Source organism: Abyssisolibacter fermentans (assembly GCF_001559865.1).
Lineage (GTDB): Bacteria > Bacillota > Clostridia > Tissierellales > MCWD3 > Abyssisolibacter > Abyssisolibacter fermentans.
Genome location: NZ_LOHE01000002.1, coordinates 115343 through 166489 on the forward strand (window position 1 = coordinate 115343; position 51147 = coordinate 166489).

General features: G+C 28.2%; 46 protein-coding genes and 1 other RNA gene (1 of these 47 running past the window's edge). 45 read left to right on the forward strand and 2 right to left on the reverse strand.

Going from position 1 to position 51147, the window contains the following annotated elements; all coding sequences use genetic code 11:
• The 6 genes from hrcA to AYC61_RS00695 form a co-directional block, all read left to right on the forward strand.
• Positions 1–146, forward strand: partial view of a heat-inducible transcriptional repressor HrcA gene (hrcA, locus tag AYC61_RS00670; protein WP_066495304.1) — the end only. Its footprint begins 898 nt before the window's first position; 146 of the gene's 1044 nt are visible here — the last part of the coding sequence; its start codon lies beyond the left edge, outside the window; the stop codon is at positions 144–146.
• Positions 147–239: 93 nt separating this feature from the next.
• Positions 240–767, forward strand: coding sequence for a nucleotide exchange factor GrpE (grpE, locus tag AYC61_RS00675; protein ID WP_066495305.1), 528 nt, complete (start codon positions 240–242; stop codon positions 765–767).
• Positions 768–787: 20 nt separating this feature from the next.
• Positions 788–2644, forward strand: a complete 1857-nt coding sequence (gene dnaK, locus AYC61_RS00680) for a molecular chaperone DnaK (RefSeq protein ID WP_066495307.1) — start codon at positions 788–790, stop codon at positions 2642–2644.
• Positions 2645–2825: 181 nt separating this feature from the next.
• On the forward strand, positions 2826–3962 hold the full coding sequence (dnaJ, locus tag AYC61_RS00685; RefSeq protein ID WP_066495309.1) for a molecular chaperone DnaJ: 1137 nt from the start codon (positions 2826–2828) through the stop codon (positions 3960–3962).
• Between the two features lie 288 nt (positions 3963–4250).
• A complete protein-coding gene (prmA, locus tag AYC61_RS00690; RefSeq protein WP_066495312.1) occupies positions 4251–5210 on the forward strand; it encodes a 50S ribosomal protein L11 methyltransferase in 960 nt (319 codons plus the stop codon).
• Complete coding sequence (locus AYC61_RS00695) at positions 5203–5943, forward strand: 16S rRNA (uracil(1498)-N(3))-methyltransferase (protein WP_066495316.1); 741 nt, start codon at positions 5203–5205, stop codon at positions 5941–5943. The genes prmA and AYC61_RS00695 overlap by 8 nt, the downstream gene beginning before the upstream one ends.
• A 516-nt stretch (positions 5944–6459) precedes the next feature.
• Here AYC61_RS00695 and AYC61_RS00700 read toward each other — a convergent pair.
• The gene (locus AYC61_RS00700; protein ID WP_242866718.1) at positions 6460–6687 is read right to left on the reverse strand and encodes a helix-turn-helix transcriptional regulator; all 228 of its coding nucleotides are present in this window, start codon (positions 6685–6687) and stop codon (positions 6460–6462) included.
• Between the two features lie 217 nt (positions 6688–6904).
• Here AYC61_RS00700 and AYC61_RS20495 point away from each other — a divergent pair, with 217 nt between their 5' ends.
• From AYC61_RS20495 to AYC61_RS00885, 39 genes are all read left to right on the forward strand, one after another.
• Positions 6905–7240, forward strand: coding sequence for a helix-turn-helix domain-containing protein (locus tag AYC61_RS20495; protein WP_082759708.1), 336 nt, complete (start codon positions 6905–6907; stop codon positions 7238–7240).
• Positions 7241–7717: 477 nt separating this feature from the next.
• Positions 7718–9082, forward strand: coding sequence for a tRNA (N(6)-L-threonylcarbamoyladenosine(37)-C(2))-methylthiotransferase MtaB (gene mtaB, locus AYC61_RS00710; RefSeq protein WP_066495319.1), 1365 nt, complete (start codon positions 7718–7720; stop codon positions 9080–9082).
• 244 nt (positions 9083–9326) lie between these two features.
• Positions 9327–9671, forward strand: coding sequence for a histidine triad nucleotide-binding protein (locus AYC61_RS00715; protein ID WP_066495322.1), 345 nt, complete (start codon positions 9327–9329; stop codon positions 9669–9671).
• Between the two features lie 109 nt (positions 9672–9780).
• The gene (gene rpsU, locus AYC61_RS00720) at positions 9781–9960 is read left to right on the forward strand and encodes a 30S ribosomal protein S21 (protein ID WP_066495326.1); all 180 of its coding nucleotides are present in this window, start codon (positions 9781–9783) and stop codon (positions 9958–9960) included.
• Between the two features lie 12 nt (positions 9961–9972).
• A complete protein-coding gene (locus AYC61_RS00725) occupies positions 9973–10416 on the forward strand; it encodes a GatB/YqeY domain-containing protein (protein ID WP_066495329.1) in 444 nt (147 codons plus the stop codon).
• Between the two features lie 262 nt (positions 10417–10678).
• Positions 10679–12022, forward strand: coding sequence for a S8 family serine peptidase (locus AYC61_RS00730; protein WP_066495340.1), 1344 nt, complete (start codon positions 10679–10681; stop codon positions 12020–12022).
• Positions 12023–12825: 803 nt separating this feature from the next.
• Complete coding sequence (locus tag AYC61_RS00735; RefSeq protein WP_066495342.1) at positions 12826–14109, forward strand: NfeD family protein; 1284 nt, start codon at positions 12826–12828, stop codon at positions 14107–14109.
• A gap of 233 nt (positions 14110–14342) precedes the next feature.
• Positions 14343–15329 carry a flotillin-like protein FloA gene (gene floA, locus AYC61_RS00740; RefSeq protein ID WP_066495343.1) on the forward strand — a complete coding sequence of 329 codons (987 nt, stop codon included), beginning with the start codon at positions 14343–14345 and terminating at the stop codon, positions 15327–15329.
• A 33-nt stretch (positions 15330–15362) separates the two neighbouring features.
• Positions 15363–15806 (forward strand): hypothetical protein, encoded by a 444-nt coding sequence (locus AYC61_RS00745; protein ID WP_066495353.1) that lies wholly within the window; start codon positions 15363–15365, stop codon positions 15804–15806.
• 405 nt (positions 15807–16211) lie between these two features.
• On the forward strand, positions 16212–16478 hold the full coding sequence (gene yqfC, locus AYC61_RS00750) for a sporulation protein YqfC (protein WP_066495436.1): 267 nt from the start codon (positions 16212–16214) through the stop codon (positions 16476–16478).
• A gap of 12 nt (positions 16479–16490) precedes the next feature.
• On the forward strand, positions 16491–17678 hold the full coding sequence (gene yqfD, locus AYC61_RS00755) for a sporulation protein YqfD (RefSeq protein ID WP_066495357.1): 1188 nt from the start codon (positions 16491–16493) through the stop codon (positions 17676–17678).
• A gap of 153 nt (positions 17679–17831) precedes the next feature.
• Positions 17832–18806 (forward strand): PhoH family protein, encoded by a 975-nt coding sequence (locus AYC61_RS00760; RefSeq protein ID WP_082759710.1) that lies wholly within the window; start codon positions 17832–17834, stop codon positions 18804–18806.
• 111 nt (positions 18807–18917) lie between these two features.
• On the forward strand, positions 18918–21017 hold the full coding sequence (locus AYC61_RS00765; protein WP_066495444.1) for an HD family phosphohydrolase: 2100 nt from the start codon (positions 18918–18920) through the stop codon (positions 21015–21017).
• Between the two features lie 7 nt (positions 21018–21024).
• Entirely contained in the window at positions 21025–21486 is a 462-nt protein-coding gene (gene ybeY / locus AYC61_RS00770; protein WP_082759711.1) for an rRNA maturation RNase YbeY, read from the forward strand.
• An 84-nt stretch (positions 21487–21570) separates the two neighbouring features.
• Positions 21571–22833 (forward strand): hemolysin family protein, encoded by a 1263-nt coding sequence (locus AYC61_RS00775; protein WP_066495363.1) that lies wholly within the window; start codon positions 21571–21573, stop codon positions 22831–22833.
• Positions 22834–22881: 48 nt separating this feature from the next.
• Positions 22882–23982: a DUF3048 domain-containing protein gene (locus AYC61_RS00780; protein ID WP_066495366.1), complete on the forward strand. Its 1101-nt coding sequence runs from the start codon at positions 22882–22884 to the stop codon at positions 23980–23982.
• Between the two features lie 8 nt (positions 23983–23990).
• The gene (locus AYC61_RS00785; protein ID WP_066495369.1) at positions 23991–24386 is read left to right on the forward strand and encodes a cytidine deaminase; all 396 of its coding nucleotides are present in this window, start codon (positions 23991–23993) and stop codon (positions 24384–24386) included.
• A gap of 9 nt (positions 24387–24395) precedes the next feature.
• Positions 24396–25283, forward strand: a complete 888-nt coding sequence (gene era / locus AYC61_RS00790) for a GTPase Era (RefSeq protein WP_066495372.1) — start codon at positions 24396–24398, stop codon at positions 25281–25283.
• A gap of 223 nt (positions 25284–25506) precedes the next feature.
• On the forward strand, positions 25507–25623 hold the full coding sequence (locus tag AYC61_RS20870; RefSeq protein ID WP_156456278.1) for a YqzL family protein: 117 nt from the start codon (positions 25507–25509) through the stop codon (positions 25621–25623).
• 14 nt (positions 25624–25637) lie between these two features.
• Positions 25638–26390, forward strand: coding sequence for a DNA repair protein RecO (gene recO, locus AYC61_RS00795; RefSeq protein ID WP_066495374.1), 753 nt, complete (start codon positions 25638–25640; stop codon positions 26388–26390).
• A 53-nt stretch (positions 26391–26443) separates the two neighbouring features.
• Positions 26444–27067 (forward strand): DUF4342 domain-containing protein, encoded by a 624-nt coding sequence (locus tag AYC61_RS00800; protein ID WP_066495379.1) that lies wholly within the window; start codon positions 26444–26446, stop codon positions 27065–27067.
• A gap of 1304 nt (positions 27068–28371) precedes the next feature.
• Positions 28372–29763 carry a glycine--tRNA ligase gene (locus AYC61_RS00805; protein ID WP_066495381.1) on the forward strand — a complete coding sequence of 464 codons (1392 nt, stop codon included), beginning with the start codon at positions 28372–28374 and terminating at the stop codon, positions 29761–29763.
• 158 nt (positions 29764–29921) lie between these two features.
• Complete coding sequence (gene ccpN / locus AYC61_RS00810; RefSeq protein WP_066495385.1) at positions 29922–30563, forward strand: transcriptional regulator CcpN; 642 nt, start codon at positions 29922–29924, stop codon at positions 30561–30563.
• 10 nt (positions 30564–30573) lie between these two features.
• Positions 30574–31380 (forward strand): pyruvate, water dikinase regulatory protein, encoded by an 807-nt coding sequence (locus tag AYC61_RS00815; protein ID WP_066495388.1) that lies wholly within the window; start codon positions 30574–30576, stop codon positions 31378–31380.
• A gap of 362 nt (positions 31381–31742) precedes the next feature.
• Entirely contained in the window at positions 31743–32747 is a 1005-nt protein-coding gene (locus AYC61_RS00820; RefSeq protein ID WP_066495390.1) for a deoxyguanosinetriphosphate triphosphohydrolase, read from the forward strand.
• A gap of 263 nt (positions 32748–33010) precedes the next feature.
• The gene (gene dnaG / locus AYC61_RS00825; protein ID WP_066495393.1) at positions 33011–34831 is read left to right on the forward strand and encodes a DNA primase; all 1821 of its coding nucleotides are present in this window, start codon (positions 33011–33013) and stop codon (positions 34829–34831) included.
• Between the two features lie 14 nt (positions 34832–34845).
• Positions 34846–35952, forward strand: coding sequence for an RNA polymerase sigma factor RpoD (gene rpoD / locus AYC61_RS00830; protein WP_066495395.1), 1107 nt, complete (start codon positions 34846–34848; stop codon positions 35950–35952).
• Between the two features lie 420 nt (positions 35953–36372).
• The gene (locus AYC61_RS00835) at positions 36373–37074 is read left to right on the forward strand and encodes a tRNA (adenine(22)-N(1))-methyltransferase (protein WP_066495400.1); all 702 of its coding nucleotides are present in this window, start codon (positions 36373–36375) and stop codon (positions 37072–37074) included.
• Complete coding sequence (locus AYC61_RS00840) at positions 37052–38155, forward strand: Nif3-like dinuclear metal center hexameric protein (RefSeq protein ID WP_066495402.1); 1104 nt, start codon at positions 37052–37054, stop codon at positions 38153–38155. The genes AYC61_RS00835 and AYC61_RS00840 overlap by 23 nt, the downstream gene beginning before the upstream one ends.
• Positions 38156–38784: 629 nt before the next feature.
• Entirely contained in the window at positions 38785–39504 is a 720-nt protein-coding gene (locus AYC61_RS00845; protein WP_066495406.1) for a zinc ribbon domain-containing protein, read from the forward strand.
• Between the two features lie 141 nt (positions 39505–39645).
• Positions 39646–39990, forward strand: an RNA gene (gene rnpB, locus AYC61_RS00850) — RNase P RNA component class A.
• 463 nt (positions 39991–40453) lie between these two features.
• Positions 40454–40906, forward strand: a complete 453-nt coding sequence (locus AYC61_RS00855; RefSeq protein ID WP_066495409.1) for a hypothetical protein — start codon at positions 40454–40456, stop codon at positions 40904–40906.
• Positions 40907–41482: 576 nt separating this feature from the next.
• Positions 41483–42853, forward strand: a complete 1371-nt coding sequence (locus tag AYC61_RS00860) for a zinc ribbon domain-containing protein (RefSeq protein WP_066495411.1) — start codon at positions 41483–41485, stop codon at positions 42851–42853.
• Positions 42854–42904: 51 nt separating this feature from the next.
• On the forward strand, positions 42905–43546 hold the full coding sequence (locus AYC61_RS00865) for a zinc dependent phospholipase C family protein (protein WP_066495414.1): 642 nt from the start codon (positions 42905–42907) through the stop codon (positions 43544–43546).
• 380 nt (positions 43547–43926) lie between these two features.
• Positions 43927–44193: a CD3324 family protein gene (locus AYC61_RS00870; RefSeq protein WP_066495418.1), complete on the forward strand. Its 267-nt coding sequence runs from the start codon at positions 43927–43929 to the stop codon at positions 44191–44193.
• A gap of 400 nt (positions 44194–44593) precedes the next feature.
• Positions 44594–46501: an endonuclease MutS2 gene (locus AYC61_RS00875; protein ID WP_066495419.1), complete on the forward strand. Its 1908-nt coding sequence runs from the start codon at positions 44594–44596 to the stop codon at positions 46499–46501.
• A gap of 196 nt (positions 46502–46697) precedes the next feature.
• The gene (locus AYC61_RS00880) at positions 46698–47519 is read left to right on the forward strand and encodes a DUF2785 domain-containing protein (RefSeq protein ID WP_066495420.1); all 822 of its coding nucleotides are present in this window, start codon (positions 46698–46700) and stop codon (positions 47517–47519) included.
• A gap of 73 nt (positions 47520–47592) precedes the next feature.
• A complete protein-coding gene (locus AYC61_RS20875; RefSeq protein WP_156456280.1) occupies positions 47593–47760 on the forward strand; it encodes a hypothetical protein in 168 nt (55 codons plus the stop codon).
• 77 nt (positions 47761–47837) lie between these two features.
• The gene (locus AYC61_RS00885) at positions 47838–49841 is read left to right on the forward strand and encodes an alpha/beta hydrolase family protein (protein WP_066495422.1); all 2004 of its coding nucleotides are present in this window, start codon (positions 47838–47840) and stop codon (positions 49839–49841) included.
• Positions 49842–49895: 54 nt separating this feature from the next.
• Here AYC61_RS00885 and fbaA read toward each other — a convergent pair whose 3' ends face one another.
• On the reverse strand, positions 49896–50930 hold the full coding sequence (gene fbaA, locus AYC61_RS00890) for a class II fructose-bisphosphate aldolase (protein ID WP_066495423.1): 1035 nt from the start codon (positions 50928–50930) through the stop codon (positions 49896–49898).
• Positions 50931–51147: the final 217 nt, after the last annotated feature.

Consider the following 51147-nt stretch of genomic DNA (forward strand, 5'->3'; position numbering starts at 1 on the left):
CTGCAACTTATAAAATGAATGGTATGACTATAGGAAAGATAGGACTTATTGGCCCGACTAGAATGGAATATTCTAAGGTTATTCCCATAGTTAAACTTATGGCTAGGGATTTGAATGACATTTTATCAAAATATTTTCTTGATTAAAAGGGTGTGGGATATAGAATCTTGCACCTTTGAAATGTGATAATATGGCTATAGTCTTAATATATACAAACATTGCATAGAGGGGTGAGTCAAATGTGTAAGAGTGAAACAAAAAAAGATATAAGTGAAGAAGCTAGTGATAAAGAGTATTCTTGTGAAGAAGAACAAGGAGAAGAGCAAGAAAAAAATTATGAGAAGGAATTAGCAGAGCTTAACGATAGATACATAAGACTGCAAGCAGATTTTATCAATTATAGAAAGAGAGTTGAAAAAGAAAAACAATCTCTTAGTAAATATGCGAATCAAGCGCTAATAACTGATTTATTGGTTTCATTAGATAACATTGAAAGAGCATTAGAATCAGTAGATGAAGATACGCAAAAAGATAATTTATACAAAGGTATTGAAATGGTATATAAACAAATAATTGATATATTTAACAAAAATCATTTAGAAGAAATTAAAGCATTGAATTGCAAATTTGACCCGAATTTACATCATGCAGTTATGCAAGAAGCTTGTGATGAATATGGTGAAGATACTGTAATCGAAGTATTTCAGAAGGGTTATAAATTATATGACAGAGTAATAAGACCAAGTGTGGTAAAAGTATCTAAATAAAGAAAATAGGAGGATTTAAAATGGCTAAAATAATAGGTATTGATTTAGGAACAACTAACTCATGTGTAGCAGTTATGGAAGGTGGAGAACCATTAGTTATAGCTAATGTAGAAGGAAATAGAACAACACCATCTATAGTGGCATTTACTAAAGATGGAGAGAGATTAGTAGGGGAAACTGCTAAAAGACAAGCTATAACAAACCCTGATAGAACAATTGCATCTATTAAAAGAAATATGGGTACAGATTATAAAGTGAAAATAGATGATAAAAATTTAACTCCTCAAGATATTTCTGCAATGATTTTACAAAAACTAAAAAGCGATGCAGAAAATTATTTAGGAGATAAAGTAACTGATGCAGTTATAACAGTGCCAGCATATTTTACTGATAGTCAAAGACAGGCAACAAAAGACGCTGGTAGAATAGCCGGATTAAATGTACAAAGAATTATAAATGAACCAACTGCCGCTTCATTAGCATACGGTTTAGATAAAGATGATAATCAACATAAAATAATGGTATTTGACTTAGGTGGAGGTACATTTGACGTTTCAATATTAGAGCTTGGTGATGGAGTATTTGAAGTTATTTCTACAAAGGGAGATAATCACTTAGGTGGAGATGATTTTGATCAAGTTATTATGGATTACTTAGCAGAAAATTTCAAAAAAGAATATGGCATAGATTTAAGAAATGATAAGATGTCATTACAAAGACTAAAAGAAGCTAGTGAAAAAGCTAAAAAAGAATTATCTACTGTAATGACTACAAACATTAATTTACCATTTATAACTGCTAATCAATCTGGACCATTACATTTAAATATTGATTTAACAAGAGCTAAATTTGAAGAACTTTCAGCAAGTTTAGTAGAAAGAACATTAGGACCAACTAGAAATGCATTAAAAGATGGAGGATTAAATCCATCAGATATAGATAAAGTAATATTAGTAGGTGGATCAACAAGAATACCTGCTGTACAAGAAGCAGTTAAAAAATTAACTGGCAAAGATCCTCATAAAGGAGTTAATCCTGATGAATGTGTAGCTTTAGGAGCAGCAATACAAGCTGGTGTATTAAGTGGAGAAGTAAAAGACGTCTTGTTACTTGATGTTACACCATTGTCATTGGGTATTGAGACTTTAGGTGGAGTTTGCACTAACTTGATTGAAAGAAATACTACAATACCAACAAAGAAAAGTCAAATATTCTCAACTGCAGCTGATAACCAAAATGCTGTTGATATACACATATTACAAGGCGAAAGAAAAATGGCAGCTGACAATGTAACATTAGGAAGATTCCAATTGTCTGGTATAGCTCCAGCTCCAAGAGGAATACCACAAATTGAAGTAACATTTGATATAGATGCAAATGGTATTGTAAATGTATCTGCTAAAGATTTAGGAACTGGTAAAGAACAAAAAATTACAATAACAGCTTCTACTAATTTAAGTGAAGAAGATATCAAGGCTAAAGTTCAAGAAGCTGAATTACATGCTGAAGAAGATAAGAAGAAAAAAGAGAAAATAGAAACTATTAATAATGCTAATTCTTTGGTTTATCAAACAGAAAAAACACTAAAAGATTTAGAAGGAAAAATATCAGAAGATGAAAAAGCTAAAGTTCAGGCTAAAGCAGAAGAATTAAAGAAAGCTTTAGAAACAGATAATGTAGATGAGATAAAAGCTAAGACAGAGGAATTAACAACTGAATTCCATCAAGTATCACAAAAAATGTATGAGCAAGCAGCGGCTCAACAACAAGCTGGGCAAGCTCAAGGACAACAGCAAGGACCACAGCAAGGTAATGCTGGCGCTGCTGACGATGATATTGTAGATGCTGATTATGAAGTAGTAGATGATGATAAGTAAATAAGATATACCAAAGCTAAATCTTAAGATGGTTTGGCTTTGGTTTTTGGTTATAAAAATAACTTGATTGTTCATGTACTTGAATATATCCTATATGCTATAATTAGACTAAAGCTATAGTTTGGATATAATATTTGATTTTCTATGGATAATCTAATCATAGATATGAAAAGGTGGTAAAATGGGAAAAAGGGATTATTACGAAGTTTTAGGGATTCAAAAAGGAGCAAATGAGCAAGAAATTAAAAAAGCATTTAGAAAATTAGCTAAACAATATCACCCTGATTTAAATCCTGATAATAAAGAAGCTGAAGTGAAATTTAAGGAAATAAATGAGGCATATGAAGTATTAAGTAATTCAGATAAAAGAAAAAGATATGATCAATTTGGTCATGCAGGAGTGAATGGTCAAGCTGGTGGCGGATTTGGTGGCCAAGGGTTTGATGGCTTTGGAGATATTTTTGGCGACATTTTTGGAGATATCTTTGGAGGAGGTTTTTCTTCATCAAGAAGCAGTAAAACTGGTCCTAGAAAAGGTCCTGATTTGAAATATAGAGTTAATATATCATTTAAAGAGGCAGCTTTTGGAACAGACAAAAAAATTGAAGTTACAAGATCAGAGAATTGTAAAGAATGTAATGGTACAGGTGCTAAACCAGGAACAAGCAAAAAAACTTGTTCTACATGTGGTGGAAGTGGAGAAGTTAGATATTCACAAAATACACCATTTGGACAGTTCGTTAACGTTAAAACATGTGAGGCTTGTAATGGTACAGGAGAGGTTATTGAAACTCCATGTAAAGCATGTAGAGGAACTGGTAAGCAGAAAAAAACTAAGACAATATCTATAAAAATTCCTGCTGGTGTAGATACAGGTTCAGTAATTCCTCTCAGAGGTGAGGGAGAGCTTGGAGAAAGAGGAGGAAGTAGAGGGGACTTATATATTTATATAAATGTATTATCTCATAAAATATTTAAAAGAGAAGGTAATGATGTTATTTGTGAATATCCAATAACATTTGTTCAAGCTACATTAGGAGATGAAGTAGAAGTACCAACTTTAGATGGAAAAGTTAAATACAAAATTCCAGAAGGAACGCAAACAGGTACAGTTTTTAGGCTTAGAGGTAAAGGTATACCTAGCTTAAGAGGTTATGGTAGAGGGGATCAATATGTTAAAGTAAATATTGAAGTTCCAAAAAATCTTAATAAAAAACAAAAGGATATCTTGAGAGATTTTGCTAAAGAGGCTGGAGAAAAAGTCTATGAACAAAAAAGGAGTTTCTTTGATAAAGTGAAGGATGTTTTTGGAGCATAAAAATACAAGTAAATCATTCCATTATGGGATGATTTTTTGTTAAACAAAGAAGAAAGATATAGTTTTTGCTTTGTGTTATTATCTTTGTTGCCTAATAAAGCACCATGTTGACTGGTTTTTTAAACCAATATAGGGTATAATAAATAAACAAGACATGTTAATATTAAACTCAGATTATTCATAGATATTAAAATATATTAAACATACCGTGATTTACCATATATAAGAAATATATGGATAATATTAAATTAATGTATAATCAGGGTTAAAATAAAAGGATGTGAAATTATGAAGTGGATTGAGGTCCAGATAAAAACAACTACTGAAGCTGTCGAAATTGTGTCTAATATTTTATATGAGGTTGGAATTGGAGGTTTAGTTATAGAAGATCCAAATGATATTATAGCAAGTAGTGAGAATGAATCATGGGATTATATTGACTCAAAACTACTGGACCAAGATTTTGAAGGTGTAATAGTAAAGGGATATTTTGAAGAAAGTGAAGATTTAAAAGATAAGATTGAATTAATAAAAGAAAATGTTGAAAAAATACCGCAATATTGTTTAAACAAAGGATTGGGAGAAATAACAGAAGTAACAACTACCGAAATAGAGAATCAAGATTGGTCAAAAGTATGGAAAAAATATTATAAACCAAAGAAGATAGGCGAAAAAGTTGTTATTAAGCCTTCATGGGAAAAATACCAAAAGAAAGATGATGAATTAATTATTGAAATAGATCCCGGTACTGCTTTTGGAACTGGGACACATGAGACAACAATAATGTGTATTAGACAATTAGAAAAACACGTTCATAATTTAGATACAGTTATAGATGTAGGTTGTGGGACAGGAGTGCTTTCTATAGGTGCTGCTAAGTTAGGAGCGATAAGTGTAGTTGGTGTTGATTTAGATGAAGAGTGTGTAAAAGTAGCTAGAGAAAACGTGAGAAAAAACGGTGTAGCAAATGTAGTTCAGATTAAGAGTGGAAACATGCTTGATAACATTGATTGTAAAGCAAATATAGTAGTAGCAAATATAGTAGCAAATATTATAAATGTAATTTCTAAAGATATTGATAAATTTTTAGAAGATGATGGAGTATTCATAGCTTCTGGAATAATAATTGATAAATTGAAAGAAGTAAAAAACGAATTAGTTAAAAATGGTTTAAAAATCATAGATGAAACAGTAATGGGTGAATGGGCTTGCGTAGTATCAAAAATAAATGAGGTAACATATGAATAGATTTTTTGTTGATAAAAACTATATTGATGATAATAAAGTAGAGATTTATGGAGATGATGTAAAGCATATAAAAAATGTCCTAAGATTAAAAATAGGTGATAAAATCTCGATATGCGATGGACAAAATAATGAATACATAGCCAAGATATGTAACATCAATAAGACATTAGTCTTATGTGATATTATCTCTAAATGTGATATTAGTAGAGAAAGTAATATTAAAATTACATTATTTCAAGCTCTAACAAAAGGACAAAAAATGGATTTAATAATTCAAAAAGCTGTGGAACTTGGTGTATATCAAATATATCCTGTACAGATGAAAAGATGTGTATCGAAAATAACTGATCTAAAAAAAGAAAATAAAAAAGTAGAGAGATGGAATAGAATAGCTTATGAAGCAGCGAAGCAAAGTAAAAGAGGTTTTATACCGAAAATTAATGAAGTAATATCTTTTATGCAAATGACGGAATTGTTTAATGCTTTTGATAATGTTATAGTACCATATGAAAATGAAAAAGATACTGGAATTAAAGATGTTTTAAAAAACATAAATACTGATAGTATATGCGTTATTATTGGTCCTGAAGGTGGATTTGAAGAAGAAGAGATTCAAATATTAGAGAAAAAAAATTCATCAATAGTAACATTAGGTCCAAGAATACTTAGAACAGAAACAGCAGGGTTTGTTACTATATCTGCTATAATGTATGAACTTGGAGATTTAGGGTAGAATAATACTTTCATTAAATGAATTAAAAAAGAGAAACTTGTTGTTTAGGCTTGTCTCAAAATTGCAAATTTGGATTTTGTTGAAAATTATGTTTTTTCCTCAAACTTCAATCGTTTTTGAAGATAAACTAGTTGACATTTTGAGACAGGCCTATAAATACTTAACAAGTTTAATTTTAACGAACCATTGTTTAAAGTTTATAAAATAATATTATTTTGTTTATTTAAAAATATAAGCAAAATTATGGAGTGAAGATTTTCTGCTTTGATTGAAAATACTGAAAAGCACATTAATTACTATTCTTAATGCTTAATTCTTAGGTTTCAGCTTTTTTAAACAAAGAACCAAAATTTATTTGATATGAATCGCTTACTCCTAGAAACAAAGTGAGTAGGAGTTTCATTCTTAATTAATTCTCATATAGAATTCTCCATATTGCTTTCTCCAACTTTATTTCAAATTTAAATGATAATAAACTTAATAATAGTTTTATTGAGTTCTAGTATTTTTTTATAATTATGTATTACCACTATGAGTTGTATTATATGGCAAAAAAATATCTTCTAATGTGCAATTAAATAAATATGACATTCTCATACCTAAGCTAGCGCTAGGTCTTTTATACCCACTTTCTATTTGATACAGCATACTAGTGCTAATTTTTAGTTTTAGAGCAGCTTGTTTAACATTGTAGAAACCTGCTTTTTTTCTCAGTTTGGTAATATGATTAGCTATAACAATCATCCTCCCTTCGTAGACTCTTTATTCAATAATACAACTATTAGTGTTATTTTTCAAGACTCAAAATAATTCATAAAATGGAAATAGGTACCATTTACTTGATATTACTCAGAATACCTTTAAATAACATAAATTGTCATCGATGGTAATGTTGCTATTTTTATTACTATTAGTTATAATAATATTATGAACTAGCAGTGATAATTTATGGGGGTCAGGCATGATAGGTGAGAGAATTAAAAGTTTAAGAAAAGAAAAAAATATTACTCAAGTAGAACTTGGTAAGGCTGTTGGTGTAAGTACATCAATGATAGGAATGTATGAAACTAAAGCTCGAAAACCTAGCTATGAAGTATTACTTAAAATTGCTAATTATTTTGATGTCACTACAGATTATTTAATAGGCAAGGTTAACTATAAGCCAGATTTAACTAATGAGGAGTTAAAAGAGATAGGTGTAGAATATATTGCCTTAGCTAAAAAATTTAAGGATAATAATATAACACCTGAAGATATTGAAAAAATACTCAAAATAATAGATAATATTAAAAAATGATAAATTATACTTATTATTCCACGAAGCTTTAAATAGTACGCTGCCTAATTCTGAATTATGAGCAGAGAACTAAAATCTACGATTTTATGTGAATTGCTTACTTATTCTAAGAATGAGTTTCATTTAATACAGAGTATTTAATTTTCTGTGAATAATTTGGGTTTAGTAATATATTGTATAAATAAGATGGATCTTAAAACAGATTATTTCTAACTGAATCGATAGAAATTCTTAGAGTTGAATATATACTTGTATAAGTGTTATAATTACAGTGAATTTGTTATTTAAAAGAAAGATTATGAGACTAGCATACAAAAACGTTAGTCTCTTTTCATGAATGATTACGAATGCACATTAAGAGGTATAATATAAATATTGTATTATTAATTGGTTATGACAATAAGGTGTTAATTTTTAAAGATTACAGAAAATTATCCTATGAATAATCTGAGATATTGGATGTTTGGGAGGAATATAATGGTTAATAATGAAATTGCAGATATGCTACTTAACAATGAAGAATTTTACAAGCGATATTCAAGAAAAAAATTAGTAGCTATGTTTACATTAGGCTGCAAAGTCAATCAGTATGAAACTGAAGCTATGGCAGAATTATTTGAAAAAGCTGGTTATGAAGTTGTTGAACCCGAAAAGGGTGCAGACATTTATGTGATAAATACATGTACAGTGACTAATTTGGGTGAAAGAAAGTCAAGGCAATTTATCAGAAAAGCTAAGAAATGCAATAAAAACTCGATAATTGCAGTGGTAGGATGTTATTCTCAAATAGCACCAGAAGAAGTTAGTTCAATGAAAGATGTAGATATAGTTTTAGGAACTAATGATAGAAAGAATATCGTAGAGTATTGTGAGGAATTTTTGAAAGAAAAAAGAAAAATTAATGCAGTTAATGATATAATGGATATAGATGAGTTTGAAGAGCTATCAATAACTTCAATTAAGGATAGAACAAGAGCATATCTTAAAATACAAGAGGGATGTAATCAATATTGTTCATATTGCATTATACCATATGCAAGAGGAAGAATAAGAAGCAGAGAAATAGATAATATTAAAGCCGAAGTAAAAAAACTATGTGCTAATGGATTTAAAGAGATTGTGTTAACAGGAATACATATTGCATCCTATGGTAAAGACTTAAATAAGGGCAAATTAATTGATGTTATTGAGCAGATACATGATACAGATGGATTAGAGAGAATAAGATTGGGTTCATTAGAACCAAATTTAATCACAGAAGATTTTATGCAAAGAATTCATAAGTTACCAAAGGTTTGTGATCATTTTCATTTATCCTTACAAAGTGGTTGTGACAAGATCTTAAAAAGGATGAATAGAAAATATACAACTCAGCAATATAGTCAAAATGTTGATACAATTAGAAAATATATGCCTAATGCTGGAATTACTACTGATATCATAGTTGGTTTTCCTGGAGAGACTGATGAGGATTTTAAAATCACTTGTGAATTTGCAAAAAAGATAGGTTTTTCAAAGATTCATGTATTCAAATATTCTCCTAGAAAGGGGACTCCAGCAGCTTCTTATAAAGAACAGGTGTTAAATAGCGTGAAGACTGAAAGAAGCAAAATTCTTACAGATATTGCTAGAGGATTAACTATGAAATTTTTAAATAAATTTATTAATTTAGAGGTAAATGTATTATTTGAACAAGCTTATGGTAATGATATTATTAAAGGACATACAAAAAATTATATTGAAGTAATAACAAAAGGAAATGTATCTAAATTACATAGTATTTATAATTTGAAGATAGATGCTATTGATGGAGAGATGTTGACAGGAACTATTATTGAATAGTAATAATTATTTTATAAATAAATAGGATTTAAAATGATTAGGATTATATAAAATCCAACAGACAACAAAATATTGAAGTTTATAGTAGAAATCTATATAAATAAAGGAATTTACAGATTATTTATAGAATATGATATATTGAATGTGTAAAAACCTTATGCAGGAACCCAAATTTTGATTTGGAGTAAAATAATTACTCCTACAAAGAAACATTAGGAGTTTTATTTAAAAGGAGGTGAGATATATGTCAGACTGTCTATTTTGTAAGATTATAAATGGCGAAATACCTTGTGATAAGGTGTTTGAAAATGAAAAAGTTCTTGCATTCAATGATATAGATCCGCAGGCTCCCGTACATATATTAGTTATACCTAAAGTGCATATAGAGTCTCTAAATGATATAAATCAAGATAATTGCGAAATTATTAAAGAAATACATCTTGTTATTAAAAAAATAGCAAAGGATTTAAAAATAGATAGAGATGGATATAGAGTAATAACTAATTGTGGAGAATTAGGTGGGCAGAGTGTAAAGCATTTACACTATCATGTTTTAGGTGGTAGAAATTTAAAATGGCCTCCAGGTTAATTCATATTTGCATTTAACTAAAATTTGAGGTATAATGATTTAGTGCCTATTTTCATTTACTGCATCCCTAAGGTGGAATATAGCAGTAAGCGAGGGGAGGGAGAAGTTCATGGCAGAGATTAAAGTAGGGGAAAATGAAACTCTAGATAATGCTCTTAGAAGATTTAAAAGACAATGTTCTAGAAGTGGAGTACTATCTGAGCTTAGAAAAAGAGAGCATTATGAAAAGCCCAGCGTAAAGCGTAAGAAAAAAGCAGAAGCGGCTAGGAGAAAGAATAAAAGAAGATAAGAGGTGAAATTTATGTCTCTTAAAGAAAAGCTTATGGATGATTTGAAGCAATCTATGAGACAAAAGAATAAACTTCGAAAGAATGCTATAACAATGGTTAGAGCTGGAATTAAGCAAAAAGAGGTAGATGAGAGAATACAGTTAAATGATGAACAAATTATAGAAATCATTTCTAAGCAAGTTAAGCAAAAAAAAGATTCCATTGAAAGTTTTGAAAAAGGTGGAAGAGATGATTTAGTAGAAAATACTAAAAAAGAAATTGAAATTCTAATGGAATATCTACCAGAACAGTTGTCTAATGAAGAAATCGAGGCTATAGTTAAAGAAGTTGTACATGAAGTTAATGCTACTAGTATGAAAGACATGGGTAAGATTATGGGTAAATTGATGCCTAGAATCAAAGGAAGAGCAGACGGTAGCGTTGTTAATAGTTATGTTAAGCAAATATTAGGATAATCATATAAGACCTGAGTACATATTATGTATTCAGGTCTTATTTAATATTCAAAAAATTTATAAAAATGCATTTAATAAACAAGTAGCAGCATTTATTATGAATTTAGGAAGATATTTTTATTATATTTGAAAAAAGTGATAAAAATTTTGGTTTTTGCTAATTTGAAGTTTAAATGTTAAATAATATTAATAAATGAAGGTGTTAACATAAGAATATATAATTATTTAAATAAGTAAATTCATACATTAAAGGGGGGCTTTGGTGAAACGAATAGCTTTATTACTAATTATTATGTTAGCTTTAACAAGTTGTACACCTCAAAATATTAAAAGGTATAATGATATTAACAATGATGATACATCAACACTTAAAGAACAAGAAAACCAAACGAATGATGAGAATGAGAACAGTGAAAATGTGGTTGAATTAAAAATAACTCGTCATCCTTCACCTCAAAATCTAAAAAAATGTTTTGATTTAAAAGAATTACCTAAATACGATGAAAATGCAAATTGGGTTTGGCAAGTAGATTTACGAAGTGGTGATTTATCAACATGGGATGTTAGCGATAGACTATATGATTTGATGAATTCACTTTTTGATAGTCAAACAATATGGCCTATAGAGCTTCCAAAAGGATTTGACCCAGATAAGATAATGGAAATTGGAAAGAATCCTGGATTAAATATTAGGAGTTTACATAATGAAGGTATTACAGGTAAAGGTGTTGGAATAGCTATTATAGATTATGCTTTACTAGTAGATCATGTTGAATACAAAGATAGATTAAAAATGTATGAAGAGATTCATCACTCTAGCAAGAGAGCTCATTTTCATGGACCTGGTGTAGCGTCATTAGTAGTAGGAAAAACAACAGGTGTAGCACCTGAAGCAGATTTATATTTCATTGCAAGTCAGAATTATGAGTCAAGTAAAAAAGAAAAAAAATTAATTACGAATTTCTCATATACAGCTCAATGCATTGAACGAATTATAGATTTAAATAAATCTTTAGAAAACGATAAAAAGATAAGAGCTATTTCAATATCTTCAGCATGGAATCCAGAAAAATCAAATGGTTATGAAGAAATGGTAAAAGCTATAGAAAAAGCAAATGATGAAGGCATTTTTGTTATATCATGTAGTTTGCCTCAATATAATGAAAAATTCCATTTTCATGGACTTGCTCGAGAGCCTATGAAGGACCCTGATGATTTTGAGTCTTATTCAATAATCCCATGGGATAAGTGGATTTCTAAAGTTAATCATGTTGATGATTATGATGAGTTTTATGCATCAGAGTTTGACAAAATAAAAGAGAAACAAGTGTTGGCAGTTCCAATTGATAGTAGAGCCATAGCTGGTTCTTCAGGAAATGACGATTATGTATTTTATCGAGAAGGTGGCTGGAGCTGGGCTGTACCATATATTGCAGGATTATATGTATTGTCGTGTCAGGTTAAACCAGATATAACTCCAGAAATTTTTTGGGATGAAGCATATAATACAGGTATAGCAAGGGAAATAGAAAAGGATGGAAGTAAATATGAAACAAGAATAATAAATCCCGTTGATCTGATGAAAAGGTTAGAAGAATTAGAATAAAAAGGGGAATTCGTCTCAGAAATTTTTATTGTAGTTTGAGACAAATCCTTTATTTTATAACTATAAAAGTGCAAAAACACTAGAAAATTTTACGATTTAAAAACCAACCAATGCTTCCAAGTTTTTCTATAGTTAAAAATTAAATTATTTAAATTTATTTCAACTCTATAGTATGTGGCGAGGGAGCCATGCAGGAATCTTTCTCGTCACTGTGGTGTACATGTTTTTTCTGATCAATAGTGGAAGGAAAAAACATGCACACCAATGTTCCTTAGAAAGAAACCCTGCATGTCTCCTAGTAACTATATTGGTTGCTAGTTAATAATGTAATTTATGTTTAACATTCAAACTGGTATTAAATGTATTTTAAATTGCACCTTTATAGTTTATAATAAGAAATTTCCACTTTTGTTCAAAATAATTGTTTAATAGCTATAGTAAACTTTGAAGAAAGTATTGCTCAATGTTTTGTGTTGAAGCTATACAAGACATTTTTTTCACGCGGTCTACATTTTGTTGATTGTATGAGGATAAAAAATATAGGTATCAATGTCGTGAAAAAATTATTGGTTTGATATTTAGATAGATATACATATGAGTAACCAATATTAACGAGATGGAAGCCACTTATTGCTGTTATTGGTTCCAATAATTTTTTACATTACTATATAGCATATTTACGGTAATCATTGGCTTATACAATGTTTTATATATATTTTTACAAAAACATAGTAAATTTATATTAATTGTAATATAATATAATAATAATATGCTAATAGGTTATATTAGAAAGGAGATTTTATATGAAGATAACTCGTTGGTTATATGCTTTAATAATTTTAATAGTTTTAAGCCAAGGTATTGCTTATGCTCAGAATGATGGAGATGCATATGTAATTCCAATACATGGTGAAATAAATAAAGCTAATTATCAATATGTCAAAGAAAACATTGATACTATAAAAGAAGGTAATTTCAGTACAGTAATTTTTGATATTGATACATATGGTGGATATATTGTAGAAGCAGAAAAAATCAAAGAATTGATTTTATCAGTTGATGTACCTACAATAACATATGTTAATAAAAAAGCCGAATCTGCAGGAGTATTAATAACTATTGCAGGAGATAAAGTAGCTATGGCCAATGGAGCGACAATAGGCTCTGCTGAGCCGATACCAAACAATCCTAAAACATTATCAATGTGGGTAGAACAATTAAGAGCTACAGCTAAATTAAAGGGTAGAGATGATCTATTAATAGCTTCAATGGCTGATAAGGAAATATACATAAATGATGTTGTAGAAAAAGGTAAACTTCTTAATCTAAATTATGAAGATGCAAAAAGACTTGGATTAGCTGATGTTATAGCTGATAGTTACTCAGAAATATTGGATAACTTTGAAGATATTAAATACAATAAAATTGTTGTATCTGATATAACTATTAAAAATAAAGTAGCACAGGTTGTATCCAATCCATTGTTTGCAGCAATACTACTCGCTATAGGGTTTATAGGTATGATTATAGAGGTTTTCACTCCAGGTTTTGGAGCAGGAGGAACTTTAAGTGTACTAGCATTTGGATGTTTCTTCTGGGCAAGTATTATGGCTGGTAATTCTGGTTATGCAGCTATTATTATGTTTGTAGTTGGTATAATACTTTTAATTATAGAGTTAATGATACCAGGTTTTGGAATACCTGGAGTTGGAGGTTTAGCAAGTATTGTTATTTCAATTATATTAGCATCAAGAGATATACAACAAGCAGTCATTTCATTAGTTATGGCATTTATTATAAGTATTGTTTTTGCTGTTATATTTATAAAATACGGGCAGAGAAGTCCATATTTTGATAAGCTTGTATTGTCAAAAAAGCAAGGTGATAAATATACAAGCACAGAATCAAAAGAAAATTTGCTTGGCAAAGAAGGTATCGTTTTAACAGCATTAAGACCAGCAGGAACAATAAAGATTGAGGATAAAAGAATAGACGCAGTATCAGAAGGACAGTTTATTAAAAAAGGTGATAAAGTTAAAATTATTAAAATTGAAGGTAGACGTGTAGTCGTAGAGGTTATTAAATAGGTAAACATAAGTGAATTATATAATTAAAGGTTTTAATAACAATCCCTGATTATTCATTTAACTTTGAGTATATGTTGTAGGCTTCTGAATTATAAGATTTCAGTGAATTTGAAGGCATACCGACATGGAATGAGTTTCTGATTTGCTGCTTACTTATTTGTAGAATGAGCTTCATTAAAAAAGCATTTAAATTTCTATGAAGAATCTGGGATAATATATAGGGAGGTTTTGTAATGAATGGATTTGTATTTTTAATAATCATTGTTGTTGCAGTGATAATCTTTTTAACACTGTTATTTAGTTTCATACCAGTTGGATTATGGATAACTGCTTACTTCTCAGGTGTTAAGATAGGATTATTTACACTTGTAGGAATGAGGTTTAGAAGAGTTATACCTTCTAGAATAGTTAATCCTCTTATAAAGGCAACTAAGGCAGGTTTGAATTTATCAGTAAATGAGTTAGAAGCACATTATTTAGCTGGAGGTAATGTAAATACTGTTGTAGATGCGTTAATAGCTGCACAAAGAGCAGATATAGCACTTCCTTTTGAAAGAGCAGCAGCAATTGATTTAGCTGGTAGAAATGTTTTAGAAGCTGTTAGAGTAAGTGTTAACCCTAAGGTTATCGAAACTCCAAAGGTAGCTGCAGTAGCTAAAGATGGTATTGAGGTTATGGTAAAGGCAAAGGTAACATTGAGAGCTAATATTGAAAGATTAGTTGGTGGTGCTGGTGAAGAAACAATCATAGCCAGAGTAGGTGAAGGTATAGTAACTACAGTAGGTAGTGCTGTAACTCATAAGTTAGTTTTAGAGAATCCTGATTTAATATCTCAGACAGTGTTAGAGAAAGGATTAGATGCAGGAACTGCATTTGAAATATTATCAATAGATGTTGCAGATGTAGATGTTGGAAGAAATATAGGTGCTCAATTACAAACAGATCAAGCAGAAGCTGATAAGAGAATAGCACAAGCTAAAGCAGAAGAAAGAAGAGCTATGGCAGTTGCTAAAGAACAAGAAATGATAGCAGAGGTACAATCTATGAGAGCTAAGGTTGTTGAAGCGGAAGCTGAAATACCATTAGCTATAGCTAAAGCATTTGAAAAAGGAAATTTAGGAGTTATGGATTATTATAATATGAAAAATATAGTAGCAGATACTGATATGAGAAAATCAATATCAAACTTAAATTTAGATAAAGATGATACTCAAAAATAAGAATGGTTGAAGGGGTTAAGGAAGGATTAGATTATGGAAACTATCATTGATGTTTTGACATTTTTTGCTTTTGCATACTTTATCATAAGGAAAGTAAATAAAGCTACCAAAGGCCAAAATAGTAATAAAAAAACAACAAAGCAAAAGAATGTAGTTAGAAATGCTGTTAATTCAACAGTTAACAAAACTAATCAAAAAAAGAAAACTAGAAAAATAGTTAATCAAAATTCATCTGATTATGAAGAACGAACGATTTTAGTAGAAACTAATAATAATAGTTATGATAGTAATAGAGCGATAAGTCATAATAATGATAAAGATATAGCAAATACATATGATTTATCTGAAAATATCAATAATAATAATAAAAGTATTAAAAGTGAACCTTTTTTATCATTTAATAAAGATGATGTAATAAAAGGTATAATCATGTCAGAAATATTAGGTAAGCCTAAAAGCTTAAAAAGACTCGGTTAATAGCCGAGTTTTTTTAACCCTAATTATTCATATAAATCCCGAAAATATGCTGTAAGCTTTTGAAATTATAAGATTTCAGTGAATTCGAAGGCAGATCGAGTTGGTATATCGTCTCTTTAATGTATATCTTATAAACATAAGGTTGTCTTGTTAGTCAATCTCCTATTTTTACCTAATATGAAATTTATTACTTATTTCAGTCATAGGAGTATGTGATTCATAAGAAATCATAGATTTTAATTCCCTGCTCATAATTTTCTATGAACAATCAGAGTTTGCAATATATAGGAAACTAAAAATCTTCTATCAATTAAGGAGATTTTTTTTTTTTCTACTTACATACAAGTAATACAAAAGCTTTATTATTCATAATTTTATATAAAGGAGGGCTTTTCTGTGAAAAAAATGAATCAAATTAAGAATGATATATCAGATGTTTTAGAATTACCAAAAGACATTGTTATGGATTTGCCTAAAATAACTGTTATTGGCAATATTCAAGCTTATATAGAAAATCACAAAGGTATATTAGAATATAGTAAAACAATTATTAGAGTTAAGTATAAAGGTGGAATTGTCAAAATATTAGGTAATGATATGTTTATTAGGACAATAGTAAGCGAAGAAATAATTATTACTGGAATTATTAACGAGATTGAGTATTTGAATTGAGAGGTGTGACAGTTGCTTGTTATAAGGTTATGGAATTATTTTAGAGGATATGTTATTATTAAGGTTGAAGGACTAATGTTAGAGAAATTAATAAATGATGCAATAAATAATAATATATACTTATGGGATATAGAAAGAGTAGATTACACTACACTTGTTGCTAGAGTTGGCTTAAATGGATTTAAAAGGCTTATTCAAAGTATAGAGAGATTTGGTTGTAGAGTTAATGTGGTAAAAGAAAAAGGACTACCATTTTTTGTTTCTAGATTAAAGAATAGAAAAATGATGGTTGTTGGATTTATTGCATTTTTTTGTATTATATTCTTCTTGACATCTTTCATATGGACAGTAGAAGTAATTGGTGAAGATAAAAACATAAACGATAAAGTAATATCTTATCTAAAAAAATATGACATAAAACCTGGTATAAAAAAATCGAATATTGATATAAAAATGATAAAGGATCAATTAATATATGATATCAATGATATATCTTATACAAGAGCGGAGATTGTTGGAACTAAATTAATAATTGAAGTTAAAAAAAGAGATATTAAGAATCCAGATATTAAAAGCAATGTTCCATGTAATATTGTAGCTGATAAAAAAGCAATTATCCAGAAGGTTATTGCTAAAAATGGTAAAGCTATAGTGAAAAACGGAGATATTGTAAAGAAAGGTCAAATTTTAATTTCTGGAAAGATTGAAGATGAAAGATTAGAAGAACCTCTTTTAGTTCACTCAAATGGAGATGTAATGGGTAAGACTAATTATACAAATATTATGAAAGAACCTATAGAAAAGATAATAAAAGAAGAAACTGGAAAGAATTACGTTGTCAGAGAGTTGAAAATAGGTAGCAAAAGCATTAGTATCGCTGAAGGTTCTATACCATTTAAATATTATGTTGAAAAAGCTAATAGAAATGCTTTGATTGATAATTCAATAATTAGTCTGCCATTTGAATTAGTAACACATAAATACTGTGAAGTAATTCATAAAAGCATTAAACAAGACGTTGATTCTTTGAAAGAAATATTACGAGTTAGAGGTATAAAAGATTTAATGAATAAAATGCCTAAAGATGCTAAGGTTGTGTCTCAACATGTATCATATAAAATTGATGATAAATATATTACTGCGATAATACATGTAGAAGTTATTGAACATATTGGTATTAAAAAGATTATTGAACATTGATTGTTCAATGTATTTTAAGATGAGAATCTAAATTTGATTTGGAGTGAATCGCTTTACCTAAGAACGAAGTGAGTAGGAGGTCATTAAAATTATTGATTTTAATAATTTGTGTAAATAAATAATATAAATGTGAGTTTGATTGGAGGATTTGTATTGAATAAAGAAGTAGTAGAGAAAAGAATTAGAATAATTGATGAAGATTATACAAGAGAATTATTTGGAGATTTAGATAAAAATGTAAAAATAATAGAAAAGGAATTTGATGTTGATATAGCATCTAGAGAGAGTGAGATAATAATAATTGGTGGTAAGGAAAATGTTGATGCTGTTAATTTGCTTATTCCTAAATTAATAGATATAATAAAAAACAAAAAAGCTATAACTAACCAAGAACTTATGTATACAATACAGCTAATTCAAGAAGGAAACGGGCATTTAGTAAAACAATTACTTGATGAAGTAATGTGTGTAACATATTCAGGGAAGATAATTAAACCAAAAACAATAGGTCAAAAAAGATATATTGATGCTATGAAAAATAATGATGTTGTTTTTGGAATAGGTCCTGCTGGAACAGGGAAAACTTATTTAGCTGTAGCTATGGCAGTTACTGCATTTAAGAATAAAGAGGTAAATAGAATTATTCTTACAAGACCAGCTGTTGAAGCTGGTGAAAAACTAGGTTTTTTACCAGGGGATTTACAGGATAAAGTAGATCCATATCTTAGACCCTTAAATGATGCTTTATTTGATGTTTTAGGAGGAGAAGTTTTTGCAAAGCATAAAGAAAGAGGAACGATAGAGATAGCACCACTTGCTTATATGCGAGGTAGAACACTTGATTCAGCTTTTGTAATATTGGATGAAGCTCAAAATACTACACCTGAACAGATGAAGATGTTTTTAACTAGACTAGGATACGGTTCAAAGACTGTTGTAACAGGAGATATAACACAAATAGACTTACCCAATGGTAAAATTTCAGGCTTAAAACAAATAACCAAAGTACTAAAAAATGTTGAGGGAATTGATTTTATCCGTTTGACTAAGACTGATGTAATTAGGCATAGACTTGTAAAGAGAATAATAGAAGCTTATGAGAACTATGATAAGAAGGAAAAAAGATAAACCTAGATTATTACTGGAAATTAAAAACTATTTTTGTTACTCAACTAAAATCGTTTAAATTCATTAATAAAATTTCCATATGATCGGGGACAAAACTTGTGGGGTGAAGATATGCTTTATAAAAAGCATAAATTTTTAAAAAAAATACAGAATACAAAGGTTTTAGAATTTGTAAGGAAAAAATCATTCAGGCAGATAATTTTGTTTGTATGTTTTACTATATTACTTGCCACTATTTTTATGTTTAATGTTACATCAAATAAAATTTCCGCTCAAATTGGCGATATTGCAAATGAAGATATAAAAACAACTAGAGATATAATAGATGCTATTGAAACTAATAGACTCAGAGAAAATGCAATGGATAAAGTAGAACCGATTTATAAATTTGATTTATCTATACAGGTAAATGTAAAAACAAAAATTAAGAATTTTTTTAACCTTATTAACATGGTTAATGAGACAATCAATGAAAATACACTTTTGAAAATTCAGATATTAAAACAAGAAACTGGTATTGAACTAGATGATGATGATTTTTATGTACTAATAAATACAAAAAAATCAGAATTAGAGAAATTTCAAAGTTATATTATTGATATAGTATTTCAAGTTATGGCAAAAGGTATTAAAGAAAATGAACTTGATATTAGCAAAGAAAATGTAGTTGAAAATTTTGAAAACATAAAAGATTTAAATGCAAATCTTAAAAAAATTGGAAGAAAAGTAATAGTAAATTATATAGAACCAAATATGTTTTTAGATGTAAAACAGACGCAAAAAGCTAAAGAAAACGTAGCTGATCAGATAGAAAATGTAGTTATAAAACAAGGACAAGTCATAATAGGTAAGGGAGAAGTGATTGAGCAAAGACATATTGAGCTTATTAGAGAGACTGGGTTATTAAAAGTAAAAGGTACAGTAGAATATAAAGCAAAAGCTGGGTTATTAATTTTTGTATTAATAATTGTTAGCGGTTTTATTGCATATCTGTATCTATTAAATAAAAATATTTTTAATTCTCCTAAACTACTATCTTTGCTTATAATTGTGATTCTAGTTACGCTTATACTAGGTAAAAGTATATATGGAATATCACCTTATATAGTACCAATAGCAACTGCTTCTATGTTATTGACAATATTATTAAATGAAAAAGTATCTATTTTTGTAAACTTAATTATAGCGATTTCTTTAGCTTATATAACAAATGCTGATATGAATACTTTAGTATTATATATTGTAGGAGGATTGGTAGGTTCTATTGGAGGAAGAGAAGCTAATCATAGATACAAGATTTTTTTTATTGGTTTATTAGTTGGCGTAGTAAATGTCTTTATGTCTATAGCCATGGGATTAATAGCAGATGCAACTGCATATATGATATTTATACAAAGTGCTATAGGATTGTTTAATGGTTTATTATGTAGTATATTAACAATTGGAACTTTACCATTATGGGAGAGTATGTTTGGTATTGTTACACCACAGAAGCTAGTAGATTTATCTAACCCTAATACACCATTATTAAAGAAACTATTGCTAGAAGCACCAGGAACCTATAATCATAGTATTATTGTAGGTAATTTAAGTGAGGCAGCAGCTGAAGCTGTTGGTGCAAACCCTTTATTAGCGAGAGTTGGAGCGTATTATCATGATATTGGTAAATTGAAAAGACCTTATTTTTTCAAAGAAAATCAATTTAATGCTGCTAATCCGCATGATAAAATAAAAGCTAATCTAAGTGCAATTATTATTCTTAACCATGTTAAAGATGGTGTAGAGTTAGCTAAAAAATATAAGCTTCCGAAGTTTATTGAAGATATAATTAGACAGCATCATGGGAATACTTTAGTTGCATATTTTTACCACAAAGCGATAAATGATGAAAATAATCAATATGTTAGAGAGGAAAGTTTTAGATATCCTGGACCAAAACCACAAACAAAAGAAGCAGCTATAATAATGTTAGCAGATTCTGTAGAAGCTGCTGTTAGGTCAATTCAAGAACCAACAAAGGGGAAAATAGAAGGTTTGGTAAGAAAAATAATAAAATCTAAACTTGAAGATGGTCAATTAGATGAAAGTACACTTACTTTTAAGGATTTAGATACAATAGCTAATAAATTTTTAATAATTTTACTTGGTATATTTCATGAAAGAATAGAGTACCCTAAACTCGATTTAAATGAAATTAAGGGAGGAATATAAATAAATTATGGAACTTTTAATAGATAATAGACAAAATGAGATAGCTATAACACAAAAGCTTATTGACGACATAAAGTTAGTTGCAAAAGAATGTTTGCTACTAGAAAGAGAAAGCACTGATTTTGAGGTAAGCATATCTTTCGTTAACAATGAAGAAATTAAAAGGTTAAATAGTGCGTATAGGCATAAAGATACAGAAACTGATGTATTATCATTTCCTTTAGATAATGAAGATTTTTTAATGGAAGATCAAGTAACTATGTTAGGTGATATTGTTATTTCCGTAGAAAAGGCAAAAACACAAGCTGAAGAATTAGGTCACTCCTTTGATAGAGAAATACTATATTTAACAGCACATAGTATGCTACATTTATTAGGTTATGATCATATGAATGAAGAAGATAAGACAGAGATGCGACAAAGAGAGAAAACTGTTATGAAAAACCTTAAAATATTTAGGAATGAATAAGTTATATACAAGTTTGTCATGTAATTGGGAAGTATATAGATATATCTATATATAGGTACTCAGTTTTTAGGAGGCTAAAATTACATGGCATTTTATTTAAAAATATTTATATTAATAGTACTTCTTTATTTTTCATCAATATTTTCAAGTTCTGAAACAGCTTTAACAGCAATTAATGCAACTAAAATTAGAAATATAAGAGAGAAAGATAAAAGAAAAGGAGAAATATTAAGAAATTTAAAACTACAAACTAATTCTGTTTTAGCTGTAATATTAATAGGTAATAATATAGTAAATGTTGCAGCGACTGCTATTTTAACTGAATTAACGCTTCAATTTTTTAAAAAAGATGGTTCTATAGTTATATCAACTATAATCATGACTGTTTTAATATTGGTATTTGGAGAAATAACTCCAAAGACATTTGCAGCTCAGAATCCTGAGAAAATTGCTGTTAGAGTTGCTGGTCTTCTATCAGTGTTGTTAAAAATTTTTAAGCCAATATTGTATCTATTAACAAAGATTACAAATTTCATCATAAGGGTTTTAGGTGGTGAAATTAGTGAAAATACTACTTTTATAACAGAAGAAGAAATTAAGTCAATAGTAGATGTTGGTGAAGAAGAAGGAATACTTGAACATCATGAAAGAATGATGATAGAAGGAATTTTTGAAATAGATGATACTGACGTAACTAATGTTATGGTACCAAGAATAGATATAACTGCAGTTTCGAAAAATAGTAATCTAAGAGTAGCTCTTTCAAAAATTATCAAGAATGGCCATTCTAGGATACCTATTTACGATAATAGTATAGATAACATAATAGGTCTTTTATATGCAAAAGATATTTTACCATTTGCCATAAATAATAGCTTAGATATAAATAAAACTAATGTAGAAGAATTAATGAGAGATACATATTATGTGCCTCAGACAAAAAAAGTTGGAGAATTACTAAAAGATATGCAAAGAGAAAAAGTACATATGGCTATTGTTCTCGATGAATATGGAGCAACAGAGGGGCTAGTTACTATCGAAGATATACTGGAAGAAATAGTTGGAGATATTTTTGATGAATATGATGATGAAGAAAAAGTTATAGAAAAAATATCAGAAAATAAGTATAATGTAAAAGCAGACATAGCATTAGAAGAATTTAATGATGTTTTTAATTGTGATTTACCTGAGGAAGAGTTTGAATCATTAGGAGGGTATATATTTAGCACTTTAGGTAGAGTAGCAATTGTAGGAGACAAGATAAAGTATAAACAGTTAACAATGTGTGTTATAAAAGTTTCTAAAAGAAGGATATTGAGTGTTGAAGTAGAAATTAATAATTCATAAGTAACAATTAATTGCACACGATATAAAACAAAATAGGGGGTACTTCAGATGAAGAAGATTTTATGTTTGATGCTAGTATTATTTCTAATGATATCAGTTGTAGGTTGTGATGATAACAAAACAACAACTAAAGATGTAGTATCAAATATACCAAATGATGAAAATATTAATAGTGAGCAAAACAATGAAGATGAGCAGCAAAATACAGATTCTCAGAATAATGAAGAACCTGATGAACTTGTTGTAGAGGGTATAATGTCACCGCTTAGTGGTAATTATGCACCTGAAGAAAAAGTTAATAGAAGACCAGTAGCAGTAATGTTAGATAACCATAGAGCTGCAAGATGGCAAGCTGGAGTAAGTGAAGCTGAAATAATCTATGAAATATTAGCTGAAGGACGTATAACAAGATATCTAGCTATTTTTTTGGTTAACGATCCTAAAATGATTGGTCCGGTTAGAAGTGCAAGACCATATTTTATTAATGCAGCACTCGAATATGACCCATTGTATGTAAGATGTGGAGGAAGTGAACAAGCTAAAAAAGACGTTAAAAATTTGAATATGGCAGATATAGATGGTCTTTACAGTGGATCATTTTGGAGATATTATGACACAGGTAAAAAAGCAGAACATACATTATATACAAGCATGGAAAAAATAAGGAAAGAACAGCAAAGAAAAGGTTATAGAATGACAGGAAAGTACATACCATTTAAATTTAATGAAGAAGATACAGATATTATAAGAGATGATGTTTTTAATGCAAATGAAGTTTTTATAGATTATAAGATGAAAAATACTACTAAATACGTGTATGACGAAGTAAGCAAAACATATAAAAGATATAAAGATGGTAAACTTCACGTAGACGAAAATGATAATAAAACAATAATTGCAAAGAATATATTTGTACAATTAGCAAATACTAAAATAATTGACAGTTATGGAAGACGTTCTATAGATACTATTGGTAAAGGAACAGGTTATTATATAACTAATGGAAAGGGTATAAAGATCACTTGGTCTAAGAAAGATAGAAGTTCAAAGACTAAATATTATGATGCAGATAATAATGAGATACAACTGAATCCTGGAGTTACGTGGATACAAGTTGTTGAAGCAAAACCAATAGTGAAATTTAAGTAGGTGCTGGTATGGATATAAAAAATTTAATTAAGAAATCGATAGAGGCAAAAAAGAATGCATATGTACCATATTCAGGTTTTAGAGTTGGAAGCGCATTAATGACAAAGGATGGTAAAATATATACTGGTTGTAATATTGAATGTGCGTCATACAGTCCAACGATATGTGCTGAAAGAACAGTTATTAGTAAGGCTGTAAGTGAAGGTGATAGAGAGTTTGTAGCTATAGCTATTTGTGGAGATTCTGGTTATACGTATCCTTGTGGAGTTTGTAGACAAGTGATAAGAGAATTTAGCAAAGATATTAAAATAGTAATAGTAAAATCGGAAAATGAATATAAAGAATACAGTATTAGTGATTTACTGCCACACAGCTTTGGACCAGAAGATTTAAAGAAAAAGTAGGAGGAATTTATGAAATATAAATCAGGATTTATAACAATAGTAGGAAGACCAAATGTAGGAAAATCAACACTTTTAAATAATATAATCGGAGAAAAGTTATCGATAATATCTGATAAACCACAAACAACAAGAAATAAAATACAATGTGTTTACACAGAAGAGGATTGTCAAATAGTGTTTTTAGACACACCTGGTATACATAAACCTAAAAATAAACTTGGTAACTATATGATGGATGTTGTAAAGAGTTCTTTTTCTGAAATGGACATGATTCTTTGGTTAGTTGATGATAGTTTAAAACTAGGACCTGGAGATAAGTATATATTAGAAGAGTTAAAAAAGCTAAAGATTCCCAAAATGTTAGTGATAAACAAGGTTGATAAATTAAATGAAAAACAACTAGAAAGTATTATTAATCAATACGAAGAATACGATATTTTTGAGGACATAGTACCAATATCAGCCTTAAAGAATAAAAATGTAAATAGGTTAATAGCTAAGTTAAAAAAATACTTACCAGAAGGACCTCAATATTTCCCAGAGGATATGATTACAGATCAACCTGAAAGATTTATAGTAGCCGAAATAATAAGGGAAAAAGCACTTCATTACTTAGATCAAGAAGTACCCCATGGTATAGCTATTGAAATAGAGCAGATGAGAAATAGAGAAAATCAGGATATAGTAGATGTTAGTGCAACAATTTATTGCGAAAGGGATTCTCATAAAGGTATAATAATTGGGAAAAATGGTAGGAAACTCAAAGGGATAGGTAAAGCTGCCAGAGTTGAAATTGAAAGATTACTTGGCAGTAAAGTTTTTTTGGAATTATGGGTTAAAGTTAGAAAAAATTGGAGAGACAAGGAAAGTTTAGTTAAAAAATTAGGATATAAATAGATAATATTGAATAACCTAAATATATAATGTTTTATAATATGTCAGATTATAAATCTTTAAAAATGTGGGTGAAAATAATTTATTATATAGCTAACTGACACTACCAACATTTAAAATTTTAAAAATCGAAGATTTTGTTCCTTTAATAACACTTTTTACATAGAATAATTGAACTCTGGAGTAACAAACTATTTTTAAGAAATAAATTAGTGGAGGAGTTCATATGTTAGAAGATATAATATGGAATTTATTTAAAAAAACAGGAAGAATTGATGTTTATATTAATTATAAGGAAATATTCGAAACTAATAATAGTAATAAGAAAGAAGAGGCTTTATAGTATAGAGGTGAATTATGTTACTTAAACTAGAGGGGGTTGTATTACGTCAAACTAAATATAGTGATAGTGATAAAATATTGACTATATTTACAAAAGAGTATGGAAAAATTCAAGCTATCGCTAAAGGTTCAAGAAGACAAAAAAGTAAATTATTTGCAAGCTCTCAGATATTAACGTTAAGTAATTTTGTGGTTTATAAAGGTAAAAAAATGCATAATATTAACCAAGGAGATATATGTAAGTCTTTTTATCCTATAAAAGAAAACCTTGATAAACTTTCATATGCTATGTATCTTGTAGAGCTTATAAATGCATCAATATTAGAAAATGAACAAAATGAAAAAGTGTATTACCTACTAATAAAAACTTTAGAAGTATTATCTATAGCAACAAAAGATTATAAAAAGATAATACTTGCTTTTGAGTTAAAATATATGAGTTTTATTGGATATAAGCCAAGTTTAAAGGTCTGTGCTGAATGTAGAGAAAATTATTTAGAAAATGCTGTTTTTAGTTGTAAATGTGGGGGAGTACTTTGTAGTAAATGTAGGAATATACATGTATATGATTTTCAATTAAACAATACTTTACTTAAAAATTTACAATTGTTATTATACTCTAAATTAGATGAATTAGATAATATAGAGATTGAAGATAAACAACTGGAGTTTCTTGAAAAGATTATGAAAAAATATATATCATATTACATAGACAAAAAAGAATTTAATGCATTAAAATTTATGCAATATATAAACCCACATTATTAATAGAAATCATACACTATATAAATAATTTGGGTTAAATAAAAGGAGGGTTTGTTGTGGATATTAGTTTAGAAAAAATTGATGCGTTGAGAGAAAGAGCAGACATTACTTACAAAGAAGCAAAAGATATATTAGATATACATGATGGAGATTTAGTAGAAGCATTAATATACTTAGAACAAAATAAGAAGAATAAGTGTTGTGAACATACGATAAATAATACAGTTGATACAATAATAGATAGTGTTAAAGACATTATAAGAGCAGGTAATGTTAATAAAATATTGCTTAAAAAAGATGATGAAATAATAATGAATATACCTGTTACTATTGGTGCTATTGGTATATTTTTAGCGCCGATTCTAAGTGCATTAAGCTTTACAGGAGCCTTGTTAACAAAATGTTCAATAGAAATAACTAAAGAAAATGGAAATGTAATAAATATTAGCAATTTCGCTGATGATACAATTAATAAAGTGAAAAATGTTGCAGAGGATACTATAGACGTAGTAAAAAATAAGACAGAAGATACTTTAGATAAAATCAAAAAAACATCTAAAAAAGCAAAGAAGAATGAGAATAATGAAGAAAAAGAAAGTGATTATATAACATTAAAAACTGATGATATCGATGCTATTAATAATGATGATATCAATGATGATAATAGTGATGAAGCTTAATAATAATCAATAGCAATAAAATAGTGTTTAGTTTTTCTGAGAAATATGAGATAATAATTTAAAGAGGTCCTCTTTTTCTAAAAGAGGTCTTCTTTTTAAGCAGCGAACCCAAATCTATGATTTGGTGTGAGTCGCTTACTGCTAGGAACGAAGTGAGTAGGAGTTACAGTTTGGAAGATAAAATGAAAGAAAAATAAAAAAGTAAAAATTATAAAATAAATAAAATAAAAATATGTAAGGCACAGATTGAGAAAGCAGAAAGCCCAAATCTATGATTTGGTGTGAGTCGCTTACTGCTAGGAACGAAGTGAGTAGGAGTTACAATTTGGAAGATAAAATGAAAGAAAAATAAAAAAGTAAAAATTATAAAATAAATAAAATAAAAATATGTAAGGCACAGATTGAGAAAGCAGAAAGCCTAAATTCTTGATTTGGTGTGAGTCGCTTACTGCTAGGAACGAAGTGAGTAGGAGTTACAGTTTGGAAGATAAAATGAAAGAAAAATAAAAAAGTAAAAATTATAAAATAAATAAAATAAAAATATGTAAGGCACAGATTGAGAAAGCAGAAAGCCCAAATTCTTGATTTGGTGTGAGTCGCTTACTGTTAGGAACGAAGTGAGTAGGAGTTACAGTTTGGAAGATAAAATGAAAGAAAAATAAAAAAGTAAAAATTATAAAACAAATAAAATAAAAATATGTAAGGCACAGATTGAGAAAGCAGAAAGCCCAAATTCTATGATTTGGTGTGAGTCGCTTACTGCTAGGAACGAAGTGAGTAGGAGTTACAGTTTGGAAGATAAAAGAAAGACGAATAAAAAAGTAAATTGTTAAATAACAATATCAAAAATATGTAAGGCACAGATTAAGAAAGCAGAAAGCCCAAATTCTTGATTTGGTGTAAGTCGTTTACTGCTAGGAACGAAGTGAGTAGGAGTTACAATATATGAAACTTATTAAGATTATAGACAAACATAATTTGTTAAGTAAAACAAAATCTATATGAAGTTCTTTTTAAAAAGAAGATATTATTTGTGATAAAATGAAAAAAATAACAATAATAATCATTAATTACAATATTGATTATAAATAAGATAATTAAGGTATTGACAATTCAGACATAATTAAGTAAACTTGTTTTCATGATAGAGTAATAATTGATGAATAGGTAGACCTAGATTATTCATAAAAGATTATGAGTAAGGAACTAAAATCTGTGATTTTATGTAAGTTGCTTACTCATATGAATTATCAGGGTTAAATACTCACATAATAAGTTGTTTTATGTGATAAGGAGGATAAAATATGACAAAAGAAGTAACTATGCAAAATATAGTATCTTTAGCTAAAGCTAGAGGTTTTATATTTCCAGGTTCAGATATTTATGGTGGTTTAGCTAATACATGGGATTATGGACAATTAGGAGTAGAGTTAAAAAACAATGTTAAGAAGGCTTGGTGGAAGAAATTTATACAAGAATCTCATATGAATGTAGGATTAGATAGTGCAATACTAATGAATCCTCAAGCATGGGTTGCATCTGGACATGTTGGTGGTTTTAATGATCCATTAATGGATTGTAAAAAATGTAAATCGAGATTTAGAGCTGATAAATTGATTGAAGACTATGCTAGAAATGAAGGTTTAGATGAGATAATAGTTGATGGCTGGACAAATGAACAAATGGAAGAATACATAAATGAACATAATATAAAATGTCCTGATTGTGGAAAATTAGATTATACTCATATAAGACAATTCAATTTAATGTTTAAAACTTTTCAAGGGGTAACAGAAGATTCTAAATCAGAAATATATCTAAGACCAGAAACGGCACAGGGAATTTTTGTTAATTTCAAAAATGTTTCTAGAACTGCAAGAAAGAAAATTCCTTTTGGTATTGGCCAAATAGGAAAGTCTTTTAGAAATGAAATAACACCAGGTAATTTTACTTTTAGAACTAGAGAATTTGAACAAATGGAAATGGAATTTTTCTGTAAACCAGGTGAAGATATTAAATGGTATGAATATTGGAAAGAATTCTGTATGAATTGGCTTTATGATTTGGGTATCGATAGAGAAGCATTAAGATTTAGAGAACATTCAAAAGAAGAGCTTTCTCATTATAGTAATGCTACAGTTGATATAGAATTCAAGTATCCTTTTGGATGGGGAGAACTATGGGGAATAGCTGATAGAACAGATTTTGATTTAAATAGACATATGGAACATTCAGGAGTTGATTTAAGATATATTGATCCTGTTACAAACGAAAGATATATCCCATATTGTATTGAACCTGCATTAGGAGCAGACAGAGTAACATTAGCATTTTTGATAGATGCATACAATGAAGAAACTTTAGAAGATGGAACAAGTAGAACAGTATTAAAATTACATCCTGCATTAGCTCCATATAAAGCAGCTGTATTTCCATTAACTAAAAAATTGAAAGAAAATGCATTAGAAGTATATGACAAGCTTTCTAAAAAATTCATGGTTGATTATGATGAATCAGGAAACATAGGTAAAAGATATAGAAGACACGATGAAATAGGTACTCCATATTGTATTACATTTGATTATGATTCTCTGGAAGACAACTGTGTAACAGTTAGAGAAAGAGATACAATGGCTCAAGAAAGAGTTAGTTTAAAAGATTTAGAAAATTATTTGAGTAATAAGATTGAATTTTAGTAAACATTTTGAGGATAGTCAGGGTAGCATATGACTATCCTTAATTGAATCATACATTTTATATAATATTGTATACTTTTATATTTTTTAGATATTTTAAAAATTAGAGTTTAAAGTTTTTTAAAAAGAAGTCTAGCAGATATGTATAGACTAAAGAGGTGATAAATATTCAGTTTTCTACTCGTCAAAATAAGATAATAGAGATAGTAAAAGAAAACCAACCAATATCGAGTGAACAAATAGCTAGTATATTGAAAGTAACAAGAGCAACCTTAAGAACGGATTTATCAATATTAACTATGACGGGAGTATTAGATGCAAGACCAAAGGTAGGCTATTTTTATACAGGTGAATCAAGAAGTACACTTTTTTTAGATCAAATTAAAGACATAAAGGTAAAAGATTTTGAATCTACACCAGTAGTAGTAGATGAAGGGACTAGCGTATATAATGCTATAGTTACTTTATTTTTAGAAGATGTAGGTACAATTTTTGTTACTTCAAAGGGATATTTGGCTGGCGTGGTATCAAGAAAAGATTTCTTAAAAAGTGCCATAGGTACTTTAGATATAAATAAAGTACCAGTAGGTATCATAATGACAAGAATGCCTAATATAGTAATGACTTACCCTGAAGAATCTATGTATGATGTTGCTGTTAAGATAATAAATCATCAAGTCGATAGCTTGCCAGTAGTATATAAAGAAGAAAATGAAAAGAAAATATTATACAAAGTTGTGGGAAAAATATCAAAAACGAGTATTGCAAGCTTATTTGTGGATTTAGGTGCAAAAGGATAGGAGGAATATAATGGAAAAAGGTGTAGTAGTCTATGTATTATCAGATTCTATTGGAGAAACTGGTGAACAAGTAGCAAAAGCAGCTTTAAGCCAGTTTAATTCTAGTAAACATGAAATAAGAAGATTTCCATATATAACAGATAATGAACATATAAAAGAAATAGTAGATGAAGCAAAATATGAAAAATGCATAATAGTATTTACTATAGTAGTAGTAGAGCTTAGAAATTATTTAATAAAAAAATGTAAAGAGAACAATATAAAGTGTTTTGATTTAATGACGCCGTTGCTAGATCATTTACAAGATACAATTGCTCAGCCACCCAAGAGAGAACCAGGTCTAATTAGAAGATTAGATGAGAAGTATTTTAGAAAAGTTGAAGCTGTTGAATTTGCAGTGAAATATGATGATGGAAAAGATGCTAGAGGTATAAAAAAAGCTGATATAGTACTTATAGGAGTTTCTAGAACATCTAAAACACCTCTGAGTATGTATTTAGCACATAAAAACATTAAGGTTGCTAATGTACCGTTGATTCCTGAAGTATTACCTCCAGAAGGAATATTTGAAATTGATCATAAAAAAATAATTGGTTTAACAGCGAATCCTGAAAAACTAAATCAAATAAGGCAAGAAAGGCTAAAAACTTTAGGATTAAGCAATAATGCTAACTATGCAGCAATGGAAAGAATACTAGAAGAATTAACATATGCAGAAAAAATAATGAAAAAATTAAGTTGTACGATAATAGATGTTTCAAATAAAGCAGTAGAAGAAACTGCTGGTATAATATTAGACATGATTAAATATAGTTGAAATATGTATTTATAATTTCACACAAAAAAGTTAATAATATAAAGAGTATACTTGAATATATACTCTTTATTTTTGTTAAGTAGAGAACTATAATTCTTGATTAAAGCAAGTGGTTTTTCTGCAATTCATATTCAGTTGATTATGAATAGGAAAAAATGAACATTATGTAAATGGAAAATTATTACTAAAAATCTTCGTTAAAATTTAAAGGATTATGCTTATATATGTTGTATATATATATTAAAATGATTATATATTTGAATTTATAATAAACCCAGATTATTTAAAAGACTATGAGCAAAGAATTTAAATCGATGAATTTAAGCGAATAATTTAGGGTTAAACTAAGAGGGGATTCAAATATGCAAATTAGAGAAAAAACTGAAATGCTCGAAAAAAACATTTTATCCAAGTATGCTACTTTTAGTAAAAATAGCTTGGGTAGAAAAAAAGAAGAAGATAAATGTTCTATCAGAACTGAATATCAGAGAGATAGAGATAGAATTATACACTCTAAAGCTTTTAGGAGATTAAAGCATAAAACACAAGTTTTTATTGCACCAGAAGGCGATCATTTTAGAACAAGGCTCACACATACATTAGAAGTATCTCAAATAGCAAGAACAATAGCTAGAGCTTTGAGATTAAATGAAGATTTAACTGAAGCTATAGCTTTAGGACATGATTTAGGTCATACACCTTTTGGTCATTCAGGAGAAACAGTATTAGATGAATTACATCCAAATGGATTTAAACATAATGAACATAGTTTAAGAATTGTTGATTATATTGAAATAAGAAATGGACATAAAGGATTAAATTTGACATACGAGGTAAGAGATGGGATATTAAATCATACTGGAAAGAAAAAACCTTGTACTATAGAAGGTCAGTTAGTACGTATATGTGATAGAATTGCATATATAAATCATGATATAGATGATTCATTAAGAGCAGGAATTTTAAAAATTGAAATGTTACCAAAAGATTGTTTGGATTTTGTAGGTTATACTCATGGTAATAGAATAAATAACATGATAATAGATATTATAAATAATAGTCAAAACAGTAATATGATTTGTATGAGTAGTGAAATGCAATATTTTACAGACAAATTAAGGAGATTTATGTTTGACAATGTATACTTTAATAAAACTGCAAAAAAAGAAGAAGACAAAGCTAAATACATCATTCGACAATTATATAGTTATTATATTTATAATATAAATAAATTACCACAAGAAATAAAAAATATTGATGCAAATAAGGAAGATATAGTATGTTACTATGTAGCAGGTATGACAGACAGATATGCCATTAATAAGTTCAATAATTTATTCGTTCCAAAACCTTGGGATAAATACTAAAAAAATTTTTAAAAAAAAGGGAAAAATAGATTTATGTCGAATAAATATATGATGATTGACTTTTATAGAAATAATCCAAAATTTTAATTTGGAATGAATCCGATTATTACTAGAAATAAACTAGTAGGAGTTTCATAGAAATAAACTCTTATTAGTTCTTAAAATGAATTATTACAATAATTTAAAGATTACAACAATATTTTACATTTATTCTTTGGAGGAAATATGAAAATTGTGGAGAAATAATAATAAAGGAGGTATATATGCTATATACCTTATCAGATGATTTAATTGATAAAATAAAAGAAAATAATGACATTGTTGAAGTTATTTCTGATTATATAGAATTAAATAGGGCAGGAGCTAATTATAAAGCTTGTTGTCCATTTCATAAAGAAAAAACTCCATCATTTATGGTTTCTCCTACTAAACAGATATATCATTGTTTTGGGTGTGGAGAAGGAGGAGATGTGATTAGCTTTATATCAAAATATCTAAATGTAGATTTTGTTGAAGCAGCAAAAATTTTAGCAGATAGAGCTGGTATAGAGTTAGAAAAAAAAGATGAAAATAATGAAATTAAAATCAGAAATGAAGTATTGTTTCAAATTAATAGAGAAGCAGCTATATTTTTTTATAAAAACTTAAGAAATAATCCTAAAGCTGTTGCTTATTTACGTAATAGAGGTATAGATTATGAAACTATTAAGAATTTTGGCTTAGGATTTGCTCTTGATAATTGGGATGATTTAAAAAGATATTTAGTAAAAAAAGGATATGAAGAGAAGTTAATCTATAAAGCTGGTTTAATAGTTGAAAGGAATAATAAAAATGGGTATTACAACAGATTTAGAAATAGAGTTATATTTCCAATAAAAAATAATAGAAATAAAATTATTGGTTTTGGCGGAAGAGTTATAGATGATACTTTACCTAAATATTTAAACTCACCAGATACTCCGATTTTTAACAAAAGATATAATTTATATGGAATAAACAATGTAATTAAGTATTCAGAAGATGAAAAAGTTTTTTTAGCTGAAGGCTATATGGATGTTATTACTTTGTTTAATCATGGTATTAAAAATGCAGTGGCTTCATTAGGGACAGCATTCACTGAATATCAAGCAAAGTTATTAAAGAAATATAGAAGAGATGTTTATATTTGCTATGATTCAGATGAAGCCGGTCAAAATGCGGTTAATTCAGCTTTTGAAATTTTAAATAGATATGATATAAAAGCAAAGGTTGTAATATTTGATAGGGCTAAAGATCCTGATGAATATCTAAGAAAATATGGTATTAATATGTTTAATGAGTTAGTGAGAAATTCGCTTGGATTTATTGATTATAAAATACACTATTATAAGAAAAAATATGATTTACAAACTACTTCAGGTAAAATAGATTTTACAAAAGAAATAACAAAACTTCTTTCAAATATAAAAAGTTCAGTAGAAAAAGATGTGTATATTAAAAAAATATCTCAAGAAACGGGTATTTCACCTGAAGCTATAAATAGAGATTCTTCGGGTTTTCTATATAGTAGCAAGGACAAGTATATAAAAAGACATTATAGATATACTAATAAGGATAAAATATCTCCAGTAAAAACTATACTGAAATCAGGCTACATGACTGCTGAAAACAGTTTACTCAATTTAATTATAACAGATAAAACTGTTTTTGATAAGATTAATGATGAATTTAAGCCTAAAGATTTTTTAGATAAAATAGATATTAAAATAGCTGAAAAAATCTATGATATATATGAAAAAAGAAGTTATATCGATTTAGCCGATCTAAAAGAAATATGTAATGATAAAGAATTGAATAAGTTAGAAGTTATTTTAGATTTGGATATAAAAATTAGTTACGATAGCAAAGAAAAAGCAGTAAAGGATTATATGAGTGTAATAAAGAGACAAAGCTTAAAACTTCAAAATGATAAAATTAAAAATCAAATAAATGAAATAGAAATAAAAAAAGATAAAAGTGTTGATGATATTAAAAAATTAAAGTTATTATTACAGCAACTTATAAAAATAAAAGAGAAGATAAGGCTTCATGATAAGTTTCACTAGAGGAGGCGTAAGTAATGAGTAAGGTAGATAAAAAGAATTACAAAAATAAAGAAATATTGATTAAAGCAGCTAAAAAACTTATAGAAACAGGGAAGAAAAAGGGTGTCTTAACCTACAAAGAAATAATAGATGCACTTGAAAATATGGATTTAAACCCTCAACAAATTGATGATATATACCAATCTTTAGAGGATATGGGAATTCAAATTGTTGGAAAGAAAAACAATGAAATTGTAGATAAAGATGAAGATAATGACATTACTAACGATGCATTACTTGTGCCTAAAGGAATAAATGTAGATGATCCCGTAAGAATGTATTTAAAAGAAATAGGAAAAGTCCCTCTTTTAACAGCAGAAGAAGAAATTGATCTTGCTAAACGTATGGAAGAAGGAGACGAAGGAGCTAAAAGAAGGTTGGCAGAAGCAAACCTAAGACTTGTTGTTAGTATTGCAAAAAGATACGTTGGTAGAGGTATGTTGTTTCTTGATTTAATTCAAGAAGGAAATATGGGTTTGATAAAAGCTGTTGAAAAATTTGATTATACTAAAGGATACAAATTTAGTACTTATGCTACTTGGTGGATACGTCAAGCAATAACTAGAGCTATCGCTGATCAAGCTAGAACGATAAGAATACCTGTACACATGGTAGAAACGATAAATAAACTTATAAGAGTTTCTAGACAATTATTGCAAGACTTGGGAAGAGATCCTTTACCAGAAGAAATAGCAACTGAAATGAATTTAGATGAAGAAAAAGTACGAGAAATAATAAAAATTGCTCAAGAACCAGTATCATTAGAGACACCTATTGGAGAAGAAGAGGATAGTCATTTAGGCGATTTTTTACCAGATACTGAAGCTCAGGCACCTTCTGAAGCTGCAACGTTTACAATGCTAAAAGAACAACTTATAGAGGTATTAGACACATTAACTGAAAGAGAGCAAAAAGTATTAAGATTAAGATTTGGTTTAGATGATGGGAGAGCAAGAACTTTAGAAGAAGTTGGAAGAGAATTTGATGTAACCCGTGAAAGAATTAGACAGATTGAAGCTAAGGCTTTGAGAAAATTAAGACATCCTAGTAGAAGTAAAAAATTAAAAGACTTTTTAGAGTAAAAAAATTCTATTAGAGTATTTTGGCTTGTTAAGTTAATTAAAAAAGTAGTTTAACTACAGCTAAATATCTAGATATCAGGTAAATTTTAAATCACTTGACTCAAAAAAAATTACTTACTCCTACTTATGATTTGAGTCTAAATAATTGATAAATTAGCTTTTTATAGCTTGTATAGTTCGTATAAGAAAATGAGATAAAGCGAGCGATCTGAATATATTTATTCAGTATTCTCGCTTTTAATTATATGTAGTATGTATTGTGAAAATTGAATAAATACAACTTATTTTTCAAATGTATGCATACATATTTATTTAGCTTTAGAAGTTTAGATTTATTTTTATAAGAATTTATTGAAACATACTAAAAAGTTTTTCTCTACTTATAGAAGTTGGAGTCTAAAAAATGTAAAGGAGAAAATTATGAAACTTTCACCTAGATTAACAAGTATAGTAAATATGGTTCCAAAAGAGAGTCTGGTAGTTGATATTGGAACAGATCATGGTTTTGTACCTGTATATTTGATAGAAAACAAAATCTGTAATTATATAATAGCTTCAGATGTAAATATAGGACCATTAAATATAGCTAAAGAATATATAAAAAGTAAAAACTTAACTGAAAAAATAGAAACAAGATTAGGTAGTGGATTAAAAGTATTAGATCCTAATGAAGTTGATGTAGCAATTATAGCAGGTATGGGTGGTATTTTAATTGCTGACATATTAGAAGCTTCAAGGGAAGTTGCTAAATCTATACCTTTTTTTATTTTACAACCGATGACAGCATCAGATAAATTGAGAAAATATTTATACGATAATGATTATTCAATAATAAATGAAAAGTTGTCAAGAGAAAGTGATAGAGTATATGAAATATTATTAGTAAAGCATAAAAAAGAAAAAATTACAGATAGCATTTATTATGAAATAGGAAAAAAATTAATTGAACAAAAAGACCCACTATTAGAGTTTTTTATTAGCAAAAAACTTGATAAGATAAATAAAATTTTGAACAATATTAAAGATAATAGTGAAAATAATGAAAAGTACAAAGATTTACAAAAAAAATACAATAAAATATTGGAGGTGAAGAATAAATATGAAAGTGAAAAAGATATGTGATGCAATGAATAAACTTGCTCCTGTCAAGCTAGCTGAAAAATGGGATAATTGTGGTTTGCAAATTGGAAATCCCCATAAAGAAGTTAAAAAAATACTATTAGCATTAGATGCAACTGAAGCTATAGTAACTGAAGCTGTAAAGTTAAATTATGATATGATTATAACTCATCATCCTTTTATTTTTAAGCCATTGAATAGTATTGATTTGAGTACTTATAAAGGTAGATTAATAAAAAAATTAATTAATAATGATATTGCCATATACTCTAGCCATACTAATTTAGATGCTTGTAAAGATGGAGTAAATGATGTATTATCAAAGGTTTTAGATTTAAAAGACGTTGAAATTTTGGATGATAGTAGTATTGAAAAATTCTTAAAAATCATAGTCTATGTACCTACGACTCATGCAGAAGCTCTTAGAGAAAAACTAAATGAGGCTGGGGCAGGAGATATTGGTAATTATAGTCATTGTAGCTTTACTACTGAAGGTATAGGTACTTTTATGCCAAAAGAAAATACCAATCCTTTTATAGGAGAGGTTAATAGGCTAGAAAAAGTTAATGAAGCTAAAATTGAAACAATAATACATAAGACAGCTTTAAATAACATAATAGATATTATATTAAAGAACCATCCATATGAAGAACCAGCATATGATATTTATCAATTAGAAAACAAACAAATTATTAGTGGAATAGGAAGAATTGGTTATATATCTAAAACAATGACATTAGAAGATTTAGCTAAGTTTACGAATAAGAAACTAAGATGTACGAGTATGAGAGTATATGGAGATTTAAAAAGAGCTATAAAAAGAGTTGCGGTTTGTGGAGGAAGTGGGGCTTCATATATAACGCTAGCATCAGCAAAGGGTGCAGATGTATTAATAACAGGAGATATACGTTCATTTGAAGCACAGCAAGCATATGAACTTGGAATAGCAGTCATTGATGCAGAACATTACAATACTGAAAGAGTTGTATTAAAAGAATTACAAGAATATTTGCATAGGTTAGAAAAAGAAATTCATATATCAATTTCAAATAATGATAATAATGCCCAGTATTATATTATTTAAACGTTATTGGTGACTAAAAATATATTTAAAACATAGCCAAAAGTATGTATTGATGATAAAATATAAATAGAAAATAAAACTAAAGAACTATATTTATAAATAGATTTATTATTTTAGTAAAGAAATAAAAAAATATGCATCATTCCTTTGTTTTTAAATAATTTAAATTGTATTAGATTTATTCTTTGTCTTAGTATGGCATTTGATTAAAAATCGTAGATTTTAGATATCTGTTTAAATTAATATAGTTATGTAGGCTTTAAAATTAATAAAATAAAAAATGTGAATATTTATAAAATTTAGAAATATACTAGAACATATAATTTGTACAAGAATTTATATAGATACTAAAATTTATGAAGAATTAGGAATTTAAAAGAGAGGAGGAGCTACTTATAGAATATATATTATAGAATGTAATTTAACCTTGAGTATTCATCTAATACCCAAATAATATGCTGTATAGTTCTGAATTAGAAGATTTCAGTGAATTCGAAGGCATACCGAGTTGATATGTCGAGAATTTAATGAATACCTTATAATCAGAAGGATATAGTAGAGTGTCTAATTTTCTATGAATAATCTAGGTTTATGTATATATTCTGCAATAATTAAGTGGCAGTCACAGTATGAATCAAGTACTTTTATTGTGGGAACTTCAACAAAACCAATCTGAACTAGAGAAAATTGGTAAGAAGCTTCAAGAAATAAAAAAAGAGGACAAGCTTGAGAATATTAAACTTGGATTAAAACAGCTGGAGTATGATTTGACAACTAACAAGACTCACCTTGAAATGAAAAAAATAGAGGTTAAAAGAAGTGAAAAAAAACATAAACAAATAGAAGATAATTTAAAGCTAGTTACTTCAAAATTATACGATGGTAGTATATCAAATATTAAGCAGCTTACACAATTACAAGAAGAAGAAACGTCTTTAAGAAAACAGTGTACAGAGTTAGAGAATAAAATTTACGAAGATATGGAGAAAATAGAAGAATATATAAACAATATAGAAATCAAGCAAGTCGAGTTTGACAAGTTAAATAAAAGCGTAGCTGTATTACAAAAAAAATATACGAATGATACAGCTGATTTATACAAAATTTATAATGAGCTTCTAGAAAAAATAAAAAAAGTAAATGAAAAAATTGACCCAGAATTCCTAAAAAAATATAATTTAATTATTAAAAGAAAGCATAAAGCTGTAGTAAAAATTAAAAATGAATGTTGTACGGGATGTCATATGAATATTTCTTTATCTACTATTTCAAAATTAAAAAAAGACAAAGCAGTATGTTATTGTGATAATTGTGGAAGAATATTGTTATATACTAATAAAGATGAATAAAGTTACCACAGGCTATAAATAAAAATAAGCATAATTACATAAATAAGATAAAAAAAGCAATAATAAACATTTGACAGTATACATACATATATGTTAAACTAGTTCTTGCGCGATAAAGATAATAATTGAAAATTTAATATACGAGTAAGTCAGACAGTTGCATGTTAATGCATGAGGAAAGTCCGAGCTCCAAAGGGCAAAGGTGCTGGGTAATACCCAGTGGGGGCAACCCTAAGGATAGTGCAACAGAAATAAACCGCCTATCATTTTATGATAGGTAAGGATGGAAAGGTGAGGTAAGAGCTCACCAGCAGTTAGGTGACTAACTGGCTATGTAAACCCCATCTGGAGCAAGACCAAGTAGGGACTAAAAAAGGCAGCTGCCCGTTGCCGTCCCGTAGGTAGGTCGCTGGAACCTATTGGCAACAATAGGTCTAGATAGATAACTGTCAAATACAGAACTCGGCTTATAGACTTGCTCGTATAAAAACATATAAAACACTGCATTTGAGTTGTAGTGTTTTTTATTTTGTCACCGGACAATAAATTATTTAGTTTTTCAGTAGCTTTCTTTTGCAGTTCCATGTTTACATGAGAATAAATGTTAAGAGTAGTATTTATATCTGAAAGACCTAATCTTGGTTGAATTACTTTAAAGTCTACACCTTGGGATAATAAAACAGATTGCGTATCATGTTATGTTTATAAATAACTAAAGAAGGAATGAAGCTGTTGAAATTGATAGGATAGGTGTGAGCCTACCTTTCTTATTTTATTTATTTGAAAAATAAGAGTATTAGATTTATTAACAGCAAAAAACAAAATATGCAAAATGTTAAATAATAGAAATAATTATTAAGACCATTTAAAAATATGTTAAAAGTATGTTAATGGAATTACTGGTGGATAATACATATAATTAAATATATAAAGCGAAGGGGGAATAGATATGAAAAAGAGAATAATAGCATTAATGTTAGGCTTAGTATTAGTTCTTAGTACAGGAGTAGTATTTGCAGATGGACCTATATGGCCAAAAGACATACAAGAAAACGGACCAATTTGGCCAAAAGATACACAGCATAATGGACCAATCTGGCCGAAAGATACTAACGGGCCAATTTGGCCGAGAAATATTAAAGGTAATGGACCAATAGAACCACCTGTAAGTTTAAACGATGGACCAATAGAGCCACCAATGGGTTTAGATTGCGGGCCAATAGAGCCACCAATGGGTTTACATTGCGGACCAATAGAGCCACCAATGGGTTTAGATGGTGGACCAATAGAACCACCAATGGGTTTAGATGGTGGACCAATAGAACCACCAATGGGTTTAGATGGTGGGCCAATAGAACCACCAATGGGTTTAGATGGTGGACCAATAGAGGAACCTGTGTAAATAATATTTTATATAATTTAAAGGAGTGAGAAAATAATCTCACTCCTTTAAATCATTACCGAAAATTGTACTTTTAGTAAAAAAATTAGTTTTTAAGTATTATTGGCAAAGGAATATATAAACAGGAAGAGTTGTTTCAGTAGTATAATGGTAATCACATGAAGCTTCAAAACCTACAATACATGCCATTTCTGAAAAGAAACCTTAGCAAAGCTAGGAAGTTCACTATAATATAAGGGTAAAATAGTATTGAATATGAATATTTTAGGTAGTTGCAAAATGCAAATTAAAAAATGTGGATAACTTTTAATGTTTTATCTCATTAGTTTTTAGCGAGGGGAACCATCTCTACACGTGATCATATAGTTTTTTCAAATGGTTGTTTAAATAAATGACTTACAGGAAGACAAGATATAAAGTCTAAGTAAAGAGATTGATGAAAAAATACTTTAATGTACATTTAGATATAAATACTAAAAATAATTAAAAAAATTAGCGTAGTATACAAAATATAGGAATTCTGCTATAATATAAACAGGTAAATTGTTATAAAATGTTTTTATAGGGGGTATAATTATGTTTTGTAAATATTGTGGAACGGAAATTGATGATGACAGCAAGGTTTGTAGTAATTGTCACAAAGAGCTAGAACCAGTTAGTGTAAAATTAGAGAAAAAGGAATCAGAGACAATTGAAACTTCTCATGAAGTTTGTAGTGTTGCCAGTAACAATAGTACTTATAACAATAATAAATCGATAAGTATTATAGATTTGTGTAGATCTAGCGTTACAACATTAGTTCTTAATTTAATTTTATTCATTTCAATTTTTTCACCTTGGATAGGTCCTAATGAGAGATTTATGGATTTTATATATTCTTTAAGCGGTTATGAATTAACAGATATATTGTCTCTAGCACCATTGAAAGTAATTTCTTATGTTAGACAATTTTCTGAAATAATGAATGCTTTTGGCGGAGGGTCTGCTATTCCTTGGCAAATAAAAACTATGTATGTTTTTTATTTAATATTGGGACTTGCTATAGTTTCTATAGTATTTCAATTAATAAATAAAACTAAAAATGCTAGAATTGTAGCTATAGTTAATAGTATTTTAACTATTGTCATGTGTGTAGGGATATTTATTTTTTCACACTCAGAAAGCGGTCTAGAGTTAATTGCTGGCTTAGATTATGGTTTTTATTTAGCATTGATAAGTTCAATAATTCTATTAATTGCAAATATAAAAACATTTATTGACATAAAAAGATACGGAGCAGACAATATTGAAGAGAATATTAACTATAAAGGAATTATTAAGAATGGTTTTGCTAAGATTAAGCAAGAAGGTGCTAAAAAAGATAAAATTCAATACACTTTTATAGCAATTGGTGGATTAATATTATTAAATATCATAGTATATATGTGTAAAACGACCTTTGATTTTTCATTATTGTTAATTATGATAAGCATTATATTAATTAGTGGTATAAGTTTTTTGAAGGTAAATGTTAAATATAGTATTGAAGTTGCTAAATGTTTAGAAGAATTTAGAATATCAATGAAAAAAGCTACTGATTTTATGAGTAGATATGAAAATATATTGAATGCTATAGCCTATATTTATATATTAGTTATAACAATTGATATTTTTACTACAGGTATTTCATTTTTATCTTTTATATCTAATATAGCTAGTTATATATTCTGGATTGCTATATGGAGAGCTTTCGCTGCAAATAATACTAATTTAGTTGTTAATGGGTTGAGTTTGATAATAATAAATAAAATTGTTCATAGCATATATCTTTTACAAGATACTTTCCCAATGTATTCATCAAGCATCTCTGTAAAGATATTTATTTACAGCACTGTTTTATTATATTACTATGTAAACATTGCTAAAAAAGAAAAAAATGAAATTGCACAAGAAAACAAGAATGTATAAGATAGAAAATCTGTTGATAATCAACAATAGGATATACAAGGGGGAAACTTCATGGCTACGTGGATTACTCATTTGCGAGTGGCTGAAAAACTTTTAAAAGAGTTTGATTTTAATAAAAAAGAATTTCTAATTGGTAATATTGCACCAGATTCAGGTGTGCCTAATGAGGATTATACTGAATTTGATCCACCTACAGCAATAACACATTTTAGAAATGGTGGACAAATCAAAGCAGAAGAATTTTATGAAAAATATGTATGTAGAACAAATATTAGTAAAAAAGAGTTGGATTTTTGCATAGGGTATTATGTGCATTTGTTGACAGATAAATTGTGGTCGAAGTTACATAATCAAAAAAAGAAACAAATTATAGAATATGAGGAGCAGTTAAATAATGATCCAAAATTCATATGGAAAGTAAAAGAAGATTGGTATGGACTAGATTTTATTTATCTAAAAGAACATGATGGTAATGTATTTGACGAGTTTATGAAATTGAGTTTGGAAAAAGAATATCTAGATTATTTTCCAAAAGGAGCGATTAATAAAAAAGTAAAATATATACAGGATTATTATTCAATGAATGACGAGGCTGATATTTACACGGGTAAATATTTAAAAAAAGAAGAAATGAATAGATTTGTTGATGATACAAGTGTTGAAATAAGAAATACATTAAATAAAAATCTATAAATGTGTTAAAGCAAAGTATTTAACTAAAATAAAATATATAAAGTTATTTTGGATAAAACTCATTTACACTAGTATAAGTGAGTTTTATTATTCAAAATCATATGGATAATTTAGGTCATAAATTAATATATGAATTTGAAAAAACAATTATAAATATTCTTTATCTTGATGTATATATATGTTTTGTGAGATAATTGTTATTATAGACTAATAAAAGGAGTGGATGTTTATATGCTAAATATCAAAAAATCATTGGAGTTTGTAGTTAGGCGACTTAATAAATAAGTGCGTTTAACTTAATCAAAGAAGAATAAGTTTGCCGTTCTTTATTTGTTAAGTCAATATTTAATTCTAAAACATATTTATAGGAGGAATTAAATTTGAATTATAAGAATGGTAAAGATATTTTGCCAAATGAGTTGCTAATGGAACTTCAAAGATATATACAAGGTGAAATAATTTATATACCAAAACAAAAAAATAAACATGCGGCTTGGGGTGAAAATAATGGCACTCGTAAAGCTTTAAAAGTAAGGAATAAAGAAATATATAAGTTATATAAATCTGGACAAAGAATTAATGAAATTATGAAGATGTATAATTTATCTGAAGCTAGTATAAGAAAGATAATAGTTAATGAAAAATAAAGAGAGGTATTTTATGAGTATATTACTGGGTTAATAGTAGAGCTAAAATTGATAAATTTCTAAAAAAGGTAGACTAATAATACCTTTATTTGTTGAACAGAGAATCCCAATCTATGATTTGGCGTAAATCACTTACTCATGAGTAAAGAATAGAAATCTGTGATTTCTTGTGAATTCACTTACTACTAGTAGCAAAGGTGAGTGGGAGTTCAATATGAAATTTATCTAGCTTAAACTATTAATATATGCTCATATTATGCCTTTTATTATGCGTATAAGTAGATGTCGTAGCTATCGATAATTAATATTAATATATTAAGAGTAATTTAATAGTTTTTGCTATTAGCTCTACATATTATTTTAAAGAATATAAAAAATAATATGTAAAGGAGTAAATGAATTGAATACAAATACATTTGAAAAATTAGAATATAATGAATTATTAGAAAGATTAAAAGAATATTGTGTAAGTGGTTTAGGTAAAACACTAGTTGATAAATTAAAACCATTTACAAGCTTAGAAGCTGTAAAAAAACGACTAAGAGAAACAACAGAAGCTAAAAAAATCTTATTTAGTGTAAATCATGTACCATTTGATGGGATAAATGATATAAATGCTGTAATAAGTAAACTCAGCAAGTTTGAATTATTAACATCACAAGAGTTAATGATGATATCAGATTTTTTGAGAGGATGTAGAAGATTAAAAAAATTCATGTCAGATCAAGAGTTCTATGCTCCAATTTTAAGTGAATATTCATGGTCATTAACAGAATATAGAGACATAGAAGATGAAATTAATAGTATGATCAAAAACAGTAAAATTGCTTCTGATGCTACAAAAGAACTGTCTAGGATTAGAAGAAAAATTGATATTCTTGAAGATAAAATAAAAAGAAAATTAGATGATTTTATCACGTCCTCAAAGAATAAAAGTTATATGCAAGAGTTTTTTGTTAGTAAAAGAGGAGATAAATATGTAGTACCTATAATAGCATCTTATAAGAATAAGGTAGAAGGTAATATTATAGATTATTCTACAAAAGGTACAACTGTCTATATAGAGCCAAAAATAATTGCTAAATTAAATCATGAATTAGCTGATTTAAGGTTAAGTGAGCAGCAAGAAGAATATCAAATATTAGCGTATTTAACAGGATTAGTCCAGGAAAATGCAAAAGGTATATGTATAAATGCAGAATTAATAGCCCAATATGACTTGATATTTGCTAAAGCTAAATACAGCGAAAAAATTAATGGGATAGAACCCAAAATAAATGCAAATGGATATATAAATATAATAGAAGGAGAACATTTTCTATTAGGTGAAAAATGCGTTCCTTTAAATATACATGTAGGAAAAAACTACAGAACTTTAGTAATTACAGGACCTAATGCAGGCGGGAAGACTGTTGCTTTAAAAACTGTAGGTATATTAACTTTGGCAGTGCAGATGGGTCTCCATGTAAAAGCCCAAAAAGGTACTGAATTATCGATATTTAAGAATATCTTTGTGGACATAGGAGATAATCAGAGCATAAAAAATGCCCTTAGTACATTTTCATCTCACATGAAAAACATAGCAGACATAATAAATAAAGCAGATAAAAATACATTAATACTTTTTGATGAGCTAGGTGTTGGGACTGAACCTAATGAAGGAGCTAATTTAGCAATTGCAATTTTAGAAGAATTATATTACATGGGCTGTATAACTGTAGTTACAACGCATTATGCAGATATAAAAGAATATGCAACTAAACATTTTGATTTTGAAAATGCACATATGAAATTTGATACTGAGACTTTACAGCCACTTTATGAACTAATAATAGGAAAAGGCGGAGAAAGCAATGCTTTGTGGATTTCGAGAAAAATGGGACTAAAAGAAACAGTTATAAAAAGAGCACAAAAATATATATCAACCAAAGAATACAATTTTAAACCGATAAAACAAAATAAGCTTATAGTTGATGAAAATTTACAGGAAGATAGTAAAGAAGAGATTGAATTGAGAATTGGAGACAGAGTCAAGATTTTAGGTACTGATGAAAGGGCAATTGTATTCAAAGAAGTAGATAAATATAATAATATAGAAATAATGGTTGGTAGTGAATTTAGAGAAATAAATATTAAAAGAGTGACATTAGAAGTCAAACGTGAAAATTTGTATCCTGAAGGTTATGATTTAAATAGTTTATTTGTTAAATACAAAGACAGAAAATTGGAAAAAGATATAAAACGAGGCTCTAAAAAGGCATTGAAAAATATACAAAAAGAACTTAAAAAGAAAAAAATTACAACATGAATTAAAGAATAAAAGATAATATAAACCCTTTTGGTTAAGCAAAAGGGTTTATATTCTATAGGTAATTAAAAACTACTTATAAAATTGATAGTAAATTATTTAACGCATTAAAATTAATTCTACAAAAAACTTAATAAGTACCTTTTTATGTATAAATTTAGTATAATATAATAAAAACAAAAATGGGGGATAAAGGATGTTAAGAGAAAAGCTTAAAAAAATATTAAACAACGATAAATTGCCACAAAATATCAACAATTATGATTTTGCTCTAGAATTAATGGATAATATAGGATCTACAGATCCAGAATTAAGAGATGATTTAGTACTTACGGTTTTATGGAAAATGATTTTAAATTATGATTCATTAAAAACGAATGAATTAAAAGCATTATTAGATGTTTGCATAAGTGAAAATCACTTGTACAAAAACATAGGACAAGCTGGAGATGATGTATTTAATAGAACATTTACAATGTTAATGATAGCAGTTATAATATGTTATGATAATGAAAAAAAAGAAATATTATCTCAAGAAGAGTTTAATTATATATTCGATTCTACCATAAAATATGCAAAAAACGAAAAAGATGTAAGAGGATATATCGATAAAAAAGGATGGGCACATTCAACAGCTCATACAGCTGATGCATTTGTTGAATTAGTACTATCAAGATATATAACAAAAGAGATGGCATTAGAAATTTTAACAATAATAAAAGATAAAATTTGCATTGACAACTATACATACATAAATGAAGAAGATGAAAGACTAATTATAGCGGTAATAACTATAGTAGAAAAAAATTTAGTTGATGAAAAGGATATAATTAATTGGATAAAATCTTTTAAAGATATCAATATACCTGATAAATATCCTGAAAAAGGTCATCTACTTGTAAATAGAAAGAATTTTTTAAGAAGTTTATATTTTAGAATGGTAAAAAAACAAATGAATGAGAAATACATAAATATAGTATTTAGTATTATTAATGAAACGGATAGTTATGCTAATTAAAGTTAATTAAATTTCATACCTCCTTGCAAGTTTGAATATATTTTATAAATACATGCAAGGAGGTATGTTAAACATGAAAAATGATTTAATAGATAATATAACAGACTATATAAAAAAAGAAATTGACAAGCCATTGGATGATTATAACTTAAATACAAGGCTTTGGTCTAAAGGTTATAAGAGAGCACTGTTTGATATTCTAAGAAAAATAGAGGATAATAAAAGAAGAAATTTAAAATAAGTTTTGTGAATTATTACATACTAACCATTAATTAGTGTTATTTAAAATAATAAGGTACAAGTGAAAGGAGAATAGTAATGACAAATATTAAATTAGATGATTTAGTAAAATACAAGTTTTTATCTAAGGTTAAATTTTCTCCAAATGGAGAATATGCATGTTTTGTAGTTCATGACAGCAATTTAGAAAACAATAACTACCAATCATATTTATGGCTATATAAAATTAAGGACAAAAAGTATTATCAATTGACTACATTTGGTAAAGAATCAGACTTTATTTGGTCTTTTGATAGCAACCAAATAATATTTTCTAGTTTAAGAGATAAAGATGATGAAAAAAAACAAGAAGAAGGAGAAAATTTCACTCAGTTCTATACAATAAATATACATGGTGGAGAAGCTAAAAAAGCATTTAGTATACCTAAAAATGTAGATGAAATAGCTTTAATAGATGAAGAATCTTATATATTTTCTTCTTCAATGAACGTAAACCAAAAAGAGTTATATCATCTTGATGAAGAAAGTAAGAAAAAAGAATTGAAACAAAGAAAAGAAGACAAGGATTATGAAATATTAGATGAAATACCGTATTGGGGTAACGGTTTAGGTTATACAAATAAAATCAGAACAGGATTATATTTGTATAATGTAAACACTAAAAGAATTCAGCAGTTATCAGATAAATATATGAATGTAGAATATTTTGAATTAAATAAAGATAAAGATAAAGTTATTTTTATAGCAGAAGAATTTAAAGATAAAATGAGATTTATAAACAAAATATATTTGTACGATATAAATAGTTCAAAATTAGAAGAAATACCAGCACATGATGATTTTAGTTATAATTATGTAGGATTTTTCAATAAAAATGAATTAATATGTAATGGTTCTGATATGAAAGCATATGGCTTAAATGAGAACGGTAAATTTTATTTAATAGATATTAATACTAATAAAGCAGATTGTATAACACCTGATTTTGATTATAGCTTATGGAATTCAGTTAATTCAGATTGCCGTTTTGGAAATAGTGTTGAGTTAAAGGTTATTAATGAAGAATTATACTTTATCGTCACAAAACGAGATAGCTCATATTTAAATAAGCTTGATAGAAATGGAAATATAACTACATTAACTAAACTTAACGGAAGTATAGATAATTATGATGTATATAACGACAAAATACTATTTATTGGATTGAGAGGTTTGAAGCTACAAGAGTTATATGAATTAAATGGCGATGATGAAAAGCCAATTACGAACTTTAATGGATGGGTTCAATCAGAAAAAACAGTAGCATCAATAGAAAAATTAGTTGTAGAAACAGATGAAGGTGTATTAATAGATGGTTGGGTTATGAAGCCGGTTGATTTCAAAGTTGACAAAAAATATCCCGCTATATTAGATATACATGGTGGTCCCAAAACAGCTTATGGAGAAGTATTTGTACATGAAATGCAGTACTGGGCTAATAGTGGATATTTTGTATTCTTCTGCAATCCTAGAGGCAGTGATGGTAGAGGTAATGAGTTTGCCGATATAAGAGGAAAATATGGTACTATAGATTATGATGATTTAAGTAAATTTACTGATGCAGTTTTAGAAAAATATCCTCAGATTGACAAGGATAGAGTTGGTGTGACAGGTGGGTCTTATGGTGGTTTTATGACTAATTGGATTATTGGACATACAGATAGATTTAAAGCTGCTGCTTCACAAAGAAGTATTTCGAATTGGATATCATTCTTTAACACAAGTGATATTGGATATTTGTTTGGATATGATCAATGCTTAGATGAACCTTGGAACAATTACGAAAAACTATGGCAGCATTCTCCACTTAAATATGCTAATAATGTAAAAACTCCTACATTATTTATACATTCAGAGGAGGACTATAGATGTTGGTTAGCAGAAGGTATGCAAATGTATACTGCAGTAAAATATCACGGTGTTGATACTCGTATGTGTATTTTTAGAGGAGAAAACCATGAGCTTAGTAGAAGTGGAAAACCTAAGCATAGAATTAAGAGATTACAAGAAATAACAGATTGGTTTGATGAATATTTGAAATGATACTAAAAAGGGACTAACCATAAATAAATATTGGTTAGTCCTTTAATCTACTCATTATTTATTGAATAAAGTCGTATTTTCGCTACGTAAAGTTCTAATCACATTTTTAACATGTTCTTTCATTCCAGCTTCACCTTTTCTTAAATAGCTTCTTGGATCGTATACTTTCTTATTGCCTACTTCACTATCAACTTTTAAAATTCCATCATAGTTTTTAAAGAAATGATCAGCAATAGGTCTAGAGAAAGCGTATTGTAGATCAGTATCAACGTTCATTTTTATAACGCCATATTCAAGAGTTTCATGTATATCTTCAATTGTTGATCCAGAACCACCGTGGAAAACTAAATCTAGTTGTGAACCTTCACCAAATTCAGATACAATAGCCTCTTGGCCATCCTTTAGAATACTTGGCTTTAATTTTACATTTCCAGGTTTATAAACACCGTGAACATTACCAAAAGTAGCTGCAAGTAAGAATCTGCTATCTGGAACTGAACTTAATTCACGTGCAACTGATAACATGTCTTCTGGAGTTGTATACAGTTTTTCAGCAGGAGCATCTTCATTATTAACACCATCTTCTTCGCCACCAACAACACCAGCTTCAATTTCTAATATTATTTCATTTTTAGCACAACGCTCTAGTAACTCTTTAGATAATTTAAGATTTTCATCTAATGGTAACTCTCCACCATCAAACATGTGAGAGTTAAATAAATTAGGTAAACCTTTAGCTCTTCTTTTTTCTGTTTCTTCAAGTAATGGTATAAGAAAGTCATCGAGTTTGTTTTTTGGACAATGATCTGTATGTAATGCGACATAAATGTCATATTTCTCAGCTAATAGATGAATATGTTGAGCCAAGCTTATTGCTCCTAAAGCCATATCTTCTTTTCCAAGTCCAGATGCAAACTGAGCACCACCTGTTGATACTTGTATAATACCATCTGTTTTCATTTCTGCAAAAGCTTTTAATACTGCATTTGCAGTAGTAAGAGATGTTACATTAGCTGCAACGTAAGCAAATTTATTTTTTCTAGCATTGTCAAGCATATCGCAATATTGTTGATAATTAACTACTGGCATATTATCTCTCCTTCAATATATATTTGTCAAGGGACAAAATAAGTCCCAAATGTACAACAAATGTCCCAAATAAATTATATCATAAATATCAAAATATTTGAATATATTATCCCTGATTTTTCGTATAACTTTGAATAATATGCTGTAGGTTTCTGAATTAGAAGATTTCAGTGAATTCGAAGGCAATTACGTAGTAATTACAACACAACGTTTCAAC

Coding starts and splice junctions, on each gene's coding strand:
- grpE (WP_066495305.1), top strand. CDS start 240: ATGTGTAAGAGTGAAACAAAAAAAGATATAAGTGAAGAAGCTAGTGAT.
- dnaK (WP_066495307.1), top strand. CDS start 788: ATGGCTAAAATAATAGGTATTGATTTAGGAACAACTAACTCATGTGTA.
- dnaJ (WP_066495309.1), top strand. CDS start 2,826: ATGGGAAAAAGGGATTATTACGAAGTTTTAGGGATTCAAAAAGGAGCA.
- prmA (WP_066495312.1), top strand. CDS start 4,251: ATGAAGTGGATTGAGGTCCAGATAAAAACAACTACTGAAGCTGTCGAA.
- AYC61_RS00695 (WP_066495316.1), top strand. CDS start 5,203: ATGAATAGATTTTTTGTTGATAAAAACTATATTGATGATAATAAAGTA.
- AYC61_RS00700 (WP_242866718.1), bottom strand. CDS start 6,687: ATGATTGTTATAGCTAATCATATTACCAAACTGAGAAAAAAAGCAGGT.
- AYC61_RS20495 (WP_082759708.1), top strand. CDS start 6,905: ATGATAGGTGAGAGAATTAAAAGTTTAAGAAAAGAAAAAAATATTACT.
- mtaB (WP_066495319.1), top strand. CDS start 7,718: ATGGTTAATAATGAAATTGCAGATATGCTACTTAACAATGAAGAATTT.
- AYC61_RS00715 (WP_066495322.1), top strand. CDS start 9,327: ATGTCAGACTGTCTATTTTGTAAGATTATAAATGGCGAAATACCTTGT.
- rpsU (WP_066495326.1), top strand. CDS start 9,781: ATGGCAGAGATTAAAGTAGGGGAAAATGAAACTCTAGATAATGCTCTT.
- AYC61_RS00725 (WP_066495329.1), top strand. CDS start 9,973: ATGTCTCTTAAAGAAAAGCTTATGGATGATTTGAAGCAATCTATGAGA.
- AYC61_RS00735 (WP_066495342.1), top strand. CDS start 12,826: ATGAAGATAACTCGTTGGTTATATGCTTTAATAATTTTAATAGTTTTA.
- floA (WP_066495343.1), top strand. CDS start 14,343: ATGAATGGATTTGTATTTTTAATAATCATTGTTGTTGCAGTGATAATC.
- AYC61_RS00745 (WP_066495353.1), top strand. CDS start 15,363: ATGGAAACTATCATTGATGTTTTGACATTTTTTGCTTTTGCATACTTT.
- yqfC (WP_066495436.1), top strand. CDS start 16,212: ATGAATCAAATTAAGAATGATATATCAGATGTTTTAGAATTACCAAAA.
- AYC61_RS00765 (WP_066495444.1), top strand. CDS start 18,918: ATGCTTTATAAAAAGCATAAATTTTTAAAAAAAATACAGAATACAAAG.
- ybeY (WP_082759711.1), top strand. CDS start 21,025: ATGGAACTTTTAATAGATAATAGACAAAATGAGATAGCTATAACACAA.
- AYC61_RS00775 (WP_066495363.1), top strand. CDS start 21,571: ATGGCATTTTATTTAAAAATATTTATATTAATAGTACTTCTTTATTTT.
- AYC61_RS00780 (WP_066495366.1), top strand. CDS start 22,882: ATGAAGAAGATTTTATGTTTGATGCTAGTATTATTTCTAATGATATCA.
- AYC61_RS00785 (WP_066495369.1), top strand. CDS start 23,991: ATGGATATAAAAAATTTAATTAAGAAATCGATAGAGGCAAAAAAGAAT.
- era (WP_066495372.1), top strand. CDS start 24,396: ATGAAATATAAATCAGGATTTATAACAATAGTAGGAAGACCAAATGTA.
- AYC61_RS20870 (WP_156456278.1), top strand. CDS start 25,507: ATGTTAGAAGATATAATATGGAATTTATTTAAAAAAACAGGAAGAATT.
- recO (WP_066495374.1), top strand. CDS start 25,638: ATGTTACTTAAACTAGAGGGGGTTGTATTACGTCAAACTAAATATAGT.
- AYC61_RS00805 (WP_066495381.1), top strand. CDS start 28,372: ATGACAAAAGAAGTAACTATGCAAAATATAGTATCTTTAGCTAAAGCT.
- AYC61_RS00815 (WP_066495388.1), top strand. CDS start 30,574: ATGGAAAAAGGTGTAGTAGTCTATGTATTATCAGATTCTATTGGAGAA.
- AYC61_RS00820 (WP_066495390.1), top strand. CDS start 31,743: ATGCAAATTAGAGAAAAAACTGAAATGCTCGAAAAAAACATTTTATCC.
- dnaG (WP_066495393.1), top strand. CDS start 33,011: ATGCTATATACCTTATCAGATGATTTAATTGATAAAATAAAAGAAAAT.
- rpoD (WP_066495395.1), top strand. CDS start 34,846: ATGAGTAAGGTAGATAAAAAGAATTACAAAAATAAAGAAATATTGATT.
- AYC61_RS00835 (WP_066495400.1), top strand. CDS start 36,373: ATGAAACTTTCACCTAGATTAACAAGTATAGTAAATATGGTTCCAAAA.
- AYC61_RS00840 (WP_066495402.1), top strand. CDS start 37,052: ATGAAAGTGAAAAAGATATGTGATGCAATGAATAAACTTGCTCCTGTC.
- AYC61_RS00845 (WP_066495406.1), top strand. CDS start 38,785: ATGAATCAAGTACTTTTATTGTGGGAACTTCAACAAAACCAATCTGAA.
- AYC61_RS00855 (WP_066495409.1), top strand. CDS start 40,454: ATGAAAAAGAGAATAATAGCATTAATGTTAGGCTTAGTATTAGTTCTT.
- AYC61_RS00860 (WP_066495411.1), top strand. CDS start 41,483: ATGTTTTGTAAATATTGTGGAACGGAAATTGATGATGACAGCAAGGTT.
- AYC61_RS00865 (WP_066495414.1), top strand. CDS start 42,905: ATGGCTACGTGGATTACTCATTTGCGAGTGGCTGAAAAACTTTTAAAA.
- AYC61_RS00880 (WP_066495420.1), top strand. CDS start 46,698: ATGTTAAGAGAAAAGCTTAAAAAAATATTAAACAACGATAAATTGCCA.
- AYC61_RS20875 (WP_156456280.1), top strand. CDS start 47,593: ATGAAAAATGATTTAATAGATAATATAACAGACTATATAAAAAAAGAA.
- AYC61_RS00885 (WP_066495422.1), top strand. CDS start 47,838: ATGACAAATATTAAATTAGATGATTTAGTAAAATACAAGTTTTTATCT.
- fbaA (WP_066495423.1), bottom strand. CDS start 50,930: ATGCCAGTAGTTAATTATCAACAATATTGCGATATGCTTGACAATGCT.